The 57,435-nt window shown below is 41.5% G+C and carries 64 protein-coding genes, 1 other RNA gene and 1 other annotated feature (2 of these 66 cut by a window edge); of the genes, 56 read left to right on the forward strand and 9 right to left on the reverse strand.

What is annotated here, in order from left to right:
* The 7 genes from QSJ37_RS13770 to QSJ37_RS13800 form a co-directional block, all read left to right on the forward strand.
* Positions 1-38 carry the end of a RelA/SpoT family protein gene (locus QSJ37_RS13770; RefSeq protein ID WP_285755657.1) on the forward strand. The gene continues 2,161 nt to the left of window position 1, outside the view, so 38 of the gene's 2,199 nt are visible here — the last part of the coding sequence; the start codon falls outside the window, past its left edge; its stop codon occupies positions 36-38.
* A gap of 14 nt (positions 39-52) precedes the next feature.
* Positions 53-511, forward strand: coding sequence for a D-aminoacyl-tRNA deacylase (gene dtd, locus QSJ37_RS13775; protein ID WP_285755658.1), 459 nt, complete (start codon positions 53-55; stop codon positions 509-511).
* A 112-nt stretch (positions 512-623) separates the two neighbouring features.
* Positions 624-800 carry a hypothetical protein gene (locus QSJ37_RS13780; protein WP_015864616.1) on the forward strand — a complete coding sequence of 59 codons (177 nt, stop codon included), beginning with the start codon at positions 624-626 and terminating at the stop codon, positions 798-800.
* Positions 801-868: 68 nt separating this feature from the next.
* Positions 869-1,101: a binding site (T-box leader), on the forward strand.
* A gap of 51 nt (positions 1,102-1,152) precedes the next feature.
* Positions 1,153-2,433, forward strand: a complete 1,281-nt coding sequence (gene hisS, locus QSJ37_RS13785; RefSeq protein ID WP_285755660.1) for a histidine--tRNA ligase — start codon at positions 1,153-1,155, stop codon at positions 2,431-2,433.
* A 4-nt stretch (positions 2,434-2,437) separates the two neighbouring features.
* Positions 2,438-4,234, forward strand: coding sequence for an aspartate--tRNA ligase (aspS, locus tag QSJ37_RS13790; protein ID WP_285755662.1), 1,797 nt, complete (start codon positions 2,438-2,440; stop codon positions 4,232-4,234).
* A 38-nt stretch (positions 4,235-4,272) separates the two neighbouring features.
* Positions 4,273-4,457, forward strand: a non-coding RNA gene (gene ssrS / locus QSJ37_RS13795) — 6S RNA.
* A 167-nt stretch (positions 4,458-4,624) separates the two neighbouring features.
* The gene (locus tag QSJ37_RS13800) at positions 4,625-5,389 is read left to right on the forward strand and encodes a tRNA threonylcarbamoyladenosine dehydratase (protein ID WP_285755663.1); all 765 of its coding nucleotides are present in this window, start codon (positions 4,625-4,627) and stop codon (positions 5,387-5,389) included.
* Between the two features lie 33 nt (positions 5,390-5,422).
* Here QSJ37_RS13800 and QSJ37_RS13805 read toward each other — a convergent pair whose 3' ends face one another.
* Positions 5,423-6,073, reverse strand: a complete 651-nt coding sequence (locus tag QSJ37_RS13805) for an RsfA family transcriptional regulator (protein ID WP_285755665.1) — start codon at positions 6,071-6,073, stop codon at positions 5,423-5,425.
* Positions 6,074-6,274: 201 nt separating this feature from the next.
* On the opposite strand from QSJ37_RS13805, the gene QSJ37_RS13810 reads away from it, so the two are divergent.
* From QSJ37_RS13810 to QSJ37_RS13930, 25 genes are all read left to right on the forward strand, one after another.
* Positions 6,275-9,325, forward strand: coding sequence for an efflux RND transporter permease subunit (locus QSJ37_RS13810; RefSeq protein WP_285755667.1), 3,051 nt, complete (start codon positions 6,275-6,277; stop codon positions 9,323-9,325).
* Positions 9,326-9,437: 112 nt separating this feature from the next.
* A complete protein-coding gene (locus QSJ37_RS13815; RefSeq protein ID WP_285755668.1) occupies positions 9,438-10,313 on the forward strand; it encodes a TetR/AcrR family transcriptional regulator in 876 nt (291 codons plus the stop codon).
* A 141-nt stretch (positions 10,314-10,454) separates the two neighbouring features.
* Positions 10,455-11,750 (forward strand): replication-associated recombination protein A, encoded by a 1,296-nt coding sequence (locus tag QSJ37_RS13820; RefSeq protein ID WP_285755682.1) that lies wholly within the window; start codon positions 10,455-10,457, stop codon positions 11,748-11,750.
* A gap of 67 nt (positions 11,751-11,817) precedes the next feature.
* Positions 11,818-12,474 (forward strand): YczE/YyaS/YitT family protein, encoded by a 657-nt coding sequence (locus QSJ37_RS13825; protein ID WP_285755683.1) that lies wholly within the window; start codon positions 11,818-11,820, stop codon positions 12,472-12,474.
* 18 nt (positions 12,475-12,492) lie between these two features.
* Positions 12,493-12,909, forward strand: coding sequence for a cysteine metabolism transcriptional regulator CymR (gene cymR / locus QSJ37_RS13830; RefSeq protein ID WP_285755685.1), 417 nt, complete (start codon positions 12,493-12,495; stop codon positions 12,907-12,909).
* Positions 12,910-12,929: 20 nt separating this feature from the next.
* Positions 12,930-14,075, forward strand: coding sequence for a cysteine desulfurase family protein (locus QSJ37_RS13835; protein WP_285755686.1), 1,146 nt, complete (start codon positions 12,930-12,932; stop codon positions 14,073-14,075).
* A 17-nt stretch (positions 14,076-14,092) separates the two neighbouring features.
* Complete coding sequence (mnmA, locus tag QSJ37_RS13840) at positions 14,093-15,208, forward strand: tRNA 2-thiouridine(34) synthase MnmA (protein ID WP_285755688.1); 1,116 nt, start codon at positions 14,093-14,095, stop codon at positions 15,206-15,208.
* A gap of 168 nt (positions 15,209-15,376) precedes the next feature.
* Positions 15,377-16,045 (forward strand): tetratricopeptide repeat protein, encoded by a 669-nt coding sequence (locus tag QSJ37_RS13845; RefSeq protein ID WP_285755689.1) that lies wholly within the window; start codon positions 15,377-15,379, stop codon positions 16,043-16,045.
* A gap of 9 nt (positions 16,046-16,054) precedes the next feature.
* Positions 16,055-18,409 carry an SF1B family DNA helicase RecD2 gene (gene recD2 / locus QSJ37_RS13850; RefSeq protein ID WP_285755690.1) on the forward strand — a complete coding sequence of 785 codons (2,355 nt, stop codon included), beginning with the start codon at positions 16,055-16,057 and terminating at the stop codon, positions 18,407-18,409.
* 35 nt (positions 18,410-18,444) lie between these two features.
* Entirely contained in the window at positions 18,445-18,918 is a 474-nt protein-coding gene (locus tag QSJ37_RS13855) for a PRC-barrel domain-containing protein (protein WP_285755691.1), read from the forward strand.
* A gap of 15 nt (positions 18,919-18,933) precedes the next feature.
* Positions 18,934-19,125, forward strand: a complete 192-nt coding sequence (locus QSJ37_RS13860) for a hypothetical protein (protein ID WP_015864601.1) — start codon at positions 18,934-18,936, stop codon at positions 19,123-19,125.
* Between the two features lie 12 nt (positions 19,126-19,137).
* A complete protein-coding gene (locus tag QSJ37_RS13865; protein WP_285755696.1) occupies positions 19,138-19,272 on the forward strand; it encodes a YrzQ family protein in 135 nt (44 codons plus the stop codon).
* Between the two features lie 102 nt (positions 19,273-19,374).
* Positions 19,375-20,436 carry an AI-2E family transporter gene (locus QSJ37_RS13870; protein WP_285755697.1) on the forward strand — a complete coding sequence of 354 codons (1,062 nt, stop codon included), beginning with the start codon at positions 19,375-19,377 and terminating at the stop codon, positions 20,434-20,436.
* A 329-nt stretch (positions 20,437-20,765) separates the two neighbouring features.
* On the forward strand, positions 20,766-23,399 hold the full coding sequence (gene alaS / locus QSJ37_RS13875; protein ID WP_285756141.1) for an alanine--tRNA ligase: 2,634 nt from the start codon (positions 20,766-20,768) through the stop codon (positions 23,397-23,399).
* Between the two features lie 67 nt (positions 23,400-23,466).
* Positions 23,467-23,733 (forward strand): IreB family regulatory phosphoprotein, encoded by a 267-nt coding sequence (locus tag QSJ37_RS13880; protein ID WP_015864597.1) that lies wholly within the window; start codon positions 23,467-23,469, stop codon positions 23,731-23,733.
* A 3-nt stretch (positions 23,734-23,736) separates the two neighbouring features.
* Entirely contained in the window at positions 23,737-24,153 is a 417-nt protein-coding gene (gene ruvX, locus QSJ37_RS13885) for a Holliday junction resolvase RuvX (protein ID WP_285755699.1), read from the forward strand.
* A gap of 14 nt (positions 24,154-24,167) precedes the next feature.
* Positions 24,168-24,455, forward strand: coding sequence for a DUF1292 domain-containing protein (locus tag QSJ37_RS13890; protein ID WP_015864595.1), 288 nt, complete (start codon positions 24,168-24,170; stop codon positions 24,453-24,455).
* A 117-nt stretch (positions 24,456-24,572) separates the two neighbouring features.
* Entirely contained in the window at positions 24,573-25,667 is a 1,095-nt protein-coding gene (gene mltG / locus QSJ37_RS13895) for an endolytic transglycosylase MltG (RefSeq protein WP_285755700.1), read from the forward strand.
* Positions 25,668-25,806: 139 nt separating this feature from the next.
* A complete protein-coding gene (locus QSJ37_RS13900; RefSeq protein WP_285755701.1) occupies positions 25,807-26,460 on the forward strand; it encodes an O-methyltransferase in 654 nt (217 codons plus the stop codon).
* Positions 26,457-27,386, forward strand: a complete 930-nt coding sequence (locus QSJ37_RS13905) for a peptidase U32 family protein (protein WP_285755703.1) — start codon at positions 26,457-26,459, stop codon at positions 27,384-27,386. The genes QSJ37_RS13900 and QSJ37_RS13905 overlap by 4 nt, the downstream gene beginning before the upstream one ends.
* 27 nt (positions 27,387-27,413) lie before the next feature.
* Positions 27,414-28,682 (forward strand): peptidase U32 family protein, encoded by a 1,269-nt coding sequence (locus tag QSJ37_RS13910; protein WP_285755704.1) that lies wholly within the window; start codon positions 27,414-27,416, stop codon positions 28,680-28,682.
* A 1-nt stretch (position 28,683) separates the two neighbouring features.
* Positions 28,684-29,319, forward strand: a complete 636-nt coding sequence (udk, locus tag QSJ37_RS13915) for a uridine kinase (RefSeq protein ID WP_015864590.1) — start codon at positions 28,684-28,686, stop codon at positions 29,317-29,319.
* Positions 29,320-29,450: 131 nt separating this feature from the next.
* Positions 29,451-29,927 carry a transcription elongation factor GreA gene (gene greA, locus QSJ37_RS13920; protein ID WP_041269715.1) on the forward strand — a complete coding sequence of 159 codons (477 nt, stop codon included), beginning with the start codon at positions 29,451-29,453 and terminating at the stop codon, positions 29,925-29,927.
* Between the two features lie 48 nt (positions 29,928-29,975).
* Positions 29,976-31,754, forward strand: coding sequence for a peptidoglycan D,D-transpeptidase FtsI family protein (locus QSJ37_RS13925; protein ID WP_285755705.1), 1,779 nt, complete (start codon positions 29,976-29,978; stop codon positions 31,752-31,754).
* Between the two features lie 84 nt (positions 31,755-31,838).
* Positions 31,839-32,447 (forward strand): YrrS family protein, encoded by a 609-nt coding sequence (locus QSJ37_RS13930; RefSeq protein ID WP_285756143.1) that lies wholly within the window; start codon positions 31,839-31,841, stop codon positions 32,445-32,447.
* A gap of 28 nt (positions 32,448-32,475) precedes the next feature.
* Here the strand turns inward: QSJ37_RS13930 and QSJ37_RS13935 are convergent, their stop codons facing one another.
* Positions 32,476-32,682 (reverse strand): YrzA family protein, encoded by a 207-nt coding sequence (locus tag QSJ37_RS13935; RefSeq protein WP_013400339.1) that lies wholly within the window; start codon positions 32,680-32,682, stop codon positions 32,476-32,478.
* Between the two features lie 393 nt (positions 32,683-33,075).
* Here QSJ37_RS13935 and QSJ37_RS13940 point away from each other — a divergent pair, with 393 nt between their 5' ends.
* From QSJ37_RS13940 to QSJ37_RS13970, 7 genes are all read left to right on the forward strand, one after another.
* Complete coding sequence (locus QSJ37_RS13940) at positions 33,076-33,717, forward strand: class I SAM-dependent methyltransferase (protein ID WP_285755708.1); 642 nt, start codon at positions 33,076-33,078, stop codon at positions 33,715-33,717.
* Between the two features lie 20 nt (positions 33,718-33,737).
* On the forward strand, positions 33,738-34,436 hold the full coding sequence (gene mtnN / locus QSJ37_RS13945; RefSeq protein WP_285756144.1) for a 5'-methylthioadenosine/S-adenosylhomocysteine nucleosidase: 699 nt from the start codon (positions 33,738-33,740) through the stop codon (positions 34,434-34,436).
* Between the two features lie 55 nt (positions 34,437-34,491).
* A complete protein-coding gene (locus QSJ37_RS13950; protein ID WP_285755709.1) occupies positions 34,492-35,415 on the forward strand; it encodes a PLP-dependent cysteine synthase family protein in 924 nt (307 codons plus the stop codon).
* Entirely contained in the window at positions 35,416-36,552 is a 1,137-nt protein-coding gene (locus QSJ37_RS13955; RefSeq protein WP_285755710.1) for a bifunctional cystathionine gamma-lyase/homocysteine desulfhydrase, read from the forward strand.
* A 68-nt stretch (positions 36,553-36,620) separates the two neighbouring features.
* Positions 36,621-36,851 (forward strand): YrhC family protein, encoded by a 231-nt coding sequence (locus tag QSJ37_RS13960; protein WP_285755711.1) that lies wholly within the window; start codon positions 36,621-36,623, stop codon positions 36,849-36,851.
* Positions 36,852-37,352: 501 nt separating this feature from the next.
* Positions 37,353-37,910, forward strand: a complete 558-nt coding sequence (locus QSJ37_RS13965) for a DUF3231 family protein (RefSeq protein WP_062677187.1) — start codon at positions 37,353-37,355, stop codon at positions 37,908-37,910.
* Between the two features lie 195 nt (positions 37,911-38,105).
* Positions 38,106-38,594: a DinB family protein gene (locus QSJ37_RS13970; RefSeq protein WP_285755712.1), complete on the forward strand. Its 489-nt coding sequence runs from the start codon at positions 38,106-38,108 to the stop codon at positions 38,592-38,594.
* A gap of 132 nt (positions 38,595-38,726) precedes the next feature.
* On the opposite strand, the gene sigK is transcribed toward QSJ37_RS13970, so the two are convergent.
* On the reverse strand, positions 38,727-39,437 hold the full coding sequence (gene sigK / locus QSJ37_RS13975; protein WP_285755713.1) for an RNA polymerase sporulation sigma factor SigK: 711 nt from the start codon (positions 39,435-39,437) through the stop codon (positions 38,727-38,729).
* A 205-nt stretch (positions 39,438-39,642) separates the two neighbouring features.
* On the opposite strand from sigK, the gene QSJ37_RS13980 reads away from it, so the two are divergent.
* From QSJ37_RS13980 to ytvI, 4 genes are all read left to right on the forward strand, one after another.
* The gene (locus QSJ37_RS13980; protein WP_285755714.1) at positions 39,643-40,908 is read left to right on the forward strand and encodes a cation:dicarboxylate symporter family transporter; all 1,266 of its coding nucleotides are present in this window, start codon (positions 39,643-39,645) and stop codon (positions 40,906-40,908) included.
* A 150-nt stretch (positions 40,909-41,058) separates the two neighbouring features.
* Complete coding sequence (gene uptA, locus QSJ37_RS13985) at positions 41,059-41,652, forward strand: undecaprenyl phosphate transporter UptA (protein ID WP_285755715.1); 594 nt, start codon at positions 41,059-41,061, stop codon at positions 41,650-41,652.
* A gap of 34 nt (positions 41,653-41,686) precedes the next feature.
* Positions 41,687-42,466, forward strand: coding sequence for an undecaprenyl-diphosphate phosphatase (locus QSJ37_RS13990; RefSeq protein WP_285755716.1), 780 nt, complete (start codon positions 41,687-41,689; stop codon positions 42,464-42,466).
* A gap of 80 nt (positions 42,467-42,546) precedes the next feature.
* Positions 42,547-43,572, forward strand: coding sequence for a sporulation integral membrane protein YtvI (gene ytvI, locus QSJ37_RS13995; protein WP_285755717.1), 1,026 nt, complete (start codon positions 42,547-42,549; stop codon positions 43,570-43,572).
* Between the two features lie 66 nt (positions 43,573-43,638).
* On the opposite strand, the gene motB is transcribed toward ytvI, so the two are convergent.
* From motB to pssA, 3 genes are all read right to left on the reverse strand, one after another.
* Positions 43,639-44,394, reverse strand: coding sequence for a flagellar motor protein MotB (gene motB / locus QSJ37_RS14000; RefSeq protein ID WP_285755718.1), 756 nt, complete (start codon positions 44,392-44,394; stop codon positions 43,639-43,641).
* Positions 44,387-45,178: a flagellar motor stator protein MotA gene (gene motA / locus QSJ37_RS14005; protein ID WP_285755719.1), complete on the reverse strand. Its 792-nt coding sequence runs from the start codon at positions 45,176-45,178 to the stop codon at positions 44,387-44,389. Before motA ends, motB begins: the two co-directional genes overlap by 8 nt.
* Before the next feature lie 188 nt (positions 45,179-45,366).
* Positions 45,367-45,906, reverse strand: a complete 540-nt coding sequence (gene pssA / locus QSJ37_RS14010; protein ID WP_081188067.1) for a CDP-diacylglycerol--serine O-phosphatidyltransferase — start codon at positions 45,904-45,906, stop codon at positions 45,367-45,369.
* A 120-nt stretch (positions 45,907-46,026) separates the two neighbouring features.
* On the opposite strand from pssA, the gene QSJ37_RS14015 reads away from it, so the two are divergent.
* Complete coding sequence (locus QSJ37_RS14015) at positions 46,027-46,806, forward strand: phosphatidylserine decarboxylase (protein ID WP_285755720.1); 780 nt, start codon at positions 46,027-46,029, stop codon at positions 46,804-46,806.
* A gap of 19 nt (positions 46,807-46,825) precedes the next feature.
* Here the strand turns inward: QSJ37_RS14015 and QSJ37_RS14020 are convergent, their stop codons facing one another.
* Complete coding sequence (locus QSJ37_RS14020) at positions 46,826-46,966, reverse strand: sporulation histidine kinase inhibitor Sda (RefSeq protein ID WP_081188071.1); 141 nt, start codon at positions 46,964-46,966, stop codon at positions 46,826-46,828.
* 351 nt (positions 46,967-47,317) lie between these two features.
* On the opposite strand from QSJ37_RS14020, the gene QSJ37_RS14025 reads away from it, so the two are divergent.
* Genes QSJ37_RS14025 through QSJ37_RS14060 form a run of 8 tightly spaced genes read left to right on the forward strand, consistent with a single transcriptional unit; the run spans position 47,318 to position 52,385 of the window.
* Positions 47,318-47,833 carry a YqeG family HAD IIIA-type phosphatase gene (locus tag QSJ37_RS14025; RefSeq protein WP_285755721.1) on the forward strand — a complete coding sequence of 172 codons (516 nt, stop codon included), beginning with the start codon at positions 47,318-47,320 and terminating at the stop codon, positions 47,831-47,833.
* Entirely contained in the window at positions 47,833-48,945 is a 1,113-nt protein-coding gene (gene yqeH / locus QSJ37_RS14030; protein ID WP_285756145.1) for a ribosome biogenesis GTPase YqeH, read from the forward strand. Before QSJ37_RS14025 ends, yqeH begins: the two co-directional genes overlap by 1 nt.
* A 33-nt stretch (positions 48,946-48,978) precedes the next feature.
* Positions 48,979-49,812, forward strand: coding sequence for a shikimate dehydrogenase (gene aroE, locus QSJ37_RS14035; protein WP_285755722.1), 834 nt, complete (start codon positions 48,979-48,981; stop codon positions 49,810-49,812).
* Between the two features lie 8 nt (positions 49,813-49,820).
* Positions 49,821-50,114 (forward strand): ribosome assembly RNA-binding protein YhbY, encoded by a 294-nt coding sequence (gene yhbY, locus QSJ37_RS14040; RefSeq protein ID WP_015864567.1) that lies wholly within the window; start codon positions 49,821-49,823, stop codon positions 50,112-50,114.
* A 40-nt stretch (positions 50,115-50,154) separates the two neighbouring features.
* Positions 50,155-50,745, forward strand: coding sequence for a nicotinate-nucleotide adenylyltransferase (locus QSJ37_RS14045; RefSeq protein ID WP_285755723.1), 591 nt, complete (start codon positions 50,155-50,157; stop codon positions 50,743-50,745).
* Positions 50,714-51,292 (forward strand): bis(5'-nucleosyl)-tetraphosphatase (symmetrical) YqeK, encoded by a 579-nt coding sequence (gene yqeK / locus QSJ37_RS14050; protein WP_285755724.1) that lies wholly within the window; start codon positions 50,714-50,716, stop codon positions 51,290-51,292. Before QSJ37_RS14045 ends, yqeK begins: the two co-directional genes overlap by 32 nt.
* Positions 51,289-51,645, forward strand: a complete 357-nt coding sequence (gene rsfS, locus QSJ37_RS14055; protein ID WP_285755725.1) for a ribosome silencing factor — start codon at positions 51,289-51,291, stop codon at positions 51,643-51,645. Before yqeK ends, rsfS begins: the two co-directional genes overlap by 4 nt.
* A complete protein-coding gene (locus QSJ37_RS14060) occupies positions 51,642-52,385 on the forward strand; it encodes a class I SAM-dependent DNA methyltransferase (protein WP_285755726.1) in 744 nt (247 codons plus the stop codon). The genes rsfS and QSJ37_RS14060 overlap by 4 nt, the downstream gene beginning before the upstream one ends.
* A 168-nt stretch (positions 52,386-52,553) precedes the next feature.
* On the opposite strand, the gene comER is transcribed toward QSJ37_RS14060, so the two are convergent.
* Positions 52,554-53,375: a late competence protein ComER gene (gene comER / locus QSJ37_RS14065; protein WP_285755727.1), complete on the reverse strand. Its 822-nt coding sequence runs from the start codon at positions 53,373-53,375 to the stop codon at positions 52,554-52,556.
* 99 nt (positions 53,376-53,474) lie between these two features.
* Between comER and QSJ37_RS14070 the strand changes: the two genes are divergently transcribed.
* The 3 genes from QSJ37_RS14070 (at position 53,475) to QSJ37_RS14080 (ending at position 56,954) form a co-directional block, all read left to right on the forward strand.
* Positions 53,475-54,089: a helix-hairpin-helix domain-containing protein gene (locus QSJ37_RS14070; RefSeq protein ID WP_285755728.1), complete on the forward strand. Its 615-nt coding sequence runs from the start codon at positions 53,475-53,477 to the stop codon at positions 54,087-54,089.
* Between the two features lie 98 nt (positions 54,090-54,187).
* Entirely contained in the window at positions 54,188-54,643 is a 456-nt protein-coding gene (locus tag QSJ37_RS14075) for a ComE operon protein 2 (RefSeq protein WP_285755730.1), read from the forward strand.
* A gap of 31 nt (positions 54,644-54,674) precedes the next feature.
* Positions 54,675-56,954, forward strand: coding sequence for a DNA internalization-related competence protein ComEC/Rec2 (locus QSJ37_RS14080; protein WP_285755731.1), 2,280 nt, complete (start codon positions 54,675-54,677; stop codon positions 56,952-56,954).
* A gap of 47 nt (positions 56,955-57,001) precedes the next feature.
* On the opposite strand, the gene QSJ37_RS14085 is transcribed toward QSJ37_RS14080, so the two are convergent.
* A complete protein-coding gene (locus QSJ37_RS14085; protein WP_017435613.1) occupies positions 57,002-57,136 on the reverse strand; it encodes a YqzM family protein in 135 nt (44 codons plus the stop codon).
* A gap of 285 nt (positions 57,137-57,421) precedes the next feature.
* Here QSJ37_RS14085 and holA point away from each other — a divergent pair, with 285 nt between their 5' ends.
* Positions 57,422-57,435, forward strand: the 5' portion of a protein-coding gene (holA, locus tag QSJ37_RS14090; protein WP_285755733.1) for a DNA polymerase III subunit delta. It continues 1,021 nt past the right edge of the window; 14 of the gene's 1,035 nt are visible here — the first part of the coding sequence; its start codon is at positions 57,422-57,424; its stop codon lies off the right edge, out of view.

Consider the following 57,435-nt stretch of genomic DNA (forward strand, 5'->3'; position numbering starts at 1 on the left):
CAGATATTTACTCAGTACAGCGAATCATGAATAATTAGAAAGGAAAAGTGTGATGAGAGTAGTAGTACAACGGGCAAAACATGCAAAAGTGACAGTGAATGGGGAAGTTGTCGGTTCCATTGACCATGGTCTTGTTCTTCTGGTTGGCGTCACTCATAGCGATACGGTCGAAGACGCAGCGTTTATTGCAGATAAAATCGCACATTTGCGCATTTTCGAGGATGAATCCGGAAAAATGAATCTCTCCGTGCTGGACGTTGGCGGAGAAATTTTATCCGTATCGCAATTTACCTTGTATGGCGATTGCCGAAAAGGCCGGCGCCCGAACTTTATGGAAGCGGCGAAACCGGATCGTGCATTGCCAATTTATGAAGCGATGAACGCAGCGCTTCGTCAAAAAGGCATCCGGGTTGAAACGGGAAAGTTTGGAGCGATGATGGAAGTGGAATTAATTAATGATGGTCCTGTCACTTTGATTGTAGAAAGTAAGGAAAAAGCGGGGAACAAATAATGTTCGCCCGCTTTTTTTTATCCTTTCAAAGCGGCCAAATTCTTTTTTTATTTTTTATCTAAATGGGAAAAAATAAATAAAAGAATATAGCACAGAGGAAGGATGAGCAAAATTGCGGCATAGCGCGAAAGGAGAGTTTGCGCATCGAAGAGCAAGTGAACTGTTTCATATTGATTTTCACGAATTTATGAGAAAAGAGGCGGAACATACAGCATTTGAATTAGCGTCAGAGTTTGGATTGACGCTAAGAGACGTACAAAAACTAAAAAAACAACTGTTTCGTTCTTGAAAAGTGTCATTTTCTCCTTGACAAAATGAATTTTCATTCGTAAGATAGGTTATAAAAATTGTATATAATAACAACCAATGACGGAGAAAAGTAGTTAAGAATACACATGGCCAGAGAGGAAATGCCTTAGGCTGGAAGCATTTCTCCATGATGACTTAACGAAAGACACTCCGTAGGTTTCCCTTTGAACGCGTCATTTGCGCCAGTAAAAGGGAACGCGAATCTCGCGTTATCGGTAATAAGTGGAAGCTTTTTGCTTCAATTAGGGTGGCACCACGGGAACAACGCTCTCGTCCCTATTTATAAGTAGGGAAGAAGGGCGTTTTTATTTTTGGAGAAGGAGGGTTTGTTTATGGCTTTTCAAATTCCGCGAGGAACGCAGGATATTTTGCCTGGTGAAGTAGAAAAGTGGCAATATGTTGAAAAAATAGCGCGTGATATTTGCAAACGTTACAATTACCATGAAATTCGCACTCCGATCTTTGAACATACCGAATTATTTTTGCGCGGTGTTGGCGATACGACGGATATTGTGCAAAAAGAAATGTATACGTTTGAAGACCGGGCGGGAAGAAGCATGACGCTTCGTCCGGAAGGGACTGCGCCGGTTGTGCGTTCGTTCGTTGAAAATAAAATGTACGGCAATCCAAATCAGCCAATTAAGTTATATTACATAGGTCCGATGTTCCGCTACGAACGGCCACAGGCAGGGCGGTTCCGTCAATTTGTTCAATTTGGTGTGGAAGCGATTGGAAGCAATGATCCGGCGATTGACGCGGAAGTTATTGCAATGGCGATGGAATTGTATCGATCGTTAGGATTAAAAAAATTAAGACTGGTCATTAACAGCCTAGGGGATGTAGAAACCCGAAAAGCGCATCGTCAAGCGCTGATCGATCATTTTAAAAGCCGGATTCATGAACTTTGCGAAGATTGCCAGGTGCGTCTGGAAAAAAATCCGCTTCGCATTTTAGATTGCAAAAAAGACCGTGACCATGAATTAATGGCAACGGCGCCATCGATTCTCGATTATTTAAACGATGAATCGCGGCATTATTTTGAAAAAGTAAAAGCTTACTTAACGAAATTGGGAATTCCATTTGAAGTAGATCCTCGCCTCGTACGCGGATTAGATTATTATCATCATACGACGTTTGAAATTATGAGTGATGCAGAAGGATTTGGCGCGATTACAACGTTATGCGGTGGAGGTCGCTATAGCGGGTTGGTGCAAGAAATAGGCGGGCCAGAAACACCTGGGATTGGATTTGCGCTAAGTATTGAGCGGTTGCTCGCCGCTTTAGATGCAGAAGGGATTACATTGCCGATTAGCGAAGGCATTGATTGCTATGTTGTCGCTGTTGGCGAAAAAGCAAAAGATGAGTCCGTATTACTTGTTCACAAGCTGCGAAAAGCTGGAATTGTCGCTGATAAAGATTATCAGGACCGGAAAATAAAAGCGCAATTAAAATCGGCAGACCGCTTGAACGCCAAGTTTGTGGCGATTCTCGGCGACGATGAACTCGCAAAAGAAGTAATCAATATAAAAGAGATGAGCACAGGAGAGCAAACAGAAGTACCGCTACATTCTGTCGTCGATTATTTAAAAGAAAGATTGTCGCAGGAGGGTTGAAATCGTGTTTGGAAGGACATATTATTGCGGTGAAATCACCGAAAAGGCGATTGGGGAAAAAGTGGTTTTAAAAGGTTGGGTACAAAAACGCCGCGACCTTGGCGGGCTGATTTTTATCGATCTTCGTGACCGGACGGGAATCGTGCAAGTCGTGTTCAGCCCGGAAGTGTCAAAAGAAGCGCTGAATGTGGCAGAAAAAGTGCGGAATGAATACGTGCTGAGCGTGGAAGGCACCGTCGTTGCCCGTGAGGAGGGAACGATCAATCCAAATCTTCCAACAGGAAAAATTGAAATTCAAGCAGAGCGTATAACCATCATTAACGGAGCAAAAACACCGCCGTTTGTCATCGCGGATCAAACGGACGTAGCTGAAGAAGTGCGCCTTAAATATCGTTATTTAGACTTGCGCCGCCCGGTTATGTTTCGTACTTTGCAATTGCGGCACCGAGTGACAAAGGCTATTCGCGACTTTTTAGACGGAGAAGGCTTTTTGGAAGTGGAAACGCCAATTTTAACGAAAAGCACGCCGGAAGGGGCGCGTGACTATTTAGTGCCAAGCCGCGTTCATCCAGGCGAGTTTTACGCGCTTCCGCAATCGCCGCAAATATTTAAGCAGCTCTTAATGGTAGCGGGATTCGAACGATATTATCAAATTGCTCGTTGTTTCCGTGACGAAGACTTGCGAGCGGACCGTCAGCCAGAGTTTACCCAAATTGATATTGAAACATCGTTTATGAGCCAAGAAGAGATTATGCAGCTAACGGAACGAATGATGGCATATGTCATGAAAATGGCGAAAGGAATCGACATTTCCTTGCCATTCCCGCGCATGTCTTACGATGAGGCAATGAGCCGTTATGGTTCGGACAAGCCGGATACGCGCTTTGGTCTAGAACTTGTCGATGTATCGGAAATCGTGAAGAATTCTTCCTTCAAAGTATTTGCAGGCGCCGTTGCAAACGGAGGACAAGTAAAGGCGATTAATGTAAAAGGAGCAGCAGATCAATATTCGCGCAAAGACATCGACGCGCTAGCTGAGTTTGTCGCGCGTTACGGGGCAAAAGGACTGGCGTGGTTGAAAGTGGAAGAAGATGGATTGAAAGGACCAATCGCTAAATTTTTCACAGAAGAAGAACAAAACGGACTGATTCGAACGCTTGAGGCAGAAGCCGGCGATTTATTGCTGTTTGTTGCCGATCATAAGACGGTGGTTGCCGATGCGCTTGGCGCGTTGCGTGTAAAACTTGGAAAAGATTTAAATTTAATTGATGAAACGAAATTTAATTTCCTTTGGATTACAGACTGGCCACTGTTAGAGTATGATGAAGAAGACGGGCGTTATTACGCGGCGCATCATCCGTTTACCATGCCAGTGCGTGAAGACTTGCCACAATTAGAGACAAATCCAGAAAAAGTACGAGCACAGGCATATGACCTTGTGTTAAACGGCTATGAACTCGGCGGCGGTTCGATGCGTATTTTTGAGCGGGAAGTTCAGGAAAAGATGTTTCGCGCCCTAGGATTTACGGAAGAAGAAGCGCGTAAGCAGTTCGGTTTCTTATTAGAAGCATTTGAATATGGCACCCCGCCGCATGGAGGGATTGCGCTAGGCTTGGACCGTCTTGTCATGTTGCTGGCAGGACGAACGAACTTGCGCGATACTATCGCATTTCCAAAAACAGCAAGTGCAAGTTGCTTGCTAACAGAGGCGCCAAGCCCAGTTAGTGAACAACAGTTAGAAGAATTACGTTTAGTTGTTAACTTGGAAAAAAAGAGTGAGCGATATCGGCTATTTCATTGAAAAGATATAGAATGTATGATACAATTTAAAAAACGAAAATAGTCCTGATGTGTTCGTCGTATAACCTATTGTTTTGACCGAACAATAAGTTATACGGGAGCCCGGGGTTTCCAAGCGGCGTACATGCCTTTGACGAGGGAGGAAGTGCAAACCTTGGAACAGGGCACCCACCTGCTTGGAGCGGGTTCAAAACGAAGGCATCGACGGCACGATTGGGACTTATACGTTAGTTTATTGTTATATATCGTTTGAAAAACTTCCCTATGTAAAGGTAACTCTTTACATAGGGATTTCTTTTGTTTTACCAAAAATTTAGATTGAAATTTAGGGGATTGTTATTGTAGGATAAAAAGCGTTATGGAAGCAATATTTATGTGACGGGGGATATACATGTTACACCAATTTTCGCGGAATGAATTAGCAATAGGAAAAGAAGGGTTGGAAAAATTAAAAAACGCAACGGTTGCCGTTCTTGGCGTCGGCGGAGTCGGTTCCTTTGCTGTTGAGGCGTTGGCGCGTTCCGGCATCGGGCGCCTTGTTCTTGTAGATCGGGATAATGTTGATATTACAAATATAAACCGGCAAATTCATGCGCTCCTTTCCACCATTGGTCGTCCGAAAGTGGAATTAATGAAAGAACGAATTGCTGATATCAATCCAGAATGTGAAGTCATCGCTTTGCAAATGTTTTATACAGAAGAAACATATGAGCAATTTTTTAGCTATGATCTTGATTTTGTTATTGATGCTTCCGATACGATCATATATAAAGTCCATTTAATGAAAGAATGTTTAAAACGCAATATCCCGATTATTTCGAGCATGGGCGCTGCCAACAAAATGGATCCGACACGTTTCCGCATCGCAGATATTTCGAAAACCCATACGGATCCGATCGCGAAGGTGATTCGCGCAAAATTGCGTAAAGAAGGGATTCGGCGCGGTATTCCAGTTGTGTTTTCCGATGAAAAGCCAATTATTATTCGCGAAGATGTCCGTAAAGTGGTAGGGAATGATCAATCTCCAATTCGCAAAGCGCAAATGCCGCCATCTTCGAATGCATTTGTTCCATCGGTAGCAGGACTTATTATGGCTTCATACGTTGTACGTGAACTATTGAAAGATATTAAAATTTATCGGGTTGGAGAAGAATAAAAACGTCGCAGAAAACATTCTGCGACGTTTTTATCAGGATTGGGCGATGTGTTCTAGATTTCCGTTTTTATCCATTCGGAAAATATGGGCTGGCTGTACACCGTATTCTTCATCTACGATCAGTTTGCGAGCGCGTTCCATAATTTTTACTAATGCCTCGTAATCTTCTTTAATATTGGATTGTTGTTCTTCAAGACGCTCCAATTTTTTTTGCAGTTCCTCGTTGCGCGTCCGCAATTGCGCATTTTCATTATTTAACCGTTTGTTTTCCATCTGGATCGTTTCGGAACGCTCATAATCGGATTTTAATGTCTGTAAAAAAGCAATGCATTGTTCGAGCGTAATGGCAGGTGCTGTAAGAAAAGCGGATGTTTCTTGTTGGAAAGAGACAAAATTGGTAGAAAACGGATGTGCTTTATTTTCTGATCGCTGCATTTTTTTCGCTTGTTCTAATGCTCGCTTACGTTCTTTTCGCTGTTTTTTTGCTAATTCAATTGCTTCCACGTATCGCTTTCGTACTTCAGCGTTCCAGCGAAATCCGCATGCTGCCGCTGTCCGATTCAGTCGGTCTCCAACTTCTTCAAACGCAGCAAGTTGCGTTCCCCCTTCACGAATATACCGCAATACCGTTTCCGCCAATATAACATCTTCTTCATGTGTCCAAGCATCTTGTCGTGTTTTCATTTCGCTACACCCCGCAAATAGATTTAGATAGATTATAGTCTTTCCTCTTATTAGCAAATTTAAACTTTATATTTTTTTTACATTTCATCCAATTGAAAGTTTATAAGGAATCTTTTATAATTGATCTGCATTATTACGACTGGTCGGTTGGAATATGTTCTGAATGATTGGTCGTAAAATCAATGAAAGAGAGGGAAAAAGATGAATTTTTTAACAAAGTTTAGCTTAAAAAATGCTGCTGCCGTATTTATTATTTCTTTTTTGCTTATTATTGGGGGGATATATTCTTTTTCCTCTTTGAAGGTAGATTTGCTTCCAAACATTGAGTTTCCGCAGCTATCGATTGAAATCGTTTATCCAGGCGCATCGCCGCAAGATATTAACGATCAAGTGACTTCCAAGCTGGAGGAAAAACTGAAGTCCATTGAGGGGCTAAAGCAGATGCAAAGCTCTTCGTATGAGAGCATTGCCATTATTAATCTTGAATTTCCGTTTCATACGGATATGGATGAAGTGGAACGCCAAGTAGATACATTAATCAAAGACGCAAAGCTTCCAGAAAATGTTCAAACGAAAATAAATCGTTTTTCGTTTGGGACTCTCCCTATTTTTAATATTTCCTTATTTGCCAAAAAAGATGTGGACTTGCAAAAAATATTAGAAAGCGAAGTAATTCCTGAGTTAAATAAAATTAACGGGATTAATTCCGTGTCTGTCGGAGGAATGAAGGAAGAGGTCGTACGAATTACTGTCGATAAACAAAAAGCACTGCAGGCGGGTTTAACGCTGTCGCAAATTAAAGATCAAATTAACGAAAAATACATTTCTTTTCCCGCTGGCAGCGTCCATACCGATGCTTTGCAAATTCCTATTCGTGTGCAGGAAAAGCTGGAAACGGTGAAAGAACTCGAAAATATGACGCTGACATCGCCGCTCGTACAATCAGCGCCTGATGCGCCACAAATCAAACCAGCGATCAAGTTAAAGGACATCGCAACAATCGAAACAGTCGCCGATCGGTCGGAGTTCACCCGTTACAATTTAAAAGAATCATTGTCAATGGCGGTTACGAAAAAGCAAGACGCCAATACGGTGGAAGTGGCGGACAAAGTGATTCATGTGCTTGATTCGTATAAGGACAAATTCGATTACACGATTGGCTTTGATTCCGCGGAAGGAATTAAAAAATCGGTCGAATCGCTTGTCCGTGAAGGATTGTTAGGAGCGCTGTTTGCATCTATCTCTGTGCTTGTGTTTTTGCGCAACGTTCGCGCGACGATTATCGCCATTGTATCGATTCCACTTTCATTATTAGCCGCTTCCATTTTCTTAAATCGGATGGATATTTCCTTAAATGTCATGACGCTTGGCGGAATGGCGGTAGCGGTAGGGCGTGTGGTCGATGACAGCATCGTTGTGATTGAAAATATTTTCCGCCGCGTCCGCAAAGCGAAAACTGGGATATCGGATGAACTGATTGAAGATTCGACAAAAGAAATATTAAAAGCGATTGCTTCATCGACGATTACGACCGTTGTTGTCTTTTTGCCGCTCGGTTTTGTCGGCGGAATTACGGGTGAGTTTTTCTTGCCGTTTGCGTTAACGATTGTGTTCGCCCTGTTAATGTCTTTAATCGTTGCCGTTACGATCGTACCAATTTTGGCGAAATTTTCGTTCAAAAAAGTTCCGCCAGAAGAAAAAGAAGGAATGTTGCAGCGTGTCTACGGGAAAATCATTGCATGGTCATTGAACCGCAAGACGATGATCTTGGTGCTATCCGTTGTGTTGCTTGGAGGTTCATTTGCGCTTGTGCCGGCATTGGGATTTACCTTCTTGCCGAATGAAGAGCAGAAGACGCTTGTCGCAAGCATTGAACTTCCGTCTTCTACATCGCTCGAAAAAACGAACGATGTATCATTAAAAATTGAAAACATGTTTGACGAGCAAAAAGAAATTAAGGACGTGACCGCAGCGATTGGTAGCCGTGATTTTCGTACGGGATTAAAGCGACAAAACCAAGCAAACTATTTTATCAACTTAAAAGATAATGTCCCAGTTGCATCATTTATGAAAAAGCTTGAAAAAAACATGGAACAAATCGTGAAAACGGAAGCGCCGGGGACGAAATTCGATGTGCGTGAAATGGATAGCGGCGGACCGCCGTCAAATAACAATATTGATATTGATTTGTACTCTACGAATTTAACTTCGCTGCAAAAGGCGGCAAAACAAGTAGAAACATATTTAAATCAACGCAAAGATTTGAAATATGTAACGAACAATTTCTCTGAAAAGCAAAAGCAAATCATTATCGATATTGATCCGGAAAAAGCAGCGGCGTACGGAGTTTCCGGTTTTCAAATAATGGGAACGATCGCTGATGCAACGAAATCGGTGGAAGTTGGGGAATTAAAACTAAACGGAACAGAGCGGACGGTTCAATTATCGTATAATCAGAATCTTGATTCCGTAGACGAACTAAAGAATACGGTAATCTTTACGAAACGAGGATTTGTTCCCGTCTCTGAACTAGCGTCCGTCAAAGAAGTGGATACGTATACAGCAATTCAAAAATTGGACGGGAAAGTGTTTGCCCGCGTATCAGCGCAAATTGTTGGCGACAACATTCAAAAGGTCACGAACGATGTGATCCGCCATGTGAAAAACGATCTTGACTTACCGAATGATGTTTCGCTAGAAGGCGGAGGCGGCAGCGACGAGACGGTGCAAACATTTCAAGAGCTTGGCATGGCCATGCTGATCGCCATCGGTCTTGTGTATATTACGATGCTCGTCACGTTTGGGAAAGCGCGCATTCCGTTTATCATTCTGTCATCGCTTATTTTCGTGCCAATTGGCTCGCTTCTTGGTCTATATATCACAAAAGAGCCGCTGTCTATCAGCGTTATGATTGGATTATTAATGTTAATTGGAATCGTAACGACGAACGCCATTGTCCTTGTCGATCGGATTGGACAAAACCGTGAACAAAAAGGAATGGCAGTTCGCGAAGCGATTATTGAAGCCGGAAAAACGCGTTTGCGCCCGATTTTAATGACGGCGTTTGCGACAGTGACTGCTCTTATCCCATTGGCGCTGACTAAGGAGTCTGGAACATTGATTTCCAAAGGATTGGCGATTACCGTCATCGGCGGTCTCACCTCTTCGACCTTGTTAACGTTGATTCTCATTCCGGTTATGTATGAGTTATTCTTTATTCGCCAAGCGAAAGCGGAACGAATAAAACAGTGAACAAAGGATGGCTCGTTTTGTTGAGCCGTCCTTTCCTTATGTGTGTTTCGTTTTTTTTTCACGAGGAAATCCATTATAATAACATTAATGATAAATAAGGAAGGAGAAAACATTGAATAGAAAAGAAGAAATTATTCAAGCGGCAATGAAATTATTTGCGCAAAAGGGATATCATGCCACGTCGATGCAGGAAATTGCCGAACAGTGCGGAATGGCGAAAGGCTCGATTTATAATTATTTTAAATCAAAAGAAGAAATCGCTGTTTCTATTTTTCGTTATCACTATGATGTCTTATTTCAAAAAATTAGTGATATCGCTCGTGATGAAACATTATCAGCGCGGGAAAAGTTTGAAAAGCAGCTATTGATTCAAATAGAAGAATTTTATCGCCATAAAGAACTCGTGCAGATGCATATGGGAGAACAAGCGGTGAAAGTCAATGATGAAATTCGTCAACTTGTTTTTCTTATTCGAGCGAAAATGCTTAATTGGTATCGACAAGCAATCGAAGAAATATACGGAGAAAAAGTACGCAACTTTTCACTAGACTGCGCGACGATGTTAAACGGGATGCTGAAAGAATATTTGTTTTACATAGCGATTGACGGAAAAGAGCTTCATCTGTCGAAGACGGCGCCGTTTTTACTTCGACGAATGGACGCAATTGTAGCGAGTATGTCAGAAAGAGAAGAGCCTTTGTTAACGATAGAAGTCATGCACGATTATCTTTGTGTCGAACAAACCAATAAACAACGAAAACGGCAGCAAATTATCGATTGCATTCACCAAATGATCGAAACGTTACAGAGAAACGGCGGGGTGGAAGAGGATGTTGGCCGCTCGCTAGAGACGTTAAAGCAAGAGTTTAGTGAGGCGGACGAAGCGAGAAAATTTATTGTTGAAGCGTTATTGCTTTATTTGGAGCGACGGCAGGTGCCGTTATGGGAAGAATTAAAAACCGCCATCGATCACTATTTTGCCCCATAAAAGTTCTCTGTACGCAACAGGGAACTTTTGTTATGGTGATTGTTTTCATCAAGTTGAAGCGAAGAAATCTTCATCTCCTGCTTGGACCGAAGTGAGCGGGGATGAGTCATGGGGATTTATGCTGTTAGAGAGGGATGCCACATGTTGTTTACTTCAGAACCGCTTTCTGTTCGGATGAGACCGCGGAACATTGACGAGATTGTCGGGCAACAACATATTATTGGCCCGCATACCGCATTATATAAAATGATTAAAAATGGGCACGTTCCTTCGCTGCTTTTATATGGTGAGCCGGGGGTGGGAAAAACATCGTTGGCGCATGCGATTGCTGGAACCGTTCAGCGTGATTTTTTCGCGGTTAATGCTACGACTTCCGGAAAAAAAGAAATGGAAGAAGTAGTGGAAACGGCGAAACTGACGGGAAACGTTATTTTATTTATTGATGAAATTCACCGTTTTAACAAGGCGCAGCAAGATTATTTGCTTCCCCACATCGAGCAAGGGCTGATTACGCTCATCGGCGCAACAACGGAAAATCCGTTTCATGAAGTGAATCCAGCCATCCGAAGCCGCTGCGGGCAAATAAAACAGTTAAAGCGGCTTGAGCCTGCCGATATTCTTATGCTTTTACAGCGAGCTTTACATGATCGTGACAGAGGATTAGGAAAACTTTCGATAGACATGGAGGAACGATTGCTATCCATGATTGCGGAATCGTCCGGTGGGGATGCCCGTTTAGCATTGAATCTGTTAGAAGCAATTGTATATGCCTCAAAGGAGAACGACGGTCAAATTCGTGTTGCTGAACAAACGGTAAGAGAATTTGTGGAAAATCGAGGATTTACCCATGATAAGAAAGGGGATACGTATTATTCGCTTTTATCCGCGTTTCAAAAAAGTGTTCGCGGCAGTGACGTGGACGCGGCGCTACATTATTTAGCTCGTTTACTGGAAGGAGGAGATTTAGCAGCTGTTTGCCGGCGGCTTCTTGTTATTGCGTACGAAGATATCGGGCTGGCGAATCCGATGATGGGAGTGAAAGTACAAGCGGCGATTGAAGCGGTTGAACGATTAGGGCTTCCTGAAGCGAGAATTCCACTTGCTGTGGTTACGATCGAGTTATGTTTAAGCGCGAAATCGAATTCTGCCTATAAGGCGCTTGATGCCGCGATTGATGATGTGCGCAATGGAAAAATCGGAGATATTCCTGATCATTTAAAAGATGCTCATTATAAGGGGGCAAGCGTGCTGGGACATGGAAAAGGGTATCAATATCCGCATGATTATCCAAATGGATGGGTTTTTCAACAATATTTGCCAAATGAATTGGCAGGAGTGAAATATTACTCACCGAAGGAAAACGGAGAGGAAAAATATTATGCGAAAGTGTATGAACGGTTAGAACAGTTAAAACAACGAAATAAATTCCGGCAATGAAGGAAACGAAATTTTATGATATAATGACAATCGATTTGCTTACTTTATTGTATGATGGGGTGAGAATATGGCCCATTCTCATCGCGAATATGCATCTATTTTCCGATGGGCAATTTATTTTATCGGGCTATTGATTATGTCGTTCGGCATCGTATTAACAATTAAAGCGAATGTCGGATGCGCGCCGTGGGATGTACTGCATATCGGATTATATCGGAATTTTGGATTGACGATTGGAACGTGGTCGATTATTGTCGGCCTTGTGATTTTAACGATTTCCGCTTTACTTTTAAAACAACTTCCGAGAATTGGCGCTTTTCTTAATATGATTTTCGTCGGTATATTTATTGATTTGTATATGATGATTCCGTATTTACAAGTCCCAAATACATTGATCGGCAAGTTCGTTATGCTGCTTGTTGGGATTGTTATTACGGGTTATGGAATGGGAATATATATTTCAGCTAATATAGGAGCAGGCCCGCGTGACAGCTTAATGCTTGCGTTGACGGAATTAACAGGGTGGAAAGTGCAATATATACGGATTGCGATGGAAGTATTTGTTCTTTTTGTTGGCTGGATTTTAGGCGGACCTGTATCGATTGGAACATTGATATTTTGCATTATGATTGGGTCTGTAGCCGGCGTTGCTTTGCCGCAATGCCGGCGTATGGCAGAATGGATATTAGTAAGACGAGTCGATGCAAGAACACATGGTTTATAAATCGTTAGGGGGAGTAAGATGAAGATTTCAACAAAAGGTAGATATGGATTAACAATTATGATTGAACTAGCAAAAAAGTATGGAGATCGCCCAATTTCGTTACGTTCCATTGCAAAGGCGAACAATTTATCCGAACATTATCTTGAACAGCTTGTTACACCGCTGAGGAATGCCGGGCTTGTCAAAAGTATCCGCGGAGCATATGGAGGATACGTACTTGCAGATCATCCGGCTAAAATTACTGCCGGGGACGTTATTCGTGTATTAGAAGGGCCAATTACCCCTGTGGAAGAGATAGATGAGGAAGAACCGGCAAAACGCGAATTATGGATTCGCATTCGTAATGCCGTAGAGGAAGTGTTGGACAACACGACATTGGAAGATTTAGCGAAATATAGTGAAGGTGATGAGGGAGCATACATGTTTTATATTTAAAGTTGAAAGGAGAATGATCATTGGACCGAATTTATTTGGATCATGCCGCTACCTCTCCTGTTCATCCAGATGTAGTGGAGCGCATGATTCCGTTTATGACCGAAGTGTTTGGAAATCCGTCAAGCATTCATTATTTCGGAAGACAAAGCCGTCAGGCGGTCGATGAAGCAAGAGCTGTAGTAGCAAAAAGCATCGGTGCGAAAGAGTCAGAAATCATTTTCACAAGCGGGGGAACGGAAGCGGATAATATTGCGCTCATCGGAACGGCGATGGCGAATCGTCATCGAGGACGCCATATTATTACAACGATGATTGAGCATCATGCTGTATTGCGCGCATGTGAATACTTAGAAAAACAAGGGTTTGAAGTAACTTATCTCCCTGTTGATGAAAAAGGAAACGTTTCATTAGCGGATGTAAAAGCAGCGCTCCGTGATGATACGATTCTTGTTTCCATCATGTTTGCCAACAATGAAGTAGGCGTGCTGCAGCCTATTCGCGAGATTGGCGAATTGTTAAAAGATCATCAAGCTTACTTTCATACAGACGCGGTGCAATCGTATGGACTCGTTCCGATTGATGTGAACGATTATCATATTGATTTGTTGTCTGTTTCTTCCCATAAAATAAATGGCCCTAAAGGAATTGGCGCTTTATATGCTCGGAAAACGGTAAAACTGTCCCCGCTTTTTTATGGCGGAGAACAAGAACGGAAGCGCCGCGCTGGAACGGAAAATGTAGCCGGCATCGTTGGATTTGCTAAAGCGGTGGAAATTGCTCAAGAGACAATGCTCCATAAGCAACAGGAGTACCGTTTGATGAGAGAGGCGATGCTGTCTATTTTTGCGGAGTCAGGCATTTCCTATTATGTTAACGGTAATCAAGATCACTGCTTGCCGCATATCGTCAATGTCGCGTTTCCTGGAACGAACGTGGAATCCATGCTTGTCAATCTTGATTTGGCGGGGATAGCAGCTTCGAGCGGTTCTGCATGCACCGCTGGTTCGATTGATCCATCGCACGTGCTTGTGGCGATGTTTGGCAAAGAATCGGAGCGCATTCATTCTTCCGTTCGCTTTAGTTTTGGTTTAGGCAATACGAAAGAACAAATTGAACGTGCGGCATCGGAAACAGTAAAAATTGTGAAGAGATTAACAAATAAGTAGAGAAGGTGGTGAATAAAATGAACAAAGCCCCAAAAGATACGCGCGTTGTCGTCGGGATGTCAGGCGGCGTTGATTCATCGGTAGCGGCGTTGCTTTTAAAACAACAAGGATACGATGTCATCGGGATTTTTATGAAAAACTGGGATGACACAGATGAAAACGGTGTTTGCACAGCGACAGAAGATTATGAAGATGTTGTGCGCGTCTGCAATCAAATTGGAATCCCGTATTACGCCGTTAATTTTGAAAAACAATATTGGGATAAAGTATTTACGTATTTTTTGGATGAATATAAAGCTGGGCGCACTCCGAATCCTGATGTCATGTGCAACAAAGAAATTAAGTTCAAAGCATTTTTAGAACATGCGCTATCGATCGGCGCTGACTACGTAGCGACCGGGCATTACGCGCGAGTGGAGTATCGCGACGGCGAATATAAAATGTTGCGCGGTGCTGACCAAAATAAAGATCAAACATATTTTTTGAACCAATTAGGACAGTCGGTACTATCGAAAGTGATGTTTCCGATCGGGCATCTCGAAAAAGCGCAAGTGCGGCAAATTGCTAAAGATGCTGGGCTTGTCACAGCGACAAAAAAAGACAGCACGGGAATTTGCTTTATCGGCGAACGCGATTTTAAAGAGTTTTTAAGCAATTATTTACCGGCGAAGCCAGGTATTATGCAAACACTGGACGGTGAAGTGAAAGGAAAGCATGACGGAGTGATGTATTATACGATCGGGCAGCGTCATGGTCTTGGCATTGGCGGAAGCGGCGAGCCATGGTTTGTCATTGGCAAAAATGTAAAAGAAAATATTTTGTACGTTGCACAAGGATTCAACAATGAATATTTATATTCGACTTCGCTCATTGCGACAAATGTTAACTGGGTATCGGACCGCAAACCGACAACATCATTCCAATGCACGGCAAAATTCCGTTATCGCCAGCCAGATATAGGTGTTACTGTTCATATTATCGACGATGACAAAGTAGAGGTCGTCTTTGATGAACCGGTTCGCGCTGTTACACCGGGACAAGCTGTTGTATTTTACAATGGCGAAGAATGCCTCGGCGGCGGAACGATTGACGAAGTATTCCGCAATGGAGAAAAACTTTGGTATGTTGCCTAGACAAACGAAAGGCGGTTTGTGCAGCTAAGAAAGCTGCGGACGAAAAAAATAGAAGCAATCCAAACAGCCAAGAAAAGCCTCAACTCTATTGTGGGTTGGGGTTTTTCTATAAATTGATAGAAAATTACGAACATATGTGCTATAATCCTTATAAGGAGTGAACGGAAAATGGAAGATAAAAATCAAATAGGAATTTCCCATATGCAAAAAGGAAACTATGAAGAAGCGATAAAATGCTTTCATGATGCAATTGAGGAAAATCCGGATGATCCGATTGGCTACATTAATTTTGGAACAGTGTTAGCCAGTGCTGGAGAAGAGGAAAAAGCGCTCCATTTTTTCAAAAAAGCGATTGAGCTCGACAACAACGCGGCGACGGCATATTACGGAATGGGATCTGTATATTACAAGCGTCAACAATTTGCGCAGGCGAAGGATATGTTTGAACAAGCTATTCAAAAGGGATTAAACGACGGAGACGCCTTTTTTATGCTTGGAATGTCATTGATGCATTTAGAGGCACCGCGTCTTGCCCTTCCGTATTTACAGAGAGCGGTGGAGTTGAACGAACAAGATACCGAGGCGATATTTCAGCTTGGGCTATGTCTTGCGCAACTCGAATTTGTTGATGAAGCGATGAATTATTTTCAGAAAACGATTCAGTTAGATAGCAGGCATGCAGATGCGTATTATAATTTAGGTGTTATATATGCTTATAAAGATGATAAAAAGACAGCGCTGGAAATGTTTACGACCGCCCTTCAGATTCAGCCGGATCATCTGTTGGCGGGATATGGGAAAAAGATGATGGAAAAAGCATTAGGAAATAAAGGGTAGGGGATTCCATTGCAACAGCAAGAATCGTTTGTTTTAGGGGAAACATCGTTTATTAAAGGGTCATATATTTCTACGATTTTTCATAATGAAGCCAATTTATATTCCGTCGTTCGCGTTCGAGTGGTGGAAACGAACGAAGCATATGATGAACAAGAAGTTGTTGTAACTGGATATTTCCCCAAAATGAATGAGCATGATACGTATATTTTTTATGGAAAATTTCATGACCACCCAAAGTTCGGTCGGCAATATGTTGTGGAACATTTTCGAAAACAATTCCCAAACACAAAAGATGGAATCATTCATTACTTATCAAGCGATTTGTTTAAAGGAATTGGGAAAAAAACGGCAAAAGCGATCGTCGAAGCGCTCGGCGAAAACGCTATTTCGAAAATTTTAGCGGATCCTAGCGTATTGGACGATGTTCCGAAATTGTCAAAACAAAAAGCAAAAGAGTTGTATGATACGTTGCGTGCCCATGAAGGGTTAGAACAAACGATGATTGCTCTTTCTCAATTTGGCTTTGGTCCGCAATTGTCGATGAAAATTTATCAAGTATATCAAGATGAAACTCTTTCTGTTATTCAGCAAAATCCGTACCAGCTTGTCGAAGATGTGGAAGGGATCGGATTTGGCCGCGCCGACGAATTAGGATACCGGCTTGGCATTTCCGGCAGCCATCCTGCGCGCATTCGTGCTGCTTGTCTGTTTGTGTTAGAACGGGATTGCCTTCAAGAAGGGCATGTTTATGTGACGAAAGAACAGCTTATGACAAGCGCGAAACAGCTTTTGGAGTCGAAACGAAGCGAAGCGATCAGTGAGGAAGCCATCGAACAAATGCTGTTAATGCTTGCGGAGGAAGGAAAGTTAATCAATGAAGAGGAAAAATTTTATATTCCATCACTTTATTTTGCTGAAAAAGGAATCGTGACCAACGTAAAACGTCTTTTGCAACAAACAGAAGCAGTGATGACGTTTCCAGAATCGGAATTTTTATTAGCGCTCGGAAGGCTGGAGGAACGTTTATCGGTTCAATATGCACCCTTGCAAAAAGAAGCCATTCGACAAGCGCTTTCTTCCCCGTTATTTATTTTGACGGGAGGTCCTGGCACAGGAAAAACAACGGTGATTAAAGGAATCGTAGAAATTTTCGCTGATTTGCACGGTCTTTCTCTCGATCCGAAAGATTACACGAAAGATCACCCATTTCCGATTTTGCTTGCCGCGCCGACAGGAAGGGCGGCAAAAAGAATGAGCGAAGCGACGGGATTGCCTGCTGTTACGATTCATCGTTTGCTTGGCTGGAATGGCGCGGAAGGCTTTACACATGATGAGGATGAGCCGATTCGCGGGAAGCTCTTAATTGTTGACGAAATGTCCATGGTCGATACGTGGCTGGCCAATCAGCTATTTAAGTCGATTCCGGACGGCATGCAAGTGATTCTCGTCGGCGACGAAGATCAGTTGCCATCCGTTGGACCTGGACAAGTGTTAAAGGATTTATTACAAGCGGGTGTCATCCCTACCATTCGGCTAACAGAAGTATATCGGCAAGCGGAAGGTTCATCGATTATTGAATTGGCGCACCAAATGAAAAATGGTGTCATCCCCCCGGATTTAACAGCACAAAAGGCGGATCGCTCATTCATTCGCTGTCAGACAGGGCAAATTGCTGAAGTCGTTCGGCAAATTGCTGATAATGCGCGAAGAAAAGGCTTTGCAGTAAAAGATATTCAAGTGCTTGCGCCAATGTATCGCGGTCCTGCCGGAATTGACCGCCTTAATCAAGTGTTGCAAGATTTGTTTAATCCAAAATCAGAGAAAAAGCGGGAACTTTCTGTCGGCGATGTAGTGTATCGGGTTGGCGATAAGGTGCTGCAGCTTGTCAATCAGCCTGATGACAATGTATTTAATGGTGATATCGGTGAAATTGTCGCCATTTTTTACGCAAAAGAAAATACGGAAAAACAAGATTTAGTCGTTGTTTCTTTTGATGGCATTGAGGTAACGTATTCGCGGCAAGATTTGTCGCAAATTACACATGCGTATTGTTGTTCCATTCATAAATCGCAAGGAAGCGAATTTCCAATTGTCATTTTGCCGGTTGTAAAAAGCTATTATCGCATGTTAAAGAGAAATTTATTATATACTGCGGTGACAAGAAGCAAACAGTTTTTAATTTTATGTGGGGAAGAAGAAGCGTTTAAGTTAGGTGTTGCCCGCAGTGATGATGGTTCTCGACAAACAACGTTAACGGAAAAGTTGCAAAGATCTCTTGCACCGATTACAGAAGGAGAACTGCCGATGGAGGATGCGAACATCGGAATGGAAAACGTTTCACCGTATGATTTTATGAATGACTAGCCAAGCTAAACATGTCTGGAAAGGTGGAGAGATCTTTGCGGACATTTTCACATCTAAAGGGTCTTCCCGTATATGAACAAAAAACAGGAAACACTGTTGGAAAAATAAGTGATATTTGTTTTACCAATATGGGAAAAGTTCAAGGATTTATCGTGGAAAGCAAAGGATGGTTTGCGCGCCATCGATATCTTCCACTTGACGGCATCCAAGCGATCGGAGCGGATGGAGTTGTCGTTTATGATGCTGCGCTTTTACAATCGTTCTCCTCTTTCCAAAATGGCTACTCTCTTTACGGCGAGCGGGGAATTGCCGGAAAACCGGTGATTACCGCGGATGGGAAAAAACTCGGATTATTAGAAGATGTATATTTTCATGGGCAATTGGGCATAATCGGAGGATATGAGATCACAGACGGTTTTTTTGCCGATTTGACGGAAGGAAAAAGGCGAGTAGACGCTGTCCCTTTTACGGTAGGGGAAGAAGCGGTTATTGTAAACACGACCATGTAAGGAGAGTGGCTGTTTGTGCTCATTTGCCCAAATTGTAAAAGTAAAAATTTAGGGAAAATTGGTGTCAACCAATATTATTGTTGGGATTGCTTTATCGAGCTTTCTGTTTCGAAGGGAATTATTCATGCTCATCAAGTCGAGGAAGACGGAACGTTAAGCTCGCTAGATGACTTGTTTGATGAACATGAGCGCACGATCCAATTTTAGGAGGGAACGAGCATGAATCGCACAATGACCTCTCTGTTAACGTTAGGATTAGGAGTTGCTGCTTACCAATTTGCACAACGCAACGGTTTGATGAACAATCGTGCTATGAAAAAAATGCGCCGCCGTGTGGCGAAAGCGATTCGTTAGCAAAAATTGCAAGGTGCCGATTCCTGCTATTTTATACGGGAGTCGGCGCTTTTTTGTATAATTCCGTTTTCTGCACCCACACTAACAATAGGGGGGGTTGCCATGGGAGAGAAGCAATGGCTGTCCATCATTCGTGTTGGCAAATGGTTGTTTGTTACGATCATTATTTATTTAGTTGTTCGCATGAAAGAAGTATGGTTGCCGGTTGTTGATTTATTCGCTACTGCACTCATTCCGTTTTTTATTGCTGCATTTATTACGTATTTATTGCATCCATTGGTGGAATACATTCATGAAAAAGGCATTCCGCGCTGGGCGGCTATTTTGTTCATTTATTTTCTTTTTTTTGGTGGGATTGGGTATGGGCTTTATAAAGGAATTCCGCTGTTTATTCAACAGCTAAAAGATTTAAGCGAAAGTTTGCCGGCATTGATAGAGACATATCGGAACTGGACAAAACAAATTCATAATCAAACATCGGCATGGCCAATAGAAATTCATACAAGAATTGAAGCAATGCTTATACAGCTGGAACAAACAGCAGCGAATGCGTTAACAATGGTGATCAATGGCGCAAAAGAGATTGTAAATTCCGCGATGTTGTTTTTGCTCATTCCATTTATTGTTTTTTACATGCTCAAAGATATCGATCAATTGAAAAAAGCAGTATGGTACATTACTCCAAAACGATGGCGCGAACCAGGGATCGCGTTTTTAAAAGATGTAGATGAATCCCTTGGCAACTATATACGCGGACAATTGTTCGTAGGATTAGTAATTGGAGGTGTTGCCGCATTTCTTTTATGGATTGCTGGTATGGATTATCCGCTTTTACTTGGGTTTATTATTGGGACAACGAATATTATTCCATATTTTGGACCAGTGATTGGGGCGATTCCCGCCGTGATTTTGGCAGCTACCGTTTCGCCAAAAATGGTGCTTATTGTCGCTGTTATTATTTTTCTTCTTCAATTTTTAGAAGGAAACATTTTATCGCCGCTCATCGTCGGAAAAAGTTTGCATATGCATCCACTCGTGATTATGTTTGCTTTATTTTTTGGCGGAGAAATCGCAGGAGTGCTTGGTCTTATTGTTGCTGTTCCGCTTCTTGCCGTATTAAAAGTGGCACTTCTTCATTGGAAAGAACATTATCAACCACATTGACAAATAAATGCAGCTTGTCTATAATCTTCAATGAAAAAGCGAATACATAACGCGATGACGGATCGAGTATGTTACAGTCCATCTTAAAGCGCGTGCTCGCGCACAGAGAGGAATTTCCGCGGCTGAAAGAAATTCCAGATGAAGGGTAACAGAACGCTAATCCGGAGCGCAGGCAAAACCTGACGTAATAGCCACGTTACGGCATTTGAGGTGATGAAACGGCTTGCCGTTCATAAACAGGGTGGTACCGCGAGCGTAACTCTCGTCCCTGAAGGGGATGAGAGTTTTTTATATTCAAGTTCAATACGGCGAAGAAAGGGAGGATCATGATGAAAAAACTTACTTCCGCACAAGTAAGGAAAATGTTTTTAGATTTTTTCAAAGAAAAAGGCCATGCGGTTGAACCGAGTGCGTCGCTCATTCCTGTCGATGATCCGTCATTGTTGTGGATTAACAGCGGTGTTGCTACATTAAAGAAATATTTTGACGGTCGCGTAGTTCCAGATAACCCGCGCATTTGTAACGCACAAAAGTCCATTCGTACAAACGACATTGAAAATGTCGGAAAAACGGCACGTCACCATACATTTTTCGAAATGCTCGGAAACTTTTCGATTGGCGATTATTTTAAACGAGAAGCGATTCATTGGGCGTGGGAATTTTTAACAAGTGAAAAATGGATTGGTTTTGATCCGGACCGATTGTCTGTAACGATTCATCCGGAAGACGATGAAGCATTTGAAATTTGGCATAAAGAAATCGGCCTTCCGGAAGAACGCATTATTCGCTTAGAAGGGAACTTCTGGGATATCGGGGAAGGCCCGAGCGGACCGAATACAGAAATTTTCTACGATCGCGGCGAAGAGTTTGGAAATGACCCAAACGATCCAGAGTTGTATCCAGGCGGGGAAAATGACCGCTATTTAGAAGTCTGGAACTTGGTATTTTCGCAATTCAACCATAACCCAGACGGCACGTATACACCGCTTCCGAAGAAAAATATTGATACAGGCATGGGACTAGAGCGGATGTGCTCGATTTTGCAGGGAGTGCCAACCAACTTTGAAACAGATTTATTTATGCCAATCATTCGCGCAACAGAACAAATTTCCGGGGAAAAATACGGTGTCGATAAGGAAAAAGACGTGGCGTTTAAAGTGATTGCCGACCATATTCGGGCGGTCACGTTTGCGATTGGCGATGGAGCGCTTCCATCTAATGAAGGTCGAGGATATGTATTGCGCCGCTTGTTGCGCCGCGCGGTTCGTTATGCAAAACAACTCCATATTGAACGTCCGTTTATGTATGAGTTGGTGCCAGTTGTTGGCGAAATTATGAATGACTTCTATCCAGAAGTAAAAGAAAAAGCGGCGTTTATCCAAAAAGTCATCAAAAATGAAGAAGAGCGTTTCCATGAAACGCTTCATGAAGGATTGGCGATTTTAGCAAACGTTATCCAAAAAGAAAAAGAGCGCGGAAGCAATATCATTTCCGGAGAAGATGTGTTCCGCCTTTATGATACTTACGGCTTTCCAGTTGAACTAACGGAAGAATACGCGCATGAAGAAGGAATGAAAGTCGACCATGACGGATTTGAACGGGAAATGGAACGTCAACGTGAGCGCGCTCGCGCTGCTCGCCAAGATGTTGATTCGATGCAAGTACAAGGCGGTGTGCTTGGCGATATCAAAACAGAAAGCGAGTTTGTCGGTTACGATCAGCTTCATGCGCAATCTACTGTCGCCGTTATCGTAAAAGACGGCCAGCTTGTCGATGAAGTGAAAGAAGGAGAAGAAGCGCAAATTATATTGGATGTAACCCCGTTCTATGCGGAAAGCGGCGGTCAAATCGCTGACCAGGGATGGATTGAAAATGAGACGACAAAAGCGTTTGTAAAAGATGTCCAAAAAGCGCCAAACGGGCAGCATCTGCATCATATCATTGTCGAAAAAGGAACGTTGAAAAAAGGAGAAACATATACAGCGCAAATCGATGAAGTGAAACGAGCGAACATTATTAAAAACCATACGGCGACCCATTTGTTGCATCAAGCGTTAAAAGACGTGCTCGGGCCACACGTCAACCAAGCAGGATCGCTAGTCGCCCCAGACCGCTTGCGCTTTGACTTCTCGCATTTTGGACAAGTAAAACCAGAGGAGTTAGAACGCATCGAAGCGATTGTCAATGAAAAAATTTGGCGCAGCATTCCTGTCGAGATTTTCTATAAGCCGCTTGCGGAAGCAAAAGCGATGGGTGCGATGGCTTTATTCGGCGAAAAATACGGGGATATCGTCCGTGTCGTGCAAGTAGGCGATTACAGTTTAGAGCTTTGCGGAGGCTGCCATGTACCAAACACTTCGGCAATCGGTTTGTTTAAAATCGTTTCTGAATCGGGTATTGGCGCAGGCACTCGCCGGATTGAAGCCGTGACAGGCGAAGCGGCGTATCGCTTCATGAATGAACAAATCACCTTGTTGCAAGAAGTCGCACAAAAATTAAAAACGAATCCGAAAGAGATTGTTAATCGCATTGATGCGTTAATGAACGAGATCCGCCAATTGCAGCGTGAAAATGAATCACTTGCGGCACGCCTCGGAAACATGGAAGCAGCCAACCTTGTAAACAAAGTGAAAGAGGTAAACGGAATTCCTGTGCTAGCAAGCAAAGTAAATGCCAATGACATGAATCATTTGCGCACAATGGTGGATGAACTAAAACAAAAATTAGGATCGGCGATTATCGTATTAGCGGCTGTACAAGGGGAAAAAGTAAACTTGATCGCCGGAATTACAAATGATTTAATTGAAAAGGGATATCATGCCGGAAAATTGATTAAAGAAGTTGCCGTTCGCTGCGGAGGTGGAGGCGGCGGCCGAGCTGACATGGCGCAGGCAGGCGGAAAGGACCCAAGCAAAGTCGGAGAAGCCTTGCAATATGTCGAACAATGGATAAAATCCGTTTGATAATTGGCAAAGATAGTGTACAATGGATGTAAGATAGGGAGATGCCAGAACGGAGAGAGGTGGAACGGTGAGCTCATTTGACCAAACCATGCAGTTTCATTTTTCTGAAGAGCCGGCCGAAACGAATATTCGTGAAGTGTTGTTAACGGTGTATGACGCTCTTCAAGAAAAAGGGTACAATCCAATTAACCAAATTGTCGGTTATTTACTATCTGGCGACCCTGCTTACATCCCTCGTCATAAAGATGCCCGGACGTTAATTCGAAAAGTGGAGCGCGATGAATTAATTGAAGAATTAGTGAAATTCTATTTACAAGGACAGCGAAAGGATTAACGTATGCGTGTATTAGGACTTGATTTAGGAACAAAGACGCTTGGGGTGGCCGTTAGCGATGAATTAGGCTGGACTGCGCAAGGCATTGAAACGATTTCGATTGACGAGGAACGCGGAGAATATGGATTAAAACGGCTCCGGGAAATTATTGATGAATACGAAGTCGATACGATCGTCGTTGGATTTCCAAAAAATATGAATGGTACAGTCGGACCGCGCGCAGAGGCGAGTCAGCGCTTTGCTAAATTATTAGAGAGCGAATTTTCGCTTCCTGTTATATTGTGGGACGAACGTTTATCCACAATGGTAGCGGAGCGGATGTTAATCGCCGCTGACGTCAGCCGGAAAAAACGAAAGCAAGTCATCGATAAAATGGCGGCTGTTGTTATTTTACAGTCATATCTTGACAGCAAACAGTAAATGGAGGAGAAAATATGGAACACGGAGATCGACATATTACTGTTGTCGACGAAAACGGCAACGAACAATTGTGTGAAATATTGTTTACGTTTGAATCAGAGGATTTTGGAAAATCTTATGTGTTTTATTATCCGGTAGGCGCAGAATTTGAAGATGAGGAAGAAACGGAAATTCATGTGTCGGCATTTATTCCAGGAGAGGGAGAGCAAGAAGGAGAATTGTTGCCGATTGAATCAGAAGAAGAATGGGAAATGATTGAAGAGGTATGGAATACGTTCTGCGCCGAACAAGATGAAGAATAAGAAAATACAAAGATGGCCGATGATAGATGGGCCATCTTTTTTTGTAGAAAAAAGCAGGAGGATAGCGAAAAATGTGAAAGTTTGTAGTATAATATCACGAGTGAAAGGAGGTTTTCCATGTATAATGACCAATTTTTTCAAAAAGATGCACAAATTGTACGAAAGATTGTGTTGATTGTTTGCATCGCTGTTTTTATCGCATGCATCGCTATAGCAGGAGGAAGCTATTTCTATATAAAATCAGCGTTACAACCCGTCGATCCGGATGACCGCACTCCTGTTCATATATCGATACCGATCGGCTCTTCTGTTAATGATATTGCCAATATGTTAGAAGAAAAACAGCTAATTAAAAGCTCATTGGTGTTTCGCTATTACGTGAAGTTGAAAAACCATGTTGGTTTTCAAGCGGGAGAATACCGATTAAATCGATCCATGTCGATGGAAGATATTATTGCCGTCTTAAAAACAGGAAAAGTAACAGAAAAAAAGGGGTTAAAGCTGACTATTCCGGAAGGGACGCAAATTACGCAAATTGCTGCTATTATTGCGGAGAAAACAGGGTATAAGAAAGAAGAAGTGCTTCGACAATTAAATGACCGCAAATATATCGAAAATCTTATTCAAAAATACCCGTCCATTTTATCCAAAGATATTTTAAATAAAAATATACGCTACCCACTAGAAGGTTATTTGTTTCCTGCTACTTATTTCTTTCATGAAAAAAAACCTTCTATTGCGGAGATTGTGGAAACGATGTTAAGAAAAACAGAAAAAGTATTAGCAAAGTATGAACGTGATAAGAAAGAAATGAACATGACGACACATCAGCTTTTAACGATGTCTTCCTTAATTGAAGAAGAAGCGACAGAAAAGGCAGATCGCGAAAAAATCGCGAGCGTGTTTTACAACCGTCTCCGCGCAGGCATGCCGTTGCAAACAGACCCTACTGTCTTATATGCGCTTGGTAAACATAAAGACCGCGTTTATTATAAAGATTTAGAAGTGAAATCTCCTTATAATACGTATATTTATAAAGGACTTCCTCCGGGACCGATTGCGAACGCTGGGGAAATGTCGATTCGAGCGGCACTGAAACCTGCGAAAACCGATTATTTGTATTTTCTTGCCACACCAGCAGGGGATGTCATTTTTACAAAGACATTGGAAGAACATAATCGCGAGAAAGAAAAATACATTGGAAAACAATAGAATGATATGTGAATCGCTGGAGCAGGAGCAAAAATATTTCGCATTTCGCATGTTTTATGGTAGTATATATAAAGTTATCAATCACCATCCTGTAATAAGAGTCCTTATGTGACTCTTATTTTTACGAGGAGGAACTCTTTTGATATTAAAAGAAGTAGCACATTATCTTGAACAGTTTATCCCTGAACGGGATGAACAAATAAAAGAGATAGAACGTTACGCCAAGCAGCATCATATTCCGATTATGGAGATTGCCGGAATTGAAACGATGCTGCAATTATTAAAAATTGCCAAGCCGAAGCGCATTTTAGAAATCGGCACTGCTATTGGCTATTCCGCCATTCGCATGGCAAAAGCGCTTCCTGATGCAAATATCGTGACCATTGAGCGGGATGAAGAGCGATATGAGCGCGCGCTTTTTTATATAAACAAAACGGGGACAAGTGAGCAAATTCGCGTGATTTTCGGCGATGCGCTGAACGTATACAATGATGTCGTGAAATATGCCCCGTTTGATGTCATATTTATTGACGCAGCGAAAGGGCAATATCAGCGTTTTTTTCAAATGTATGAGCCATTATTGCAAGAAAACGGCATGATCATTACGGATAATGTATTATTCAAAGGGCTTGTCGCAACCGAAAAGCCGGTTGAAAATAAACGGATTCGCCAGTTAGTGTCGAAAATTCGCCGCTACAACGAATGGCTTATCGGGCGGTCTGATTACGAAACAGTCATTCTTCCGATCGGCGATGGGATCGCCATATCACGAAAACGAGGTGAAAAGCAGTGAAAAAACCAGAATTATTAGTGACGCCGACGAGCGTTTCTCATATACATGATTTAGCCAATGCCGGCGCTGATGCGGTGATGATCGGCCAGCAGCGTTACGGTCTGCGCCTAGCGGGAGAATTTTCCCGTGCGGATGTGGCAGAGGCGGTGAAAATCGCCCGTCCATATGGCATGAAAGTATATGTTGCGATGAATGCGATTTTCCACAACGATAAAGTGGACGAACTTGGCGATTATATAAAGTTTCTCTCTGATACAGGCGTGGATGCGATTGTTTTTGGCGACCCGGCGGTTTTAATGACTGTACGTGAAGTGGCTCCTCATATGAAATTGCATTGGAATCCAGAAACGACAGCAACAAACTGGTATACGTGCAATTATTGGGGAAGGAAAGGAGCGAAGCGCGCTGTCCTCGCCCGGGAATTAAATATGGATGCGATTTTGGAAATTAAAGAGCACGCCGAAGTAGAAATTGAAGTGCAAGTGCACGGAATGACCTGCATGTATCAATCTAAACGCTCTTTAATTGGAAACTATTTCGAATATCAAGGAAAAGTAATGGAAATCGAACGAAAAAAATATGAAAAAGGCATGTTTTTGTACGATAAAGAACGCGATAGTAAATATCCGATTTTTGAAGATGAAAACGGCACGCATATTATGAGCCCGAACGATATTTGCATTATTGATGAGCTTAGTGAGATGGTGGATGCAGGCATCGACAGCTTCAAAATTGATGGAGTATTGCATCAGCCAGACTATATTACGGAAGTGACAAAGCTATATCGCCGCGCCATTGATTTATGTGCCGAAAATCGGAAGCAATACGAGGAAGAAAAGGATGAGCTGCTGGCGAAAATCGAAGCGATCCAGCCAAAACATCGCCCGTTGGATACCGGATTTTTCTTTAAAGAAACGGTTTACTAATACAAATAGAAAAGGAGGAGCAGTCGGATGCTGTTAAAAAACGATAAAATTTCCGAGGTCATTAACGGCAAGCGCGTGATTGTGAAGAAGCCCGAGCTTCTCGCTCCAGCCGGCAACCTAGAAAAGCTAAAAATCGCCGTGCATTATGGAGCAGATGCAGTATTTATCGGTGGACAAGAATATAGCTTACGCGCCAACGCCGACAATTTTACGCTTGAAGAAATTGCAGAAGGAGTGCGCTTTGCGGACCAATATGGCGCAAAAGTGTATGTGACAGCGAACATTTATGCACATAACGAAAACATTCCCGGACTTGAAGAATATTTGCAGGCGCTAGAACAAGCAGGTGTTCACGGCATTATTGTCGCTGATCCGCTCATTATCGAAACGGCGCGTCGGGTGGCGCCAAAATTAGAAGTGCACTTGAGTACGCAGCAGTCGATGGCAAACTGGAAAGCAGTTCAATTTTGGAAAGAAGAAGGATTGGAACGCGTGGTGCTCGCACGCGAAACGACCGCGGAAGAAATTCGGGAAATTAAAGAAAAAGTCGATATTGAAATTGAGGCGTTTATTCATGGGGCGATGTGTTCCGCGTACTCCGGCCGATGTGTATTAAGCAACCATATGACGGCACGCGACTCCAACCGCGGGGGATGCTGTCAATCATGCCGCTGGGATTACGATTTATATCAATTAGAAGGAGATAAAGAAATACCGTTGTTTGATGAAAATGATGCACCGTTCGCGATGAGCGCAAAAGATTTGAACTTAATTCGAGCGATTCCAACGATGATTGAATTAGGCGTCGACAGCTTGAAAATCGAAGGGCGGATGAAATCGATCCATTACGTGGCGACAGTCGTGAGTGTTTATCGCAAAGTGATCGATGCCTATTGCGCCGATCCAGACAATTTTGTCATTCGCGAAGAATGGATAAAAGAGTTGGATAAATGCGCCAACCGCGATACGGCTCCATCTTTCTTTGAGGGAATGCCGGGCTATACAGATCATATGTACGGTTCTCATAGCCGAAAAACAAGCCATGAATTTGCCGGTCTTGTACTGGATTATGATAAAGAAACGAAGATCGTCACATTACAACAACGCAACTTTTTTAAACCAGGAGATGAAGTCGAATTTTTTGGACCGGAAATTGAAAACTTCACACAAGTAGTGGAAAAAATTTGGGACGAAGATGGAAACGAATTAGATGCCGCACGCCATCCATTGCAAATTGTCAAGTTTAAAGTAGAGCGAGAAGTCTTCCCATACAACATGATGAGAAAGGAGATCTAACATGGGGAAGAAGCCTGTTGTCATCGGTGTTGCCGGCGGGTCCGGATCGGGGAAAACAAGTGTGGCCAGGGCGATTTATGAGCATTTTGGCGATCGCTCGATTTTAGTGCTTGAGCAAGATTTTTACTATAAAGATCAAAGCCATCTCCCGTTTGAAGAGCGGCTGCGGACGAATTATGACCATCCGCTTGCGTTCGATAACGATTTGTTGATCGAACATATTCACAAATTATTGCGGTATGAGCCGATCGAAAAGCCAGTTTATGATTACAAGCTTCATACGAGATCCGATAAAGTTATTCACGTTGAGCCAAAAGATGTTATTATTTTAGAGGGGATTCTTGTATTAGAGGATGAGCGATTGCGCAACTTAATGGATATTAAAGTATATGTGGATACAGATGCGGACATTCGCATTATTCGCCGTTTGCTCCGTGATATTAATGAGCGCGGCCGTACGCTGGAGTCGGTGATCGAACAGTACGTTTCCGTCGTTCGCCCAATGCATAATCAATTTGTGGAGCCGACGAAGCGTTATGCCGATATTATTATTCCAGAAGGCGGCCACAATCATGTAGCCATTGATTTAATGGTTACAAAAATTCGCACAATTCTTGAACAAAAATCGTTTTTATAATAACATAACATAAACAAAATAAATATTTATATAACAAGTAAGCGTACGAGCAGCTTTTTTGTTGTTCGTACGTTTTACATAAACACATTTTTTGCATCATAACAACAATATATATAGAGGAGTGAAGCATGATGGCAAACGAAAAGCAATTTCCAATGACAAAAGAGGGGAAAGAGAAACTGGAACAGGAACTTGAGTATTTAAAAACAGTAAAGCGAAAAGAAGTAGTAGAACGCATTAAAATCGCCCGCGGATTTGGCGATTTATCGGAAAACTCCGAGTACGATGCGGCAAAAGATGAACAAGCATTTGTAGAAGCGCGAATTCAAACGCTTGAAAACATGATCCGCAATGCGGTTATTATCGAAGAGGACACCGAAAATCCAGATGTGGTTTCGCTAGGAAAATCGGTTACGTTTATCGAACTTCCAGATGGGGAAGAAGAAACATATACGATTGTCGGAAGCGCAGAAGCGGATCCGTTTGAAGGAAAAATTTCTAACGACTCTCCAATTGCAAAATCGCTTCTTGGCAGAAGAGTTGGGGAAGAAGTTACGGTACAAACGCCAGGAGGCGAAATGCTTGTCAAAATTGTTGCAGTAAAATAGGTTTTAAAACGAAACACCTCGTCGAAAATGAAGATGAGGTGTTTTTTTATGTGGAAAAAACGAGCAATGGTTATACTTTCTATTATTCAAATTGGAATTTTTCTTCTTATCGGGCGGCTTGTTCAAATTCAACTGATTAGCACAGAGTCGTTTTCGAATAAAAAAGTAAACTTGATCGAAAAAAGCGTCGAACAACGAACACAAGAAATGGTCATTGATAATGGACGGGGAACGTTTATTGATCGGCACGGAAAGCCGCTTACGAATGAGTATATTCCTTCTCTTATTTTGTTCCCTTTTTTAAAGACGATGGAGTGGCCTGTAGAAAAATTAGCAAAAATCCTCCATATCTCTCCTCATCTCATTATCGATCAACTGGAAAGAGCAAAGGAACCGTTTATTTTTACCATCGATGGTGCTCCGTTTGTGTTGACAGAAGAACAAATGGAAAAAATTAATCAATTACATATTCCTGGTGTGTTCGCGGTTCAAAAACAGCATCCGCTTGAGAGGACATATGCACAACATTTAATTGGTTTTACCCGCACGGACACCCGGCTTTTGCGTTCCCGTTACCCAAAACGGCACCTTTCACCAAATACCGAAGTAGGAATTCATGGGTTGCAAAAGGCGTTTGACGAATTTTTAATCCCGGAGGGAGAAACGAAGCTATTGTACCATGTCGATGCGGAAGGCGGCCCTTTATTTGGGATTAATGTGAAGTATAGTGATCCTGGCAATCCATTTTATCCCGTTTCTGTTCAAACGACGATCGATCGTGATTTGCAGCAAATCGCTGAAACTGTTGTTCGAAAGCATCACTTGAAAAAAGGCGGCATTGTATTGTTGGACATCGAAACGAATAGTGTGCTTGCCATGGTTAGCCGCCCTGATATGGATCCTCGAAATCCATATAAAAATCACGGAGCGGAAAATCAAATGATTTTGCCGCAAACCCCTGGATCGATATTTAAAACTGTTGTTGCGGCAGCAGCGCTAGAAAAAGGAATGGTTTCCAAACAAACAACGTTTGATTGCAGTAAAAAAATAGACGGAGTGACGCCTGATGATGTTCATTCTTACGGAATGTTAGGATTTGAAGAAAGTTTTGCCGCAAGCTGCAACAATGCTTTTGCGACACTTGGAAAAAAACTCGTTCAACAAGACCCTGACATTCTTGAAATATATGCAAAAAAGCTGGGATTATATCCGCTTTCAGGATGGCAAGGAGACGTATATCATGAGACCAATTTTGAGCAATTTCCAGAAGAACGAAAGGGAACGATCTGGCACGATGCCAAAGATAAGCGTATACCGCTTGCTGTGGCACAAACGTCGATCGGGCAAAAAGATGTGCGTGTATCGCCGCTTGCGGTTGCCAATATGATGGCCACCATTGCGCGAAATGGCGAGGCAAAGCAAGTGAGAGCAGTAAGTAAAGTTTTATATAAAAACGGCACCACCTTTTTTACGTTTCCACAGCAGCCTTTTTCCGATGAACAGCCGATTTCTCCTGTCACCGCGAGTAAACTGCAGCGATTATTGCGAAAAGTGGTTGCTGATGAACGCGGCACAGGGCGCCGATTTCAGTCACTTCCATATGCGGTAGCCGGAAAATCAGGAACGGCGGAAACAGGGAAAATGTTCCATAATGAAGAGTTGGTTAATAAATGGTTTGCCGGCTATTTTCCTGCCGATGAACCGAGATACGCGCTCGTTGTCGTAGAGTTGGACTGTCCCGGCTCACAGACGGTGACAAACGATGTATTTTATGATCTTGTTCAGAAAATATATGAATTTGACAATCGGGACAGAAATCGGCGATAACAACGAAATTGTTTATTAGAGGAGCATCATCTGATACAATAAGGACAGTTATACGAAGGAGGGGTGAAACGGTTGGCAAACGAAATGGGCCAGCGTTTTGCACAGCGGGCAAAGCGCCGTAAAATCAATCGTATTCTCAATACAGCGATTGCCATAGTAGTTTTGTTCATTATCGTTATCGCATGGAATTTGTTTTCCGATGACGGCCGATCGAGCGAACAAGCAGCAAAGCCACAGCCAAAGACAGAAGTCAAAAAAGATAGTGACGAAAAAAAAGTGGAAGTAGAGATTAATGAACAACAAGAGAAAGACGAAGAAAGTGAGCAAACAGATCAGGAAGAAACGAGCGAAGAAGAGCAAGAAGTGATAGAAACTCCAGGGCCTCCTGGGTCGAATATAGAAACAGAAATTGTGAATCCTGCATGGCAGCCGATTGGTACGACACAATCTGAACCACATGTCACCCAGTTTAAGAAAGATTCTGTGGATTGGAAGGAAATGTTAGACGCCGTTAGTTATGCGACCGGCCTTCCCCAATCCGATATGATTGTTTGGTTTATCGGCAACAACGGACCGAATAAAGCTGTAGCAACGATCTCTACTAGAGATAAAGCACAGTATTACAAAGTATATATTGAATGGGTGGAAAACCAAGGATGGAAACCGACGAAAGTGCAGAAATTAAGAAAATAAGCGGATTTCCTTTTTACAGGAAATCCGCTTATTTTTTCGCCTTAAAGTGAACCACTGCGCTGTAAAACCGCTTTCCGTTTTCCGCCACATGCATTTGGTGGGAAACGTGGTGGACATGAAGCAATAGCGCTTTATTATGTTCAATTTGTTCGTTAATTTTTTTCTCTAGCGTCTGCAAATCATCTGCTTCAAAAAATTCGATTTTATCTTCAATGAGATCAAGGGAAATATTCATATCCATCATTCCTCCTTTCACCGCCAAGTGTAGCAAACTTCAGCAGCATTATCTATAAATTCTGCTTCTTGTGATCTATTTTTTCGACTGTCGGTAACCGAACAACAACCCGTTATGCGGACAAATGTCATTTGTCCGCTACGGTGTTGTTCGGTCATCTGTCACGCTTATGCGTGACGAAGGCAAGTCATCGACTTGCCTCCGACAGTCGAAAAATTTCTTGATAAAAAGTGCAAAGAACCATATATTTTTCGATTGTCGGAGACTATAAGCTTGTTGCATTTTATATTTTCGTTGAAGAAAATAAAAACTTATGATACATTGAGAACAGATTTAAAACAAAAAACATAGTATATTCATAGGAATTATAAAAATTATGGAGTGTGACATCACATGGGGAGAGAATTTCTTGATTTGTTTGAAGAATGGGCAGATTCCTATGACCAATCTGTCGAAGGATATGATGAAGAATATCGTGAAGTGTTTGCGAATTATGAAGATATTTTAAATACAGTTGCCAGCAAAGCGGGAAGTGTTGTACTTGAATTTGGCGTCGGAACGGGAAATTTAACGAAAAAGCTGTTGGAACAAGGAAAAACAGTATACGGTATTGAGCCGTCTGAACCGATGCGGAAAAAAGCGCGTGAAAAACTTGGTGACAACGTATCGATTGTCGACGGGGATTTCTTGCAATTTCCTCTTCCTCCTCAGCCGATTAATACCATTGTTAGCACTTATGCATTTCATCATCTCACCGACGAGGAAAAAGGGAAGGCAATCGCCAAGTATGGCAATCTATTAAAAAAAGGTGATAAAATAGTGTTTGCCGATACGGCGTTTCGCGATCGCCAAGCATTTCAGCGCGCGGTGGAAGAGGCAAGGGAGCGCGGATTTCATCATTTAGCGGATGACCTAGAACGTGAGTATTATACGACGCTTGATGTATTAACAAAACTATTTGAAAAAAATGGCTTTACCATCGCGTTTACGCAAAAGAATGCATTTGTATGGGTGATGGAAGCGGTGAAACAGTAAAAGTAGAAAGAGGGAGACAAATGAAAATAGCGATTATTGGTGCAATGGAAGAAGAAGTAACCATTTTACGCGACAAAATAGAAGATCGGGAAGAAACAGTGATCGCTAATTGCGAATTTTCGACAGGACGCTTAAACGGTGCTGATGTCATTCTGTTGAAATCGGGAATCGGAAAAGTAAACGCAGCGATGTCAACAGCGATTTTATTGGAGCGATTCCGTCCAGATTATGTCATTAATACCGGTTCAGCGGGCGGCTTTTTATCCACGCTAAATGTTGGGGATGTCGTCATTTCCAATGAAGTAGTACATCATGATGTTGATGTGACGGCCTTTGGCTATGAGTACGGCCAAGTGCCGGGGATGCCGGCGCGTTATAAAGCGGATGAAACATTAGTAAAGATCGCGGAGCAAAACGCGAAGCAAATCAAGGATATTCAAGTAGTAACCGGACTCATTGCGACCGGCGATTCGTTTATGAACGATCCGGCGCGCGTTGAATTTGTCCGCGGCAAGTTTCCGGATTTATGCGCTGTTGAAATGGAGGCGGCGGCAATTGCCCAAGTATGCACGCAATTTGCTGTTCCGTTTGTCATTATTCGGGCGTTGTCCGATATTGCTGGCAAAGAATCCGATGTATCATTTGAGCAATTTTTAGATACTGCCGCCAAACATTCAGCTGATTTAGTCCTGTCCATCGTGTCATCGCTGCAAAAATAATCGAGGAAGGAATTCCTTCCTCGATCTATATTTGTAAAGAAATGGAGTGACAAACATGCGAGTGGCCAAAAATGTGCATGAGCTGATTGGATATACGCCGGTGGTGGAAATTACGCAAATTCCGTTGCCCGAGGGTGTTCGCATATTTGCCAAATTGGAATATTTCAACCCGGGAGGCAGCATTAAAGACCGGCTTGGCCAAGAGTTATTGCGCGACGCATTAGAGACAGGAAAATTAAAGGAAGGCGGAACGATCATTGAGCCGACGGCGGGAAATACCGGCATTGGGCTGGCGCTGGCGGCGATTGGCAAAAACATCAACGTGATTTTTTGCGTTCCTGAGAAATTCAGCATCGAAAAGCAGCAAATCATGAAAGCGCTAGGAGCAACGATTGTCCATACACCAACGAGCGAAGGAATGGAAGGAGCGATCCGCAAGGCGCAAGAACTTGCCCGCGAAATCCCGAACTCCTATTGCCCACAGCAGTTTGCCAACCCGGCCAATCCAAGAACATATTATAAAACGCTCGGCCCGGAACTATGGGAAGACCTTGATGGACAAATCGACATATTTGTCGCCGGAGCAGGTTCAGGCGGAACGTTTATGGGAACGGCAACGTTTTTAAAAGAAAAAAATCCGAACATTAAAACAGTCATTGTCGAACCAGAAGGGTCGATTTTAAACGGCGGGGAGCCGGGGCCGCATAAAACAGAAGGAATTGGAATGGAATTTTTGCCGGATTATATGGATCCAAGCTATTTTGACGCGATTCATACAATTCGCGATGAAGACGCGTTTAAGTGGGTGAAAGAACTTGCCGAAAAAGAAGGGCTGCTTGTCGGAAGCTCTTCAGGCGCTGCGTTTCACGCCGCATTGCTTGAGGCCAAAAAGGCGAAACCGGGAACGAATATCGTTGTTATTTTCCCGGATAGCAGCGAGCGGTATTTAAGCAAAAAAATTTATGAAGGTGGGATTTAAATGAGACGAAAAACAAAACTGATTCACGGAGGCATCCCGGGTGATCCGCATACGGGAGCGGTTTCTATTCCGATTTATCAAGTCAGCACGTATAAACAAGAAGGAATCGGCGGCCATAAAGGTTTTGAATATTCGCGTACTGGCAACCCGACCCGCCACGCGTTAGAAGAGCTGATTAAAGATTTAGAAGAAGGATATGCCGGATTTGCGTTTGGCTCCGGGATGGCGGCGATTACGGCAGTCATGATGCTGTTTAATAGCGGCGACCACGTCCTTTTAACGGACGACGTGTATGGCGGCACATATCGCGTCATGTCGAAAGTGTTAAACCGCTTGGGGATTGAATCGACTTTTATTGATACAAGCGATCTTTCCAACATCGAAAAACATATCCAGCCGAATACGAAAGCGCTTTACATTGAAACGCCAACCAATCCACTCTTAAAAATTACGGACATTCAAGCTGCTTCCACCATCGCCAAAAAGCATAGCTTGCTTACGATCGTCGACAACACGTTCAGCACCCCGTATTGGCAAACGCCGCTTGCTCTTGGCGCCGACATTGTTGTCCATAGCGCGACGAAATATTTAGGCGGCCACAGCGATGTCGTCGCTGGATTGGCGGTTGTCAATTCGGAAGAGTTGGCAGAAAAACTGCATTTTATTCAAAACTCTACCGGAGGAATTCTCGGCCCGCAAGATTCATGGCTTTTAATGCGCGGCATCAAGACGCTTGGCGTGCGCATGGAGGAGCATGAAGAAAACACGAGAAAAATTGTTGAATTTTTAGCGAGCCATCCAACGGTCCAAAAAGTGTATTATCCAGGATTGGAAACACATCCAAACTATGAGGTTGCCAAAAAACAAATGCGCGGATTTGGCGGCATGGTCTCCTTTGATGTCGGAAGCGCGGAGAAAGCGGATCAAGTGTTAAACCGTGTCCGCTATTTTACGCTTGCGGAAAGCTTGGGAGCAGTCGAAAGCTTAATTTCGCTGCCGGCGAAAATGACGCATGCATCCATTCCGAAAGAACGCCGCGAACAATTAGGCATTACCGAGGGGCTGATCCGCATTTCTGTCGGATTGGAAGATGTGGAAGATTTAATCGAAGATTTAGCCCAAGCATTGCATGGTTAAAATTACATCCCCACATTTGCTGTCCCATATGGTACAGTTACAGTTAAGAATGGAAAGTGGGGGATACGATGGAACAACAAAAGCAGCATTGGAAGGAAAAAGCGGCTGATTATAAAATGTTTGCTGGTGTATTGCTGGCATTAAGCGTCTTTTTGTATATTGGCACGCTTCTTCCTACGATCGCGCCGGAGAAAAAGGCGTATTTGCTTCCTTTCATTGCGATATTGTTAATCGGCGCGTTTTCCTTTTTTGAACGAGCGATCAAATATATTCGGCTTTTGCGTGAAATAGATGAATAAACGCCTGCTTCTTCGTTTAGAAGAGCAGGCGTTTTCTTTGAAGTTTCATAAAATGTTCAAAACCATGCAACGAAATGCATTATTTTTACATGTAAAATAGTAATTAAAGAATGATAGGGGAGGAATATTGGGATGTTCGCCATGGTGATGGGGATTGTGATTACTGCAGTGATAGCATTGATTATAACGGCGGAAGTAAGCGTGGAAGCGCAAAATTAATCAGCAAAACAAGCTGTATGTAGTAAACAAAAATTTTGGTGAAATAACATATGCTAAAAACGGGACAGTCATTATGGCTGTCCCGTTTTTCGTGCATTTATCTCGTCTTTTCCTTTTCATGGGAGAACAGAATTCTTGCATAATCTGTGGCGCCATGAAACGTGGCATAGGTGGCTAACAGGGCAGTAATATTTCAGAAACATTTATAAAAAAGTATAAAAAGTCAATGAAAAGCAAATTATAATCATAAATTCAGTTTAATTTTTTAAGGGAGGATTTTTTTTGAATCCATTTGAAGCTATAAAAGATGCTTTTGGGCCTTTTTTAGATGGCGAAAAGAAGCCTTTGCATGTTGGCGAAGTAATGAATTTATGGTTTTATTTGAACGGCACCGAGCAAACTTTACGCTCTGATCAAATTGCGTATAATATTGTTCAGGATGAAGAATTAAAAGAGAAACTAGAAGACATTATTAATAATATCCACCGTCCAATAATTGAAGAATTGCAGCAGTTCTTTAAAAAGGAAGGGATTCCATTACCTGAAACCACACCGGAAAAGCCGATCGGCGATTATCGAATTTTACCTGAAGGAGCGAAACTTTCAGATGAAGAAATAGCCAATTTCCTTGCTTATAATCTAGTCGTGGGTATTATGTCAGCAGCACGTGGTTTAACTGAAGCAGTTCGTGCCGATGTTGGCTATTTATTTGCAAAATATCAAATGATGAAAGTAACTTTTGCTTTAACCTTAAAACCTTTAATGGAGAAAAAGGGTTGGTTAAGAGTTCCGCCTTTTTATTATTCAGTTGATAATTTATTCGATAATAAGAAAGACTGATTTTTGCAGCTTGTCAACAGTCTGAAAGGAGCAATCGCCTGACATTGCTCCTTTTTCTTTACGAAAGTATGAGGCTATCTCCGCTTTTCCTTTTCATTTCGATAAAACTTATGAAACTAACAGGGGTATGTAGCAGGAAATTTCAAAAAATCAAGCGAATTGTTGGATATCGCAAAAATTAGGGGGAATTAGAAAATGAAAAAGTTAACATTGCAATTTTTTTATTATCACTCGTGGGCAAACAAACAACTTATAGAACATCTAAGTAAGTTGCCAAAAGAAATCATTAATAAGGAAGTAAATAGCATTTTTCCTTCCATTTCACAAACTTTTGCACATATGTATGCCGTGGATGAATTATGGTTTTTAAGGATAAACGGAAAAAGTGTGAATTTCATCGAATCGAAGCAATTTAAGACAACACAAGAAATTAATGATGCATTTACCCATTTGCATAATGAGATTTTAGAATTTCTCAATCTTAAAGATGATTTGGAAGAAACAGTAGTTTATAATAACACGAAAGGGCAGCGTTTTAGTAACAGTATTCGTGAAATTATTTACCATATAGTTAACCATGGAACTTATCATCGTGGTAATATTTCAGCTATGATTAGACAATTGGGATATCAGGGAATATCTACAGACTATATTTACTATTTAAGGAACGCGAACAAGGAATAATGGCAACCAGAAAACAAATTCAAACTATTTTTGGAGATTACCCAAGTTCGACAGTTTGAAGCCTTTTGAGGCAAACAAAATAAGAATAAGGAAAGGCGTCCCAACAGTAATCTTGGGACACCTTTTGCGTATTTATCTCCGCTTTTCCTTTTCATTCCGATAAAACTCATGAAACATTTTCATCAATGCGCGCTTTTCGATGCGCGATACATAGCTCCTTGAGATGCCGAGTTCTTTTGCGATCTCCCGCTGTGTTTTTTCCCGCTGCATATCAAGGCCGAAGCGGCTGATAATCACTTCTTTTTCCCGTTCATCGAGTACATCGATATATTTTTTCACTTGTTCGAGTTCCATATTTAGCTGTATTTCATCGATGATATCGTTTCCTTCCGATTTCAAGACGTCGATCAGGCTAATTTCATTTCCTTCTTTATCTTGCCCGATCGGCTCATGCAGCGAGACATCTTTTCGCGTTTTTTTTAATGAGCGCAAATGCATTAAAATTTCGTTTTCAATGCAGCGAGCTGCATATGTCGCTAATTTTGTCCCTTTGCCTGGAGAGTAACTCTCGATTGCTTTAATAAGGCCGATGGTGCCAATGGAAATTAGATCCTCTACATCTTCGCCGGTATTTTCAAATTTTTTTACAATATGTGCAACGAGGCGTAAATTATGTTCAATTAAAATATTACGAGCTTGTTCATCTCCTTTCGCCATAAGCTGTAAGTATTTTTCTTCTTCTTTGGCGCTTAACGGTTGGGGAAATGCGTTGTTTTTAATGTATGATACTAAAAACAGTAATTCTTTAATGAGGAATGTGAACGCAGATAAAATGCCTGACATCGTGTTACCCCCACCTTTATTGTTTTAGGTGATTGCCTATTACTTATGTATATGATGAAGCGGGGTTGTACGTGTTTGGACACAAAAAAGAAATTGGAATTCAATGACAATATTATATGAATATTCTTGACATAACGAAAATATAATAGTAGAATATTTTTGTCTCTTTTTGTCTAAAAATGTCGTAAAAGGAGGGGGCGAATGAATGAGAAAAATTGGATTAGCTTGGCAAATTTTCATTGGTCTCATTCTAGGGATTATCGTGGGAGCCATTTTTTACGGAAATCCGAAGGTTGCCACTTATTTACAGCCGATTGGGGATATTTTCCTCCGTTTAATCAAAATGATTGTCATTCCGATTGTTATTTCTAGCCTTGTAGTTGGAGTCGCCAGCGTTGGAGATTTGAAAAAGCTTGGAAAATTAGGCGGCAAAACGATTATTTATTTCGAGATCATCACAACGATCGCGATTGTCGTCGGTTTATTGGCAGCGAATATTTTTCAGCCAGGGGCCGGCGTTAATATGAAATCATTAGAAAAAACAGATATTCAAAGCTATGTTGATACAACAAACGAAGTGCAGCATCATTCGATGGTAGAAACTTTTGTTAATATTGTTCCAAAAAACATTTTTGAATCGTTATCCACAGGAAATATGCTGCCGATCATTTTCTTCTCTGTTATGTTCGGTTTAGGAGTAGCGGCGATTGGCGAAAAAGGAAAGCCAGTGCTTCAATTTTTCCAAGGTACAGCAGAAGCGATGTTTTATGTAACAAACCAAATTATGAAGTTTGCGCCGTTCGGCGTGTTTGCGCTGATTGGTGTAACCGTTTCTAAGTTTGGGGTAGAGTCGCTTATTCCGCTCAGCAAGCTCGTCATTGTTGTTTACGCAACGATGCTGTTCTTTATCTTTGCAGTGCTTGGCGGTGTTGCTAAGTTATTTGGTATAAATATTTTTCATATTATAAAAATTTTGAAAGATGAATTAATTCTTGCTTATAGTACAGCAAGTTCGGAAACCGTTCTTCCAAAAATTATGGAGAAAATGGAAAATTTTGGTTGTCCAAAAGCGATTACATCCTTTGTCATTCCAACAGGTTATTCCTTTAACTTAGACGGGTCTACGTTATATCAGGCGTTGGCTGCCATTTTTATCGCGCAGCTGTACGGTATTGACATGCCGATTTCGCAGCAAATTTCGCTTTTGCTTGTGTTAATGGTGACTTCGAAGGGAATCGCTGGGGTGCCAGGTGTATCCTTTGTCGTGCTGCTTGCTACATTAGGCACGGTTGGGATTCCGATAGAAGGATTAGCATTTATCGCTGGAATCGACCGCATTTTAGATATGGCGCGCACAGCGGTGAATGTTATTGGCAACTCATTAGCAGCGGTCATTATGTCAAAATGGGAAGGCCAATATAACGAAGAAAAAGGAAAACAATACATTGCACAATTGCAACAAAGTGCATAATGCTGAAAAAGCTGTCCTGTTAGAAAAGGACAGCTTTTTCAGTATAAGGACTTATTTTTTTTCTTCCACGTAGTATAGTATAATTTGATGCTGAATAAGGTTGTAGTGGGATGCTTGGCTAAGAGTACATAATACATAGGAGGAAGAACCATGCACGAATTCGTACAAAATATTTTTACATTTTTAGCGGACTTAGGCTATATCGGAATTGCCTTGGCATTAATGATTGAGGTGATTCCAAGTGAAATTGTGCTAGCATATGCGGGGTATTTAGTATCACGTGAGGAAATATCATTTGTTGGAGCGGTGATAGCTGGAACCATCGGCGGAACGATCGCTCAGCTTTTTCTATATTGGATGGGATACTACGGGGGAAGACCGTTTCTTGATAAGTATGGAAAATATTTATTGATTAAAAAGAAACATCTCGATTTATCAGAGCAATGGTTTGAAAAATACGGCTCGGGCGTCATTTTTACCGCGCGCTTTATTCCGGTTGTGCGCCATGCTATTTCCATTCCGGCTGGTATCGCAAAAATGTCATGGAAAAAATTTACCCTTTATACAACGTGTGCGATTATCCCATGGTCCATTTTCTTTATTTTTTTAGGGGAACGGTTAGGAAGCCACTGGAAAGAAATTGATGAGATTGCCCAGCCTTATTTGCGACCGGTGATCATCGTTGCGATTGTGGTTACTGTCATTTATATTGCGCTTCAAGTTTATCGTCGAAAACGAACATAATTGTTTTTTAAGGGGAATGTTGGGGGAGAGAACGATGACAAAAATAGAGGCGTTTATTTTAGGGATGATTCAAGGGCTTACGGAGTTTTTGCCAATCAGCAGTACGGGTCATTTATATTTGGGGAGACATTTGTTTGGGCTTGATGAGGCGGGGTTATTCCTTGATACTATGCTTCATATCGGCACCCTGTTAGCCGTGTTTGTTATTTACAAAGAGGAATTGCTCTATATGATTCGCAAGCCGTTTAGCAAGCTAACGTTTTTGTTAGTGATAGGGACGATTCCGGCAGTTGTTGTCGGGTTGTTGTTTAAAGATTACTTTGAAGAAATTTCCAAGACAGGAGCGACTATTGGATGGGAATTTTTAGTAACTGGCTTATTTCTTTGGATAGCTGATGGTGCAAAGCATGGGTATAAACGAATGGATGACATTACATATACCGATGCGTTTGTGATCGGGACATTTCAGGCCGCAGCCATTTTTCCGGCAATTTCACGTTCGGGGCTTACGATTGTCGGAGGATTGTTGCGTAAACTCGATCGCGAAACAGCTGCATATTTTTCGTTTTTGTTGTCAATTCCAGCGATTGCGGGAGGAATCGTTTTACAATCACTAGATTTATTGGAAGGGAAAGTAGAAAATATTTCTGTAAGCGCGCTTATGATCGGAACGGTTTCTTCGGCGTTATTTGGCTATATTGCAGTGCGCTGGATGATTAATTATTTAAAGCGTCATTCATTAAAAGGATTTGCGATGTATGTATGGTTACTCGGGATGATTGTTCTCGTTTTCCAAATGGCAGGGAGATTTTAATGTGGTTGATTGTCTTTACTCCATTCGCTATATTTATAATAGAAGCTGCGAAGTAAAATCAAATTGAATGAGGTACGATAGTGAAAAAGTTTATTATTATTGCCTTCGTGATTGCAATAGGTTTATTTTTGCTGCCGTATAGCTTGCCGCTTGTCTTTGCATTAGCGACAGCATTATTATTAGAGCCAGCAGTGCAAAATTTGCAGAACAATTACCGGCTGAAACGGTTGCATGCAGTAACGACGGTTTTTTCGTTATTTCTTATTATCGTTGGCTTTGCGTTTTATTTTCTTATTGTCATACTTGTGCAGCAAATTATGACATTTTCGCAAAAACTGCCGCATTTTTTGAGTGAAGCGACAGAAGTTTTTAATAAGTTTATTCAAACATGGGAATCGTATTCAAGTTCGATTCCGAAAGAGATTATTGCTTCGTTGGAAAACAGCGTCGAAACGATACAACGTTTGCTTTTGGAATTTGCGACGAATTCGACGCAGTCGATTGTTCATTTTATCACGCTTATTCCTGGCTTTCTTATTCATTTTTTAGTATATTTAGTAGCACTGTTTTTAATTAGTTTAGATTTGCCAAAGTTAAAAAAGAGGATCAAAAAATATTTGTCTGAACGTACATATCAGCGGTTAGCGATGATTGTGACCCAATTAAGCAAAGCTGGCATCGGATTTATTAAAGCGCAATTTTTGTTAAGTCTCATCACTTTTTTCCTTGCTTTGGCCGGTTTATTGTTGTTGAAAGTGGATTATGCGGTTATTATGGCACTGCTAATTGTTGTCGTGGATATTTTGCCGATTTTAGGAACTGGCTCGGTGTTAGTGCCATGGGGGATAATAAGTATTGCGAATGGCAATAGCGGCCTAGGGATTGGTCTCATTGTATTGTTTGTGATTATTACGGTAGTACGTCGTATTATTGAGCCGAAAGTTTTCTCAACCAATTTAGGCATTTCCCCTTTGGCTGCATTAGTGAGCGTTTATTTAGGATTTCAACTGTTAGGTTTTATCGGGCTGTTTATTGGTCCAGCGTTTGTCATTTTGATGGAAACAATGGTGAAAGCAGGAGTCATTAAATTTTCTTTTAAGCTTTAGCATAAAAAGGCTGGCAAACATCTGCCAGCCTTTTTCATCAATAGGGAGAGCGATGGAAATGTCAAATTATTGACGGGAAGCTTCGGTCTTTGGCAAAATTAAAATTTCAACGCGCCGGTTTTTCATCCGTCCTTCAGGAGTATTATTGGGCGCTACTGGTTTAAATTCTCCGTATCCTTTCGCGCTAAACCAGCGCGGATCGAGCTCGGGATTTTCCAATAATATTTTCATAAAATTTACAGCACGCATGACGCTTAGCTCCCAGTTGGAAGCAAATTGCGCATTGTGAATCGGTACGTTATCGGTATGCCCGCTAATAATAATATTTCGCGGTGGATTCATGACAAGCAGTTGGGAAATCTCTTTAGCTAGCTTTCGATCTTTTGGTCGTACTTCTGCACTTCCAGAATCAAATAAAATATCATTTAATATTGTAATCGCCAGCCCCTCATCTGTTAAAGAGGTTTGTAATTTCCCATTTAAATGTTTTTGTGCGATATATGTATCAATTTTTTCTTGCACGGCATGCAGCTCTTCTTTATCTTCTTTATTTAGATTTTTTTGTTGCTGTTTATGTTCTTGTTTTGATGGCGAAGGCGGGGTTTCCGGTTCGATTGGGCTTTCAAAATCAAGCACGCCTGTTCCGCCAGCCAATGCCGTATTAAATGACCGGGCGATTTGCTGGAATTTTTTTTGATCAATTTGGCTGCTTGCAAACAAAACGATAAAAAGAGCAAGTAATAACGTTAATAAATCAGAGTACGGAATAAGCCATGAATCGTTAATATGCTCTTCTTGTTTTTGTTTTTTTTTCTTACCCATTTCTTTTTTCTCCCTGTTCTACAATTTTCTTGCGTTCAGTTTCCGGAAGATAGGAAGCAAGTTTTTGTTCAATTGTCCTCGGTGCTTGTCCTTCTAGAATGGAAAGGACCCCTTCAATCATGACTTGCCGTATTTTCGCCTCTTCTTTTGATTTTCTTCTTAATTTATTGGCAAATGGATGCCATAACACGTACCCAGTGAAAATTCCCAGCAGTGTTGCGACGAATGCCGCGCTAATTGCTTTGCCGAGCTCGCTAATGTTATCGATATTGCCTAATGCCGAAATTAGCCCGATGACCGCTCCTAGCACCCCAAGTGTTGGCGCGTATGTACCTGCTTGCGAAAAAATGGCTGCATTCGCTTCATGCCGTTCTTCCATCGCTTCAATTTCCTCTGTCATTACATCGCGAATAAAATCTTGTGTCTGTCCATCGATTGCCATGCTCAAACCATTTCGTAAAAATGGATCATCAATTTCGTCTAATTTTGCTTCTAGTGCGAGCAATCCTTCCCGTCGAGCCACGTTCGCCCAATCGACGAACAATGGAATTAATTCTTCGATGGTTGGGATGTTTTGTTCTTTAAAAAGCACGCCGAACAGTTTTGGCACTTTTTTAATTTCGCGAGTTGGAAAAGCGATGGTAACAGAAGCGATAGTTCCAACGATAATAATTAAAATCGCTGCAGGGTTAATTAATACACTTGGATTGACACCTTTAAAGTACATTCCAACACCTACAGCGATAATACCAAGAAGAATGCCGATAATGGATGTTTTGTCCAAATGAAATCCCCCCGTTATGTCTCTAAAACACCATATTCATATGTTATTTGTACTTTATAATGAATTCACATTTATCATATAATTAATAACAAGGATTGAAAAGAGAAAATGGTGTGATAGAAAATAAAAAAAGGCTGCCCAATCCATTATGACTTCATTTTGGAAAGGACAGTCTTCCTATGTTTGTTTTATATTTTTTTCAATTTAAATGTTCCGACCATTAAAAACGACAATGTGATCATAAGGAAAATGAAAAATTGCGGAGGAAAATAATGAATCGTTAAATAGCTTAATGTTAGCAGTACTCCGGCAGCTGTAATTGGAAGTCCCGAAAAATAGCCGTTGTTTTCTGTAATGTTAAAACGAGCAAGACGAAAGGCGCCGCAGCCGATGTATAAAATTGTAAAAAACGCACCAGGTGCGCCAAATTCATGCAGCAAGCTTTGATAAATTAACAACGCAGGAGCTACTCCAAATGATATAATATCACTCATGGAGTCCAATTGTTTTCCGAGTTCTGATTCAATATTTAATTTGCGGGCAACAGCTCCATCAAAGCGGTCGACTAAGGCTGCTAAAAAAACGAGAAGCAGACTGACATTAAGCTGCCCTTTTAACGTCGTCAAGACGGAAAAACCACCTAGTGATAAATTGGTCATCGTTAAAATATTCGCCATATTTGCTTTTAGCTTTTTTAATGTGTAATCTAAATAATCCAATAAAAACAATCTCCTCACTCCTTTTCGCTCTAAAACGCAGCAAACAAAGTCTACTACAATTATACTCATTTTATTTATAATATGAAAAGTAGTAAAAAACATGACCGCCGTAAACTGGAGGGAATATATTTGTTAAAATGGTTGTATCGTCTTATGATTGAATTGACGAATCATTCACTTTCATCAAAAATGATTGCAATTTTTACGAAGTCCCGCTTAAGTGCATTACTTATTCCATCGTATGCAAAAATTTATGATATTAATCAGGAAGAAATGGAAAAAAATTTAAAAAATTATGAAACGCTGCAGCAATTATTTATTCGCAAGCTAAAAGCGGGGACAAGACCGATTGATCAAACGAAAAACAGTGTTATTAGCCCTGTTGATGCGATTATTGAAGATATCGGTGTGATTCGTGAAAATAGTGAAATCGTCGTTAAGGGCAAGACATATTCGATTGCAGAAATGCTCGGAAGCGATGAAGCGGCAAAAAAATATTTAAACGGATTATTCATTATTTTGTATTTAAGCCCAAGCCATTATCATCGCATCCATAGCCCAATATCTGGAGTCGTGCAAAAGCAATGGGCGCTTGGAAAAAAATCGTACCCTGTCAACCGCCTTGGCTTAAAATATGGAAAGCGGCCGTTATCGAAAAACTATCGCATGATTACAGAAGTAGCTGCAAACGGAAAACATATCGCGATTGTAAAAATAGGTGCGATGTTTGTCAACAGCATTGAGCTTACCCATGCGAGCAAGCATCTTACGAAAGGGCAAGAAATTGCCTATTTTTCTTTTGGATCTACCGTTGTTTTATTGTTTGAAAAAGACAGCGTTGAGCTTGATGAACGAATTGTGGTGCCGATGGGAGTGAAAGTAGGGGAACGGATTGGCTATTTAAAATAAAAAAAAGCCCTGGAGGCTATTATGATGAAAGCTTAATTTTATGTTCTAACGAACGGCGGCGAATTTCTCTTTCAATTAATTCAATAAACTCCGGGCTTAATTTTAATTCTTTTGCTTTATAATATGATTCGATTAATAGCTCGTCGGATAGATATTTCATGCTGAAAACCTCCTTCAGCAATGGAATATGATTTGCAGTCAATACATATAATGGTAAGTTACTTTAACTGTACCATGATTTCCGATGTAGAACAACCGTTCTGTTATCCACAACAACAAGTGGATAACATGTGGAAAACATGTTTATAAGGTTGTGGGAATCTGATTTTATGCTTGTGAATGATGTGGGCAAAACTTATCCACAATTTTTGGGATAACGAACTTTGTCGAAAAAATTTTTGTGATTGTATATATTTGTCAAAGTTTGTTTTGAAAGACTAGTGAAAATTAGGTATGATGGTTAAAGGCAGAAAAGCCGAAAGTCAGTGCCTAAAAAGGTAAGGTGATGGACATGCTTCATTATTTTTTGCCAAGCCAGTTTGTCAAACGTGTACTGGATATTACTCCTAGTGAGTTAAAAGAAAAGGGAATTAAAGGAATCATTACAGATTTAGATAATACGCTTGTCGAGTGGGATCGTCCAAGCGCCACTCCGGAGCTAATGGAGTGGTTTGAGAATATGAAGCAAGAGGGCATTAAGGTGATCATCGTATCGAATAATAATAAAAAGCGGGTGCAATCTTTCGCGGAACCGCTTGGCATTCCGTTTATTTTCGAAGCACGGAAGCCGCTGACACGCGCTTTCCAAAAAGCGTTATCGATGATGCAATTGAGGAAAGATGAAGTTGTTGTCATCGGTGATCAATTGCTAACCGATGTGTTTGGAGGAAACCGGTTAGGATTAAATACCATTTTAGTTGTACCGGTTGCGCAGACAGACGGACTTTGGACCCGATTGAACCGAAAGATGGAACGGATAATTTTAAATATGATGCGTAAAAAAGGCATGATTTATTGGGAGGAATGATGGTGGAACAACAAATTCGCTGCATTGGCTGTGGAGCGCTAATTCAATCGGAAGATGAGACAAAACCTGGGTATGCACCAAAAAGCGTTTTAGAAAAAGAAAAAGAAGAAGTCATTTGTCAACGCTGCTTTCGCTTAAAGCACTATAACGAAGTGCAAGATGTAGCACTGACAGATGATGACTTTTTAAAAATTTTACACAGCATCGGACAGTCGGAAGCACTTGTCGTAAAAATTGTCGATATTTTTGACTTCAATGGAAGCTGGCTTCCAGGATTGCATCGATTTGTCGCGAACAACCCGATTTTGCTTGTTGGCAATAAAGTGGACTTGCTTCCAAAATCGGTGAAATATCCAAAGCTTATTCATTGGATGAAACAATCGGCAAGCGATCTCGGCTTGAAGCCAATTGACATATGTTTAGTGAGCGCTGTCAAAGGAATCGGAATGGCGAAAGTAATGGAGGCGATTGAAAAATATCGGTTTGGGAAAGACGTTTATGTGGTTGGCTGTACGAATGTTGGAAAATCAACGTTTATTAATCGTATTATTCAAGAGGCAACGGGGAAAGGAAATGTAATTACAACATCCTATTTTCCGGGAACGACGTTGGATATGATCGAAATTCCATTAGATGATGGAGCGGCGATTTATGATACGCCGGGAATTATTAATCACCATCAAATGGCGCACTTTGTGGACAAAAAAGATTTAAAAATCATCACTCCAAAGCGAGAAATCCATCCGAAAGTGTATCAGCTGAATGAACAACAAACGTTATTTTTCGGGGGGCTCGCCCGGCTTGATTATATAAAAGGGGGACGACGGTCTTTTGTATGTTATTTTTCCAATGAGCTGCTCATTCATCGGACGAAGTTAGAAAAAGCGGAGGCGTTATATGCCAATCAATTAGGTGAACTTCTTTCTCCTCCGCGCAAACATTATATCGACCAATTCCCGCCGTTAGAGGCGCATACATTCACCATAAAAGAAAGAAAGACAGACATTGTATTTTCCGGACTTGGTTGGGTGACATGCAACGAACCAGGAGCGCAAGTGATTGCGTATGCACCAAAGGGAGTCGACATCTTAATAAGGAAATCATTGATTTAATTCCTTTGTAAGTAAAATAGGGGAGAAGAGAAAATGGAAAAATTATATGCGTTATTTGGTTGTCCTGTTCACCATTCCCTATCGCCAATTATGCATAATGATGCATTTCAAAACATGAACATTGCCGCACACTACCATGCATTTCATGTAGAGCCGGAACGCTTGAAGGATGCTATTGCCGGGGTAAGGGCCCTTGGCATTTCGGGGTTAAATGTAACGATTCCTCATAAAACAGCGGTGATGCCATTGCTCGATGAGGTGGATCCAACAGCGCGCCGCATCGGTGCGGTCAATACGATCGTGAATGAAAATGGACGATTGATCGGCTATAATACAGATGGTCCTGGATATGTTCGGGCGCTAGAGGAAGAAATAAACGTCGATATAAAAGAAAAGCGCATTTTGCTTATTGGAGCTGGTGGAGCAGCAAGAGGCATTTACGTTTCTCTTGCCGATCGCGGTGCAAAACAAATCGATATTTGCAATCGAACGGTATCCAAAGCAAAACAGCTTATTGATGAATGTAATGCTTCTGTTTCATCAGTTGTATACTCGTTAAATGAAGCGGAAGAGCGTTTAGGAGAATATGATATTCTCATTAATACGACGTCTGTTGGAATGTACCCTAATGTGGAAGAAATGCCGCTTTCTCTTGCAAATATGAAAGAAGGAACGATCGTTTCTGATATTATTTACAATCCATTAGAGACAAAATGGTTGAAGGAAGCACGAAAAAGAAATGGAATTATCCAAAATGGAGTCGGGATGTTTGTATATCAAGGGGCGTTAGCATTTGAAAAATGGACAGGAATATTCCCGGATGTCCAACGTATGAAAAAAATAGTGATCGAACAGCTTAGGGGGTAACATAACATATGTTAACAGGAAAACAAAAACGTTTTTTGCGGGCGAAAGCCCATCATTTGAAACCAATTTTTCAAGTTGGAAAAGGCGGAGTTAATGAAAATATGATTAAGCAAATTATCGATGCGCTCGAAGCGCGTGAGCTTATTAAAGTGAGCGTGCTGCAAAATTGTGAGGAAGATCGCCATGTTGTCGCCGAGCAACTTGCACAAGGAGCGGGCGCGGAACTTGTACAAGTAATTGGGAATACCATTGTATTGTATAAGGAGTCAAAAGAAAATAAGCAAATTGTGTTACCGCGCTAAACGGCAAAGTTGCGCATATGCATGGCGGAGGGAAGAAAATATGAGAAAAATCGGGATTTTTGGAGGGACATTTGATCCACCGCATTACGGGCATTTATTAATGGCGAATGAAGTGCTGCATGCTCTTCAGTTGTCAGAAATTTGGTTTATGCCGAACCGCATCCCTCCACATAAACAACATGAACAAGTGACAAAAAGCGAAGATCGCTTGCGCATGCTTGAATTAGCGATTGCTGATCATCCGCGTTTTCATATTGAAACGATTGAACTGGAAAGAGAAGGACCGTCGTATACGTATGATACAATGCGTCAACTGCTTTCTATGCACCCAGATGATGAGTTTTATTTTATTATCGGTGCAGATATGGTGGAATATTTGCCGCACTGGTATAAAATTGCCGAACTTGTCCAGTTAGTAACATTTGTGGGTGTAAAGCGGCCTGGTTTTTCCACTGAAACATCTTATCCGATTATGGAAGTAGAAGTACCGCAATTTGCGGTATCTTCTTCGATGATTCGCGATCGGGTAAGAAAAGGACAAACAATCCGATATTTAGTGCCGGAATGTGTAAGACTTTATATTGAGGAGAGGAAGCTATATGGAGCGAGAAAAAGCGTTAACTCTCGTTAAAAAACAATTGACAGAACACCGTTATCAACATACAATTGGCGTTATGGAAACGGCAATTGAGCTTGCGAAACAGTATGGCGCTGATGTAAAAAAAGCAGAATTGGCGGCTATTTTTCATGACTATGCGAAGTTTCGCCCGAAAGAAGAAATGAAACAAATTATTTTAGAGCAAAATATGCCAAAAGACTTGCTTTCTTACAACTCGGAACTATGGCATGCTCCAGTCGGTGCTTATTTAGTAAGAACGGAAGTTGGAATTGAAGATGAAGATATATTAAACGCGATTCGTTATCATACATCAGGACGAGCAAATATGACGTTATTGGAAAAAATTATTTACCTTGCCGATTATATTGAGCCCGGACGGATATTCCCAGGAGTAGATGAAGTTCGTGATCTTGCCAAACAAGATCTAAACAAGGCGTTAGTAAAATCGTTACAAAACACCATCCAATTTTTGTTGAAAAAAAATCAGCTTATTTATCCAGACACGATTCACACATATAATTCATTGATGATGGAAATAAAGGGGGAATGTGAAGAATGACGGAACAAGAAATATTGCAATTGGTTGTTCGAGCAGCCGATGACAAAAAAGCGGAAAATATCGTTGTCCTAAATATGAAAGGAATTTCCCTTGTCGCTGATTATTTTGTTATTTGTCATGGAAATTCGGAAAAACAAGTGCAGGCGATTTCGCGGGAAATAAAAGAGAAAGCCGAGGAACACCATATTCCTGTGAAACGGGTAGAAGGGTTTCATGAGGCAAAATGGGTTTTAGTCGATTTAGGCGATATCGTTGCCCATGTTTTTGATAAAGAGGAACGCAGTTATTACAATTTAGAACGTTTATGGGGAGATGCGCCGCTTGAAGATGTGAAGAGCGTGTTGCAGCAATGACGTACGAGTCATTTGCTTATTGGTATGATACATTAATGAATGAAGCGCCGTATGATGCATGGCAGTCGTTTGTGCAAAAGAAGCTAAAGGTATACGGACGTCAAGGTGCGAAACGCATTCTTGATGTCGGATGTGGTACAGGAGAATTAGCTGTTCGGCTGGCAAAAGAAGGATTTTTGGTCACAGGTGTCGACTTGTCTGAAAATATGCTCGCTATTGCACAAGCAAAAGCGGAAGCGCAACAGGTTAACATTGAATTTTTTCAACAAAATATGACGGAATTAGAAGGATTTTCGTCGTTTGATTGTGTCACTATTTTTTGCGATTCACTCAACTATTTATTAGAAGAAAGTGAAGTTCGGCAAACTTTTTCCCGCATTTATGAACTGTTAAAAGAAGACGGTTTATTGTTATTTGACGTTCATTCAACGTATAAAATAGACCGTATTTTTCAAGATGCGGTATTTACAAGTAATGACGAGGAAATCAGTTATATTTGGTCTTGCTATCCGCTTTCGTTGCCACATAGCGTTGAGCATGAATTAACGTTTTTCGTCCGTGGCGATGATGGAAAATATGAACGGCATGATGAACTGCATCGACAGCGCACCTATGAGATTGATCAGTATAAACAATGGCTGACGGAAGCGGGATTTACTGTGCTGGAAATAACCGCGGATTTTACAGATGAAGCGCCAAGCGAAACGTCGGAACGTGTTTTCTTTGTTGCGAAAAAATGAAAAACAGCAGCGCTTCCTGCTTTTAAAACTTTACGCTTTTCTGCCAAAGCCTGATAAAGCGATTACACGTTGGCTTCGGCAGAAAAGCTATTGATCGATTTTGGCTTCGGTACGGAATAAAACATTTTTTTGCTAAGCAGGATTTTTTTCTTTTTTTAACGAATTTAATTAACTACCGAATTGTTTTTTTATTTTTTCGATGTCATCTTTAAATTTTTCATGTGTTTTATCAAATACGCGTTCAAATACCCCTTCGATTTCCTTTTCAAGCACCGCAATTCCTTCTCCAGTAATACCGCCTTTCACGCAAACTTTTTCTTGCAGTGTTGGAAGTGTATAAAGATTCTTTTTCAATAATTCCCCTAATCCAATAATCATATTGCTTGTCAGTGCTGTTGCCTGCTCTTTTGTAATCGGTGTTTTGGCGGCGGCTGCCTCAATAAATTGCTGAAGCAAATAGCTAAAAAAAGCGGGACCACAACTAGCGATATCAGAAGCGATTCGCGTAATTCCATCATTAATATAGGAAGGAGCAGAAATGTGACGGAATAGCGTTTCTATATAGTTTTGGTAGTGTGGAGAACAGCGCTGCCCAACCGTGATTAGCGTGCTTCCAGCAAACGCCCGGTTTGTAATGCTTGGAATAACGCGCACCACGTGGCAAGGGACGGCGGCTTCAAGTTGTTTTACACTAATCGGGCTTGTAATCGATACAAGACAATGTTCTTTTGTCCAAAAGGAAGATAATTGTTGCAAAAGGGGGTGAATATCTAACGGTTTTACACATAAAAACACAATCGTTGCTTTCTGTACCACTTCTTCCGCACTGGCAGCAACATATACGCCCGGATAGCGGCGCTGGATGTCGAGCGCTTTTTCTAACGTGCGATTTGTGATAATAAGCTGGTCTTCTTTGACGGCACCAGATTCAAGAAACGCTTCAATTAAAATCCTTCCCATATTTCCTGTCCCAATCATTCCGATTTCCATTCTTCACTCCCCCCTCCCTGTTTGCAGTACGTATAGTCTTTTCAACGATATGTATGAGCGTTTTCTTTATTTTATGACTAATTTGAAAGGGTGATGGACATGTGGGAAGCAATAAAAAAGTATGACAAACGATGGTATATCCTGCTCTTGGCAGTGTTCATCGTTGCGGTGGTCATTTTGTTTAGAAACAATGAAATGATCGAAAAGGAACAAGGTTCTATACTAGAGTCGGAACAAATGATGACGAAAGCGGCGGAGAAAAAGAAAGAGAAAGTGCAACCCAAAACAATTGTTGTCGATATAAAGGGAGCAGTTGCCCGGCCAGGAGTATACGAAATAAAGGATACGGCGCGTGTCAATGATGTGGTAGCAATGGCTGGCGGATTTACAAAAGAAGCGGATCAAACAAAGGTCAATTTGGCGGCGAAAGTACATGATGAAATGATGATTTATGTACCGGCGCGCGGGGAGACGAACATTCCTTCCATAGATTCTTCTGTTGTTTCCTCTAATGATTCCAAGAAAATTTATATTAATACAGCGTCAGAGGAAGAAATATTGCAACTTCCGGGAATTGGGCCGACTAAAGCGGCAGCCATTATTGCCTATCGTGAGAAGCATGGGCCGTTTCAAAAAGCAGAAGATTTATTAAATGTTACAGGCATTGGAGAAAAGACGCTGGAAAAAATAAAAGAACACATTGTTTTGCCATAATGTCGTTGACGCTTTGCTGGCTCGCCCATTACACTAAAAATATGTTCATTTCTGAGAAAGGGAAAATCAATTTGCAATGGACAAGTGGGGGAGGAAGCATGGAACGGATTACATGGGATCAATATTTTATGGCGCAAAGCCATTTGTTGGCATTGCGCAGCACTTGCACACGATTGGCGGTTGGCGCCACCATCGTCCGGGATAAACGAATTATTGCCGGGGGGTATAACGGTTCTATTGCAGGCGGAGCTCATTGCATTGATGAGGGATGTTACGTTATTGACGGACATTGTGTTCGCACCATCCATGCGGAAATGAATGCGATTATTCAATGTGCGAAATTTGGCGTACCGACAGAAGGCGCAGAAATGTACGTAACTCATTTTCCTTGTTTACATTGCTGCAAAGCGATTATTCAAAGCGGAATTCGTGCTGTATATTATGCGCAAGATTACAAAAATCATCCGTATGCACGTGAACTTTTTGAACAAGCGAAAGTCCGGATAGAACACGTACCATTTAATAAAGAAATATTGTCACTTCTGCAAAAATAATAAATCATGCCTACGGAAAGGGGCGCAAACTATGCGGGGGAATATTGTTTATATAGCGCTTGCTGCTGTTTTTGGGATCATAGCTGGGTGCGGGAGGCCAAACATTTCTTTGGTGTTTATCGCGCTTTATGCTATATTTCTTTTCACGCGAAAAAGGCGCCTCTTTCTTTTTTCTATCATAACGCTTTGCCTTTTTTATATGTACTTCGTTTATATCGACCATCATAATAAGACGAAACTGCCTGGCAACATGACGTTATTTACTATTCGTTTTGTTGCTCCCATTTCGGTGGATGGGAATCAACTAAAATCGATTGTCAAAGTGGGGAAAGAAAAGCTTCAGCTTATTTATTACATAAAATCAGCAGAGGAAAAACAGGAACTTTCTTCTTTAACTCCTAGAACAGTATGCACGGTGAAGGGAAGGCTTGAACGTCCGGCGCTGCCGCGAAATCCTAATGCTTTCGATTATCGTCGTTATTTGCGATTCCATCATATTCATTGGATTCTTAAACCCCAATCGTTCTCCTTGCAAGACTGCCGCAACACATCCCCGACGTTATATGAATGGTTTCTTTCGCTTCGTGAGAAAGGGCTTCACACGGTGGAAACACATTTTCCATCAGAAACGGTTGGAATTATCCAAGCACTTTTATACGGAGAACGAGGACAATTAGACGAGACGCTTCTAGAAGGATACCAAAAACTCGGATTAATCCATTTATTAGCCATTTCCGGGTTGCATGTCACGTTATTAGTAGGAGCTGTGTTTTCCATATTGGTTCGCTTTATCACCAAGGAAACGACAACGATAATCCTATTGATTTTCCTTCCCATTTATATTGTGCTAACAGGCGCTTCTCCTTCCGTTATTCGCGCCTCCTTTACAGCGATGATCTTCTTAGTTGCCGATTACTGGAAATCGATGTTATCGCCGCTCGATGCATTAAGTATAACGTTAGTCATGATGCTGCTTTTCGACCCATATATGTTATGGGATGTCGGATTCCAGCTATCGTTTATTGTAACATTTGCTCTTATTCTATCTTTTCAAATGATCTTGTCGCATGATTCTGTCTTTTGGCGTCTCTTTTTTACGGCTTTTATTGCCCAGTTGAGCGCCCTTCCGTTTCTTTTATACTATTTTTTCGAAGTTTCGTTATGGAGCATTCCTCTAAATATTATTTTTGTGCCGCTTTATTCATTCATCATTATGCCGCTTTCGTTTGCAGCTGTGGGGGCGCATTATATACATCCGCTTCTTTCTTTTCCTTTTATTTGGCTGTTGCAAACAATTATCGCAATCTCTAGCGAGGTTGTCGCCTTTTTCTCTTCTAACCATTCGTTGTCCCTCATTCTTGGCCGGCCTTCTTTCTTTTTTCTTATCTGTTATGCGGTCGTGATTTTTGTTGCATTCGTACAAATGGAGAAGCGGCGGTACCTCAGTATAGGATGGGTCGCATTCGTTATTGCGCTTCATGCATGGAGCCCATATATAGATCGCTACGGTGAGGTCGTTTTGCTCGATGTCGGGCAAGGGGATTGTATATATATTGAATTGCCGTATCGAAAAGGAGTATATCTTATTGACACGGGAGGAACACTTCCACACCAAAGACAGCCATGGCAGGAACGAAAGCGGAAGTGGGATGTGGGAAAAGATGTTGTCGTTCCATTTTTAAAATCAAACGGAGTGCGATATATCGATAAACTGATTGCGACACATGGGGATTTGGATCATATTGGAGCGGGAGAAGAAATCATTCGTCATTTTTCTGTGAAGCAAATGGTCATTGGGAAAGGAGAAACAAAAAATTCGCTGCAAGAAAAACTTGTTCAATTTGCTGAACGAAAAAATATAGAAGTGGTGAAAATATCAAGGGGTGACAGATGGATAGAGGACGGAATTTCATTTTATGTACTTCATCCATGGAAAACGCATCGTGATGATAATAATCATTCGATTGTATTGTATACAAAGCTCGGTGGATTATCCTGGTTATTTACGGGCGATTTAGAGGAAACGGGGGAAAGGGAGTTAATCAGCGCTTTTCCGCGCTTAGAAGCCGATGTGTTAAAAGTGTCCCATCATGGGAGCGATACGTCTACAACAGAGTTATTTTTAGAAAAAGTACAGCCGAAGATCGCGCTTATTTCCGTCGGCAAACATAATCGTTACCATCATCCTTCCCCTTATGTTATCGAACGGCTGCAGAAAAGGGATGTTATTATTTTGCGGACAGATCAGCATGGCGCGATTCGCTACATTTATTCGAAAAATCGTGGAACCTTTTCCGTCATGCTTCCATAGCATATATTACCAATAAAGAAAAGAGACTGCTTATGTAAGCAATCTCTTCACGAACCGAAAAATTTAATCAATGTCGCGATAATAAACATTGTTGCAAAAAAACCGAATGAAACGATAAAACCAACAGCAGAGTCAACAGCATCATTTCGTTTGCTTTGTACATCTTTTTCAAATACGTTCATCGTTTACCCCTCCTCGTGCAATCATTTTTAGTATAGACGAAAAAGAAAAAAAAATCTATATCCTCCTTATTCCTTTCCTTCATTGACAACAGTTAACACAAATACTTTTTTACGACCGGGAAAAGATAAAGATAACCCGTTGACAAATAAGGTCCTAGGACTTATTTGTCAACGTTTATATAAAGGGGAATCGGTTTTTCCGCTGACCGATTCCCTTGTAAAAATAAGAAAAACGTTGTATCTTTTCAACATAGAAAGACTGCAGACAGAATGGAGAAGAGAAATATGGTGGCGGACTT

The organism is Parageobacillus sp. G301, assembly GCF_030268025.1.
In the GTDB taxonomy this organism is placed as follows: Bacteria; Bacillota; Bacilli; order Bacillales; family Anoxybacillaceae; genus Parageobacillus_B; species Parageobacillus_B toebii.

Coding starts and splice junctions, on each gene's coding strand:
- dtd (WP_285755658.1), top strand. CDS start 53: ATGAGAGTAGTAGTACAACGGGCAAAACATGCAAAAGTGACAGTGAAT.
- hisS (WP_285755660.1), top strand. CDS start 1,153: ATGGCTTTTCAAATTCCGCGAGGAACGCAGGATATTTTGCCTGGTGAA.
- QSJ37_RS13800 (WP_285755663.1), top strand. CDS start 4,625: ATGTTACACCAATTTTCGCGGAATGAATTAGCAATAGGAAAAGAAGGG.
- QSJ37_RS13805 (WP_285755665.1), bottom strand. CDS start 6,073: ATGAAAACACGACAAGATGCTTGGACACATGAAGAAGATGTTATATTG.
- QSJ37_RS13810 (WP_285755667.1), top strand. CDS start 6,275: ATGAATTTTTTAACAAAGTTTAGCTTAAAAAATGCTGCTGCCGTATTT.
- QSJ37_RS13820 (WP_285755682.1), top strand. CDS start 10,455: ATGTTGTTTACTTCAGAACCGCTTTCTGTTCGGATGAGACCGCGGAAC.
- QSJ37_RS13825 (WP_285755683.1), top strand. CDS start 11,818: ATGGCCCATTCTCATCGCGAATATGCATCTATTTTCCGATGGGCAATT.
- cymR (WP_285755685.1), top strand. CDS start 12,493: ATGAAGATTTCAACAAAAGGTAGATATGGATTAACAATTATGATTGAA.
- mnmA (WP_285755688.1), top strand. CDS start 14,093: ATGAACAAAGCCCCAAAAGATACGCGCGTTGTCGTCGGGATGTCAGGC.
- QSJ37_RS13845 (WP_285755689.1), top strand. CDS start 15,377: ATGGAAGATAAAAATCAAATAGGAATTTCCCATATGCAAAAAGGAAAC.
- QSJ37_RS13865 (WP_285755696.1), top strand. CDS start 19,138: ATGAATCGCACAATGACCTCTCTGTTAACGTTAGGATTAGGAGTTGCT.
- QSJ37_RS13870 (WP_285755697.1), top strand. CDS start 19,375: ATGGGAGAGAAGCAATGGCTGTCCATCATTCGTGTTGGCAAATGGTTG.
- alaS (WP_285756141.1), top strand. CDS start 20,766: ATGAAAAAACTTACTTCCGCACAAGTAAGGAAAATGTTTTTAGATTTT.
- ruvX (WP_285755699.1), top strand. CDS start 23,737: ATGCGTGTATTAGGACTTGATTTAGGAACAAAGACGCTTGGGGTGGCC.
- QSJ37_RS13890 (WP_015864595.1), top strand. CDS start 24,168: ATGGAACACGGAGATCGACATATTACTGTTGTCGACGAAAACGGCAAC.
- mltG (WP_285755700.1), top strand. CDS start 24,573: ATGTATAATGACCAATTTTTTCAAAAAGATGCACAAATTGTACGAAAG.
- QSJ37_RS13910 (WP_285755704.1), top strand. CDS start 27,414: ATGCTGTTAAAAAACGATAAAATTTCCGAGGTCATTAACGGCAAGCGC.
- udk (WP_015864590.1), top strand. CDS start 28,684: ATGGGGAAGAAGCCTGTTGTCATCGGTGTTGCCGGCGGGTCCGGATCG.
- greA (WP_041269715.1), top strand. CDS start 29,451: ATGGCAAACGAAAAGCAATTTCCAATGACAAAAGAGGGGAAAGAGAAA.
- QSJ37_RS13925 (WP_285755705.1), top strand. CDS start 29,976: ATGTGGAAAAAACGAGCAATGGTTATACTTTCTATTATTCAAATTGGA.
- QSJ37_RS13930 (WP_285756143.1), top strand. CDS start 31,839: ATGGGCCAGCGTTTTGCACAGCGGGCAAAGCGCCGTAAAATCAATCGT.
- QSJ37_RS13935 (WP_013400339.1), bottom strand. CDS start 32,682: ATGAATATTTCCCTTGATCTCATTGAAGATAAAATCGAATTTTTTGAA.
- QSJ37_RS13940 (WP_285755708.1), top strand. CDS start 33,076: ATGGGGAGAGAATTTCTTGATTTGTTTGAAGAATGGGCAGATTCCTAT.
- mtnN (WP_285756144.1), top strand. CDS start 33,738: ATGAAAATAGCGATTATTGGTGCAATGGAAGAAGAAGTAACCATTTTA.
- QSJ37_RS13950 (WP_285755709.1), top strand. CDS start 34,492: ATGCGAGTGGCCAAAAATGTGCATGAGCTGATTGGATATACGCCGGTG.
- QSJ37_RS13955 (WP_285755710.1), top strand. CDS start 35,416: ATGAGACGAAAAACAAAACTGATTCACGGAGGCATCCCGGGTGATCCG.
- QSJ37_RS13960 (WP_285755711.1), top strand. CDS start 36,621: ATGGAACAACAAAAGCAGCATTGGAAGGAAAAAGCGGCTGATTATAAA.
- QSJ37_RS13970 (WP_285755712.1), top strand. CDS start 38,106: ATGAAAAAGTTAACATTGCAATTTTTTTATTATCACTCGTGGGCAAAC.
- sigK (WP_285755713.1), bottom strand. CDS start 39,437: ATGTCAGGCATTTTATCTGCGTTCACATTCCTCATTAAAGAATTACTG.
- QSJ37_RS13980 (WP_285755714.1), top strand. CDS start 39,643: ATGAGAAAAATTGGATTAGCTTGGCAAATTTTCATTGGTCTCATTCTA.
- uptA (WP_285755715.1), top strand. CDS start 41,059: ATGCACGAATTCGTACAAAATATTTTTACATTTTTAGCGGACTTAGGC.
- QSJ37_RS13990 (WP_285755716.1), top strand. CDS start 41,687: ATGACAAAAATAGAGGCGTTTATTTTAGGGATGATTCAAGGGCTTACG.
- motB (WP_285755718.1), bottom strand. CDS start 44,394: ATGGGTAAGAAAAAAAAACAAAAACAAGAAGAGCATATTAACGATTCA.
- QSJ37_RS14020 (WP_081188071.1), bottom strand. CDS start 46,966: ATGAAATATCTATCCGACGAGCTATTAATCGAATCATATTATAAAGCA.
- QSJ37_RS14025 (WP_285755721.1), top strand. CDS start 47,318: ATGCTTCATTATTTTTTGCCAAGCCAGTTTGTCAAACGTGTACTGGAT.
- yqeH (WP_285756145.1), top strand. CDS start 47,833: ATGGTGGAACAACAAATTCGCTGCATTGGCTGTGGAGCGCTAATTCAA.
- aroE (WP_285755722.1), top strand. CDS start 48,979: ATGGAAAAATTATATGCGTTATTTGGTTGTCCTGTTCACCATTCCCTA.
- yhbY (WP_015864567.1), top strand. CDS start 49,821: ATGTTAACAGGAAAACAAAAACGTTTTTTGCGGGCGAAAGCCCATCAT.
- QSJ37_RS14045 (WP_285755723.1), top strand. CDS start 50,155: ATGAGAAAAATCGGGATTTTTGGAGGGACATTTGATCCACCGCATTAC.
- yqeK (WP_285755724.1), top strand. CDS start 50,714: ATGGAGCGAGAAAAAGCGTTAACTCTCGTTAAAAAACAATTGACAGAA.
- rsfS (WP_285755725.1), top strand. CDS start 51,289: ATGACGGAACAAGAAATATTGCAATTGGTTGTTCGAGCAGCCGATGAC.
- QSJ37_RS14060 (WP_285755726.1), top strand. CDS start 51,642: ATGACGTACGAGTCATTTGCTTATTGGTATGATACATTAATGAATGAA.
- comER (WP_285755727.1), bottom strand. CDS start 53,375: ATGGAAATCGGAATGATTGGGACAGGAAATATGGGAAGGATTTTAATT.
- QSJ37_RS14070 (WP_285755728.1), top strand. CDS start 53,475: ATGTGGGAAGCAATAAAAAAGTATGACAAACGATGGTATATCCTGCTC.
- QSJ37_RS14075 (WP_285755730.1), top strand. CDS start 54,188: ATGGAACGGATTACATGGGATCAATATTTTATGGCGCAAAGCCATTTG.
- QSJ37_RS14080 (WP_285755731.1), top strand. CDS start 54,675: ATGCGGGGGAATATTGTTTATATAGCGCTTGCTGCTGTTTTTGGGATC.
- QSJ37_RS14085 (WP_017435613.1), bottom strand. CDS start 57,136: ATGAACGTATTTGAAAAAGATGTACAAAGCAAACGAAATGATGCTGTT.